This window comes from Streptomyces sp. NPDC037083 (assembly GCF_055606485.1).
This window is the reverse complement of the sequence record NZ_JBVJSQ010000008.1, coordinates 222740-280410: the sequence shown is the minus strand read 5'-3', so window position 1 is coordinate 280410 and position 57671 is coordinate 222740. Positions and strand designations below refer to the sequence as shown.

Sequence of the window (57671 nt, the reverse complement as noted above, 5' to 3'; positions counted from 1 at the left end):
CGGCCTTCCACGCCTCGCGGTAGAGCGAGATCTTCTGTTCCAGCTCCTCTAGGTTCTGGCCCAGCAGATGGGTCAGCAGTCCGGCGCCGGCCTCGCCCGCGGCGCGGAAGGTGTCGGGGCTGCCGGCGGCGGCCAGCCACACCGGCAGCTCGGACCGGACCGGGCGCGGGAACGTGTGGATCCCGATGTCGTTCCCGGCGCCGTTGCGCACCTGGACCGCTTCGCCGCGCCAGAGCCGGCGAACGGTCTCGATGTGTTCGCGCATGGTGTCGCGCCGGTGTTCGAAGACGGAGGGGTCCGGTGCCAGCGCGAAGTCGTCGGCGTGCCAGCCGGAGGCGAAGGAGAGTCCGACGCGGCCCTTCGACAGGTGGTCGACGACCGCCCACTCCTCGGCCACCCGCGCCGGGTGGTGGAGCGGCAGCACCACGCTGCCGGCCCTGATCTGGACCCGCTCGGTGGCCACGGCGACAGCGGCGGAGGTGACCGAGGGGTTCGGGTAGGGGCCGCCGAAGGGGGCGAAGTGCCGCTCGGGCGTCCACACCGCGCAGAAGTCGTGGGTGTCGGCGAAGCGGGCGCCGTCGAGCAGCAGCCGGTAGGGGTCGTCGCCGTCGCCGCCCACCGCGAAGTAGAACAGGCTGAAGTCGAGCGGCCGCGTCGATGCGGGGCTCCGGGTGACGGCCCCGGGCAGCACGTCCCCGTCGTCCTGCACGACGACCGTCCAGCCGTGGGTCAGCGGCCACAGCAGTTCCAGGGCGGCGATGTCGAAGGACATGCTGGTGACCGCGAGCCAGACGCCGGGGTCGCCGTCGGCGCCGATCACCTCGTCCATCGCCGACAGGAAGTTGGCCAGCGACCGGTGCTCGATCATGACGCCCTTGGGCTGCCCGGTCGAGCCCGAGGTGTAGATCACGTAGGCCAGGTCGCCCGGCGCGCTGTCGACCGGCCGCGGGTTCTCGGGCGCCGGGCCGTCGTCGTCCACCAGGACCACCTGGACCGGGAAGCCGTCGAAGCGATGGCGCTGGGCCGCGGTGGTGACCACCACGCGGACTCCGGCGTCGTTCAGCATGTACGCCAGCCGCTCGGGCGGGAGCGCGGCGTCGACGGGGAGATAGCACGCGCCGGCCCGGAGCACGCCGATCAGGCTCACCACCATCTCCGGTGAGCGCTCGACGCACACGGCGACCGGCGGGCCGGCGCCCACCCCGGCGGCGCGCACCCGGGCCGCCAGCAGGCCGGCGGCGGCGTCGAGTCCGGCGTAGTCGAGGCGCCGGTCACGGAAGACGACGGCCGGGGCGTGCGGGGTGAGCGCGGCCTGGCGGCTGATGCGTTCGTGGACGGACGCCCGGGAGTGGTCCCGTGCGGTGGCGTTCCAGAGGTGCAGCGACAGGCGCCGCTCCTCCTCGTCGAGCAGGGGCAGCTCCCCGACCCGCTGCCCGGGGTCGGCCACGACCGCACGCAGCAGCGTCCGCCAGTGTCCGAGCAGACGGCGCATGGTGTCGGCGTGGAACACCTCGGCGTTGTACAGGACGGTGGCCCGCGGCTCGCCGTCGGACTCGGTGAACTCCAGCGTCAGGTCGAACTCGGTGGCGACCCGGCTGCTGTCCAGCGGCTCGACGACCAGCCCCGGCAGGTCCAGCGGCTCGGTCGAGGTGTTCTGCACCACGAAGAGCGCCTGGAACAGCGGCGGGCGGGCCGGATCGCGGCGCGGCTGGACCGCCTCCACCACCTGCTCGACGGGTGTCTCCTGGTGCTCGAAGGCCGCGAGGGCGCCGTCGCGCACCCGTGCGAGCAGTTCGGTGAAGGTGGGGTCGTCGGCCAGATCGGCCCGCAGCACCACGGTGTTGACGAAGAACCCGATCAGGTTCTCCACCTCGGCCCGGGTGCGCCCGGCGACGGGCGAGCCCACCAGGGTGTCGCTCTCGCCGGTGTACCGGGAGAGGAGGACGTGGAAGGCGGCCAGCAGCGCCATGAAGCGGGTGGCGCCCGCGGCCCGGCAGAGCCGGTCCAGTTCGGCGATCAGATCGGTGGGCAGGACCAGCGACTCCTGGGCGCCGAGATGGCCGGGCGTCGTCGGCCGGGGCCGGTCGGTGGGCAGTTCGAGCAGGGTCGGCGCCCCGGCGAGGCTCCGGGTCCAGTGGGCGAGCCGGTCGTCGGCCGGCCGGGTGCGCTGCCAGACGGCGAAGTCCGGGTACTGGACCGGGAGTTCGGGAAGCCGTGCGTCCGGTGCGCGGCCGTCGGCCCGGTAGAGGACCGCGATCTCCTTGAGCAGGAGGTCCACCGACCACATGTCGCCGACGATGTGGTGCAGGACCACGACCAGAACGTGCTCCTCCTCGCCGGTGCGCAGCAGGGTGGTACGGAGCAGCGGGCCGCTGGTGAGATCGAAGGGGCGGGTGCTCTCCGCGGCCACGAGTTCCCGCAGCTCGGCCTCGCGCGCGGACTCGTCTACGGCGGTGAGGTCGATCACGGGCAGCGGCAGGTGCACGCGGTCGTCGACGAACTGCACCGGCTCGTCGCCCTCGACGGCGAAGCGGGTGCGCAGGTTCTCGTGCCGGGCGGCGACGGCGTGGAAGCTGCGCTCCAGCGCGGCGGTGTCCAGCCGGCCGCCGATCCGCCAGGACGCCGTCATGTGGTAGGTGGAGGTGGTGGGGTGGACCTGTTCGAAGAACCACATGCGGCGTTGCTGGAAGGACAGCGGCAGCGCCGCGCCGCGCGCGGCCGGTGTGATGGCCTCGGCCGTCTCCGGTGCGGCCGAGGCCCGGCGCAGGAGGTCCAGGACCTCGTCCCGGTGCTCCCTGAGCGCGGCGCGCAGTTCCTCGGTGAGCGCACCCGGCGGGGCGCTGAAACGCAGCTTCTCCCCCTCCGCCCACAGTTCGATCCCGGCCTCGCGCAACCGGTGCAGCAGGTCGACGACCTTCACAGTTCCCCCTCTTCGTAGGTCTCGCGGCGCTCCGGACGCGTGCGGGCGAGCCCGCTCAGGGCGACCACCAGGGCGGCCTGCCCGGACACCGTCGGCTCGGCGAACAGCTCGCGCAGCCGTACCTCCACGCCGAAGCGCTCACGCAGCCGGGTGGCCAGGCGGGTGCCGAGCAGCGAGTGGCCGCCGAGGTCGAAGAAGTTGTCCGACGGCACGACCAGCGGCACGCCGAGCAGCTCCGACCAGATCCCGGCGACGGAACGCCGCACGTCGGCGTCGGGTCCTTCGAACGGATCGTCCGCCGCGACGGGCGCCGCCTCCGCCGTCACGGGGGCGGCCGGGGCGACGGGCGGCGGTGCGGCGGCCTCGGGCGGGGATCCGGCTGCCGACTGCGTGAGCCAGTGACGCCGCCGTTCGAAGGGATACGGCGGCAGTTGGGCCGCGCGACGCCGATGCGGCCGGCGGGCGCGCCAGTCGATCTCCACGCCGGCCGCCCAGAGGCTGCCGACGGCCTCCGCCAGTACCTCGGGATCGGGACGGTCCGAGCGCGGGTGCCGCATCGACGGCACCACGGTCGACTCCCGCCCGGCGACGACCGGGGCGGCGAGGGTCGACAGGGTGCGGCCTGGTCCGACCTCCACCAGCGCCGCGTCCCCGGCGTCGAGCAGAGTGCGCAACCCGTCGGCGAAGCGCACCGGTGCGAGGGTGTGTTCGGCCCAGTAGTCCGGGTCCGTGGCCTGCTCGTCGGTGATCCAGTCGCCCGTCACGTTGGAGACGAACGGGATCGCGGGGGGCCGGATCGGGAGGGTGGCGATCAGGTCCCGCAGTTCCCGGGCGGCCTGCGCCATCATCGGTGAGTGGAAGGCCCGTGTGGTGTGCAGGCGCCGTACGCCGACCCCCTCGGCGGTCAGGCGCGCGTACAGCGCGGCGATCACCTCGTCGGCGCCGGAGAGCGCGCACGAGTCGTCGGCGTTGACCGCCGCGACGGACACCCCGGCGGGCAGCCCGGTCAGCTTCCCGACGGGCAGCTGGACGGCCAGCATGGCGCCGGGCGCGGCCTGCTGCATCCACCGGCCGCGCCGGGCGACCAGCGTCAGCGCGTCCTTGGGGGTGAACACCCCGGACAGACAGGCGGCGGTGTACTCGCCCAGGCTGTGCCCGAGGAGCGCCCGGGGCCGCACGCCCCAGCTCTGCCAGAGCCGGGCGAGCGCGTACTCGACGGCGAACAGCGCCGGCTGGGCGAGGCGGGTCTGGTCGGCTCTTCCGTCCGCTCCGGCAGCCGGCCCGAGGACGGTCTCGGCGAGGTCCGCCCCGAGTTCGCCGCCGAGGTGTTCGCGGCAGCGGTCGAACTCCTCGCGGAAGACCGGCTCGGTCCGGTACAGGCCGGCCGCCATCCCCGGGTACTGGGCGCCCTGGCCGGGAAGCAGGAAGGCAACCGGAGGGGCGGCGTCCGGCCTGCGGACGGCAGGCCGTCGCCGGGTGCCCTCACCGGTCAGGGCCCGCACCGCTGCGGGGCGGTCCTCGCAGACCACGAAGCGCCGGTACTGGAACGCCTTGCGGCGCAGCTGGGTGGTGCCGGCGACGTCCTCGAGATCGGCGTCCGTCTCCTGCCTCAGGTGGGCGGCGAGGTCGTCGGTCACCGCCTCCAGGGCGGTCGCCGTGCGGGCGGACATCAGCAGCAGGTGCGGGCGGCCCGATGTGTCGGGGGCGGACGCGCCGGTGTCGGGAGCCTCCTCCAGCACGACGTGCGCGTTGGTGCCGCCGATGCCGAAGGAGCTGACGCCGGCGCGGCGCGGGGTGTCCCCGGCGGGCCAGGCGGCGGCCGTGGCGGTGAGACGGAACGGACTGCTGTCGAGGTTCAGTGCGGGGTTGGCGCTCTCGTAGTGCACGCTGGGGGGCAGGGTGCGGTGCTTCAGCGCGAGGACCGCCTTGATGAACCCGGCGATTCCGGCCGCGGCGTCGAGGTGGCCGACGCTGCTCTTCACCGACCCGACCGCGCAGTAGCCGACGCGGTCGGTCCGGGCGCGGAAGGCCCTGGTCAGCGCGGTGATCTCGACGGGGTCGCCGAGTGCGGTGGCGGTGCCGTGGGCCTCCACGTAGCCGATCGTGGCGGGGTGGACGCCGGCCACCCGGTGCGCCGCCCGGATCACCTCCGTCTGCCCGGCGACGCTGGGCGCGGTGTAACCGACCTTCCCCGCGCCGTCGTTGTTGACCGCGGTGCCCTTGATGACCGCATGGACGCGGTCGCCGTCGCGCAGGGCGTCGGAGAGCATCTTGAGCACGACGAGGCCGACGCCGTCGCCCGGCACCGTCCCGTTGGCCCGGGCGTCGAAGGCACGGCAGTGCCCGTCCGGGGAGTAGATGCCCTCCTCCTGGTGGTGGTAGCCCTCCTTGGCGGGGAACATCAGCGACACGCCGCCGGCCAGGGCGATGTCGCAGTCACCGCTGAGCAGGCCCTGACAGGCCACGTGGACGGCCACGAGCGAGGTCGAGCACGCGGACTGGACGCTGACGCTGGGGCCCTTCAGGTCGAGCTTGTAGGAGGTCCGCGTGGTGAGCATGTCCTTTTCGTTGCCGATCACGAGTTCCATGAACTCCGGCAGGTGGGAGAGGTCCCGCAGGGGGCGGGTGAGGTAGGTCCCGGTACTGGATCCGCCGTAGACGCCGATCGCCGCGTCCGCCCGCTCCGGATCGACGCCCGCGTCCTCCAGGGCGTGCCAGGCGCACTCCAGGAAGAGCCGCTGCTGCGGATCGGTGGCCGCCGCGTCGCGGGGGCTGAAGCCGAAGAAGCCCGCGTCGAAGAGGTCGGCGCCGTCCAGCACGCCCTTCGCCCGCACGTAGCGGGGGTCGTCGACGATGTGCGGCGGGATCCCCTCGGCCAGGAGCTCCTCCTCGGTCAGGCTGCTGATCGCCTCGGTCCCGTCGCGGAGCAGGGTCCAGAACTCCTCGACGCTCCCCGCGCCGGGAAACCGGCCGGCCATACCGATGACCGCGATGTCGGAGCCGTCCGACTGCGTCATGCTCAACTCTCCCCCGTGGTTCCGTTCGTACGTGGTGGGCAGGTCGCGCCGGCGTGCCGACGCCTGCCGCGGGTGCGTGCCGCCCGGCCGGCCGTGTCCGGCCCGACGGCCGCGGCCGTCATACGGGTTCCTCCTCCACCCTGGAGCGACGGCGGCGCAGGCGGTCCCGGCCGGCGGCCGCGTCCTGCGGTTCGTCGGGCGCCGGCTCGGCCCTGTCATGGCTTTCCAGGTGGCGGGCCAGGGCCGCGACGCTCGGGTGTTCCAGGATCGTCAGCGGTGTCACGTCCCTGCCCAGTTCCTCGCTGAGCAGCGCGGCCACCTGGACCAGTTGGACGGAATGGCCGCCCAGGTCGAAGAAGTTGTCCGCGCCGCCGACGGCGGGAAGGCCCAGCGTCTTCTGCCAGACGGCCGCGACGGTCCGTTCGAGCGGGCTGTGGAGGCCCACCGCGCGGCGGCCCGGCGCCGGTGCGTCCACGGGGATCTCCGGCAGCGCCGCCCGGTCGACCTTGCCGACGGCCGTCACCGGCAGCTCCTCGAGGATTCCGATCCTGGACGGCACCATGGCCGCGGGAAGCCGTTCCCGCAGGTGGTCGCGCAACCGCGCGACGTCCGGCCGTCGTCCGGGCTCGAGGACGACGTAGGCGTCCAGGCGCAGCTCGCCCGAGGGCTCCGGACCGACGCGCGCCACCGCGGCCCGGACGTCGGTGTGTCTGCCCAACGCCGTCTCCACCTCGCCCAGTTCGATCCGGACACCGCGGATCTTCACCTGGCTGTCGGCGCGGCCCAGGACGTAGAGCCGCCCGTGCGCGTCGTGTCTGGCCAGGTCGCCGGTGCGGTAGAGGCGGCCGCCGGGACGGCAGCCGAAGGGATCGGGAACGAAGCGTTCGGCGGTCTGGGCGGGCCGGTCCGCGTAGCCGCGGGCGAGCCCGTCGCCGCCGATGCAGAGCTCGCCGACCATGCCGACGGGCACCGGCCGCAGGTCTGCGTCGAGCAGGTGCACGCAGGTGTTCTCGATGGGCCGCCCCACGCTCACCGGTGTGGCGTCGACGCCGATCTCGCCGCAGGTCGACCAGATGGTCGTCTCGGTCGGCCCGTACATGTTCCACAACTGCCGCACCCGGGGCGCCAGCGCGGCCGCGAGCTCCGGCGGCACCGCCTCGCCGCCCACCAGCGCGGTCAGCCGGGGTGAGCCCGGCCAGCCGTGGTCGAGCAGCATGCGCCAGGTGACCGGGGTCGCCTGCAGGACGGTGGCGGACGCGTCGTCGAGCAACTGGGCGAGCAGCCGCGGGTCGGCGGCGGCGCGTTGGCCGGCCAGCGTGACGCGCGCGCCCGTCACGAGCGGCAGCCACAGCTCGAGTTCGGCGATGTCGAAGGAGGCGGTGGTGACCGCCACCAGGCTGTCCTGGGCCGAGATCCCGGGCTCGCGGCCCATGGACCGCAGGAAGTTGGCGAGGGAGCGGTGCGAGATCTGCACGCCCTTGGGGACGCCGGTCGAACCGGAGGTGTGCCGGACGTAGGCGAGTTGGTCCGGGTCGACCGGCAGGTTCAGGTCCGTGGCCGGGTGCGCGGCGATGGCGTCCCGGTCCTGATCGGTGCGCACCAGGCGCCAGTCGCGTTCGGGCAGGGCCCGCGCGCCGGCGTGGTCGGTGACGAGGACCGGCGGGGCGGCCGCGGCCGCGACGAGGCCGATCCGCTCGGCGGGGTGCAGCGGGTCGATCGGCACGTAGGCGGCGCCCGCCTTGTGCACGGCGATCATGGCGGTCACCAGGTCCTCGCCGCGGTCCAGGCAGATGCCGACCAGGGTGTCGGGGCCGGCGCCCAGCTCGCGCAGACGGCGGGCCAGCCGGTTGGCCCGGGCGTTCAGCTCGCCGTAGGACAGCGAGCGGTCCTCGAAGGTCAGGGCGGTCCGCTCGGGCCCGCGCGCCACCTGTTCCTCGAACAATCGGTGGGCGCAGCGCACCGGTTCGCGGTCCTGTGCGTGGGCCCGCGGGTCCGGCCGGGGCGCCGGCGGGGTCGCGCCGGCCGCGCTGAGGGCGCCGACCGCGGCCTGCGGGCGGGCCGCCGCGTCGTCGGTCAGCGCGAGGAACTGTTCCAGCAGACAGGCGGCGGTCTCGTCGTCGATCTCGTCACGCCGGTGCTCCAGCGTGATCCGCAGCCGCCCGGCGCCGCGCTCGGCGACCAGGGACGCGGTGAACGGCCCGGTCCACACGGACGTCCGCTCCAGCGTGAACGCCGGACCGTCCGGCGCCGCGGCCATGTGTGCGTCATGGAACGCGAAGCCCCAGGTCGGATGTGCCGACGGGGCGCCGTGGCCGGTCTTCCAGTTGAAGAACTCCAGCTCCTCGCGGGCCTGCTGGGCCGCCCGTCGGCCTCGCTCCACGACCTCGGCGAACGGATCGGCCTCGGCGAGCGGGCACACCACCGCGAGCACCTTGGCGCACGGTCCCACGACCGTCTCCAGCTCCTCGTAGACCCGGGCGTCGGTCACCCGGCCGAGGACCACCTCGCTGCCGCGCATCTGCTGCCACAGCAGGGTCTGCCAGCACGCCGACAGGAAGTCCGGCAGCTCCGCGCCGTGGGAGGCGGCCGCCGCCTCGAAGCGGGCGAGCCGGGCCGCGGAGAGCTCCACCGAGCGCGCCCCCCGTCCGGCCTGCGGGACGTGCCCGGAGGTCGGGAACGGCAGTACCTGGCCGCGTACCAGCTCGCGCAGCCGCTCCAGTTGCCGGTCGAGCAGGCCGTCGTCCTCCTCCAGGAGGGCGTTCTGCCAGTCGGCGAAGCCGCCGTACTGGACGGCGGGGTCGTCGTCGTCCTCCCGGCCCCAGAACCGGGCCAGTTCGGAGGTGAGGATGCGCAGGGTCCCGGCGTCGGCGAGCAGCGCGGGCAGGCTCAGCGTCAGCGAGTGACGGTCCTGCCCGGTGCGGGCGACGACGGCGCGCAGGGCGGGTCCGGCTCCCGGCCCGCGCGGGGGACCCGGGTGCGGCGGGTCCGTGGCCGTACCGTCACCCGGTTCGACGACGTCCAGTGCGTATCCCGCCTCGCCGGGCACGAGCCGGTCGGTGTACCGCCCGGGCGACGGGACCTCGGTGCGCAGCAGGTCGTGGCGGTGGACGATCGCGGCCAGCGCGCGGCGCAGATCCGCCGTCCGCAGGTCGCCGTCGATCCGGATGACGCCGTGCGCGTCGTGGGCGTCGCCGGCCGAGGCGTGGATGTGCCGCTGCTGCGGGGAGAACACCAGGGCGTCCATGTCACTTCCTCCCATGGCCCGCGCCGGTGTGGTTCGGGCTCTTTCTCACACTGTCGAAGCGGGCTCGGGCGGCCGCGGCCCGCTCCCGGGCCGCGGCCCGGCGCCAGGTCTCCTCCGCCTCGGCGGCCACCTCCGCCACGGTCGCGTCGGGCCGCTGCGCCATCGCGACGAGCAGGGCCTGCAGTTCGCCCGCGAGCCTGCGCGCGGTCGGGGGCGTCAGGGCGTCGGCGTTGTACACCAGTTCGCCGCGCAGGACCGTCTCCGTGTGCACCACGTGCAGCGAGAGGTCCAGCGTGGTCGTGTCCCCGCCCGGGTCCTGGGGCGTCACCGTGACCCCGGGCGGCCCGGCGGTCCGGTCGGTGCGCCGGTGGTACTCGATCTCCACCTGGAAGATCGGGGCCCTGTTGATGCGGCGGGTCGGCGCGAGCAGCTCGACCAGCCGGTCGAACGGCAGCTCGCCGTGCGCGTGCGCGGCGAGGGTCGTGTCACGGACCGTCGTGAGCAGGCTGCGCACGCTCTGCTCGCCGCGCACCTGGCTGCGCAGCACCAGCTGGTTGGTGAAGAAGCCGACGATCCGCTCCAGTTCCACTCTGCCCCGGTTGGCGGTGCCGGTGCCGACCACCAGGTCGCCGCGGCCCGTGTGCCGGTGCAGCAGGACGAAGTAGGCGGCGAGCACCGTCATGAAGAGGGTGACGCCCTCCCGGAGGCAGAACCGGGCCAGTTCGCCGGTCCGTTCCTCGGTGAGCGCGTACGGCACGGTGCCCGCTCGGAAGACCGGTGAGGGGGGAAGAGGGCGATCGTAGGCCAGGTCGAGGGTCTCCGGGGCGCCCCCGAGCTGCCCGAGCCAGTAGTCGGCGGCCTCGTCGAGCGCGCCCTGCCCGATCATGCGCTGTTCCCACAGGGCGTAGTCGGTGTAGCGGACCGGGAGCGGCGGCAGATCCGGCACGGTGTCGTCCAGGAGCGCCGTGTAGAGCTCCCAGAGGTCGTGGAGCATCAGGTCGGTCGACCACGCGTCGGTCACGATGTGGTGGACGGTCATCAGGAGAAGGTGGCGCCGCGGCGCCAGCCGCAGCAGGGCCGCGCGCAGCACCGGGCCGGCGGCCAGGTCGAACGGCCGGCTCGCCTCGCTCTCCGTCAGACGCGCCGCCTGCGCCTCTGCCTGCGCCTCGCCGAGCGAGGAGAGGTCGACCAGGCGCAGGCCGGTGTCCGCCCGGTCCTCCACCAGTTGCTCGACCGTCCCCCCGTTCTGCCGGAACGTCGTCCGCAGCGAGGCGTGCCTCAGGCACAGGGCCTCGACCGCGGCGGCGAGCGCGCCGGCCGACAGCGGCCCCTCCAGCCGCAGCACGGTGACCACGTTGTGGTGGGCCCCGCCGCGGTCGAGCTGGTCGATGAACCACAGCCGCCGCTGGGCATGGGACAGCGGGACGGGACCCGCGGATCCGGCGGGCCGGACCGGCTCGGCGAGTGCGCCGCTGTGACCGTTGCGGTGGTTCTCGACCCGTCGGGCGAAGGCGGCCAGGGTGGGAGCCTCGAAGAGCGTGCTGAGCGGCAGGTCGACGCCGAGGGTCTCCCGGACCCGGGACGTCACCTGCACGGCGAGCAGTGAATGGCCGCCCGCGGCGAAGAAGCCGGTGTCGGGCGTGATGTCGTGCTCGCCCAGGACCTGGGCCCAGATCCCCCGCAGCAGTTCGAGCACGGGCGCCGAGGCGTCGGCCGCCGCCTCGGGCTCGCGCTCCGGCTGGGGCGGGGCGGGGCGCCGGTGTGCCGGGGCGGTTCCGCCCGGGACGCCGACCGGATGGCCGGGCTCCTTGCCGACGGTGTCCAGGAGCGCGACGAACTCCGTCAGGAACCGTTGCGCGGTGGCCTCTTCGAACAGCTGGGTGTTGTAGCTCAGCGTCCCGGCGAGGCCGTCCTCGCCGTCGACCATGCTGAGCGACAGGTCGAGAGCCTCCGCCGGGTGGACGACGCCGAGCGGTTCCACGACGGTCCCGGGCAGGTGCCATCCGGCGGGTGGGGTGTTCTGGAACGCGAACATGGTCTGGAAGACGGGGCTGTGGCCGGTGCTCCGGTCGAGCCGCAGCTCCTCCACCAGCCATTCGAACGGAACGTCCTGGCGGGCGTAGGCGGCGACGGTGCGCTCCTTCACCTGGGACAGCAGGTCCCGGAAGCCGGGGTCGCCCCCGAGGTCCGAGCGCAGCGCGAGCGTGTTGACGAAGCATCCGATGACGTGCTCGAGGTCGCTGTCGTCCCGTCCGGCGACCGGTGTTCCCACGACGACGTCGGTGTCGCCGCTCCAGCGGTGGAGCAGCGTCTGCAGCGCCGCGAGCAGCGTCATGAAGAGCGTGGCGCCCTCCGCGTGGGCCAGTTCGCGCAGCGCTGCGGCGACCGGCTCGGGGACGACGAAGTCCGTCGTCGCGCCGTCGTGGCCGAGGACGGCGGGCCGGGGCCGGTCGGTCGGCAGGCCCAGGCGGTCCGGGATGCCCTCCAGCGCTCCCTTCCACCACTCCAGACGGGTCCGTAGACCGGGCTCGTCCAGTCGGCCCTGCTGCCACCTCGCGTAGTCCGCGAACTGCAGCGGCAGCTCGGGGACGGCGGGCCGGCGGCCCTGGGCGAACGCGGCGTAGTGGGCCGACAGTTCACGCACCAGCAGCCCGTAGGACCAGCCGTCGGCGACGATGTGGTGCAGCGACAGCAACAGGACGTGCTCGGTGTCGGCCGTCCTGATGAGCGTCGCACGCAGCAGCGGGCCCTGATCGAGGACGAACGGGCGCCGTACGTCGGCCTCGCGCAGGTCCCGCACGGCCGCCTCGCGCTCGGCGTGGGCGAGGTCTTCGAGGTCGACGAGGGGCAGCGGGTCGTCGGGGCCCGGGCCGACCACCTGGACGGGCCGGTCGTCGGCGGCCGTGAACGTGGTGCGCAGGATGTCGTGACGCCGGATCACGGCCTGGAAGGCGCGGCGCAGCGCGTCGGTGTCGAGCGGGCCGACCAGACGCAGCGCTTCGCGCACGCCGTACAGGGTGCCGTCGGGGTGCCAGCGGTCGAGGAACCACATGCCGCGCTGGGCGAAGGTCAGCGGCGCCGGGCCGTCGCCCGTGGGCCACCGCCGCCCCGGCCGGCGGCCCGCGGAGGCGGCTCTCTCCAGCAGGAGCCGTTCGAGCTCGGCCCGCCGGCGCGGGGAGAGGCCGGCCAGGCGCTGGGCCGGCGACGTCGTGGGGTCGGGTGCGTTCACGGTCGCGGCTCCTGGTCTGCGAGGTGATCGAGCCCTTCCTCGTCGGGCGTGCTCTCCAGGTCCGCGATCAGGTCGAGCAGGTCGTCGCCGGGGTCCTGGGCGAGCGAGAGCGCGGTGATCTCCGTCGCGAGTGCGGCGATGGTCGGGGCCTCGAAGACGACGCGCAGCGGCACCTCGACGCCGAGCGACTCGCGCACCCGGGCCACCGTCCGACTGGCCAGCAGCGAGTCCCCGCCGATGGCGAAGAAGTCCTCGTCGGCGCCGATGCGGTCGCGTTGCAGCAGGTCGCACCAGATCCCGTGGAGGAGGAGCTCGATCGGGCTCTCGGCGCGCGGCCCTGCCGGGTCGGCGGACTCCTCGTCACCGGGCGCGGGCAGCGCCCGCAGGTCGATCTTTCCGCCGGAGGTGAGCGGAAGGGCGTCCATGAGAGTGATGTGGGAGGGGACCATGTAGTCGGGCAGCCTGCCGCCGACGAAGCCGCGCAGTTCCGCGGGGGACGGACGGGCGCCGGGGGCGGGGACGCAGTAGGCGGCGAGCCGCCCCTCGTGCGCCACGACGACGGCCGGGCCGATCCCGGGGTGCTCGGTCAGCGCCGCCTCGACGTCGCCCGGGTCGACGCGGTATCCGCGGACCTTGAGCTGGGCGTCCCGGCGTCCGACGAACTCCAGTTCGCCCGCCTCGTTGCGGCGGGCGAGGTCGCCGGTCCGGTACATCCGTGCGCCCGGCCGGTCACCGAACGGACAGGGCAGGAACATCACCGCGGTGAGCGCCGGGTCTCCGACATAGCCGCGGGCCAGGCCGGTTCCGGTGATCCACAGCTCCCCCACCTGTCCGTCCGGCACCGGAGCGAGGTCGTCGTCCAGGAGGTGCACGCCGGTGTTCGGCAGTGGCGTCCCGATCGGCACCTTGGCCAGGCTCTCGATCTCCGCCGGGTCCATGGAGGGCAGGTAGAGGGTGGCGGCGATGGTGGTCTCGGTGGGGCCGTAGGCGTACACGAACCGGGGCCGGTGGCGGACCAGCCGCGCCCAGGCCGCCAGCCGCTCCACCGGGATGCTCTCCCCGCCGGTGATGAAGCAGCGCAGCCAGGGCACGGTCCGGCCGGTGGCGGAGAGGGTGTCGATCAGGAGCTGGAGGTAGACCGGCGGCAGCATGACGCCGGTGATGCCCAGGCGCTCGCAGTCGGCGATCAGTTCCGGCGGCGAGGTCCAGTTGGGGGCGGGATGCACCACCAGGGCGGCGCCGGCCAGCAGCGTCGGGTAGATCTCGGCGGCGGCCGCGTCGAAGCTCAGGGCGGTGAACTGCAGGACGCGGTCCTCGGGGGTGAAGCCGTAGAGGGCGGTCTTCGCCAGAGCCCGGTCCCGCAGCGCCCTGTGGTCGATCATGATGCCCTTGGGCACGCCGGTGGACCCCGAGGTGTAGATCACGTAGGCGAGGTTTCCGAGCGCGACACCGCTGTCGAAGGGCAGTGCGGAGCAGTCCGCGATCGCCTTGCGGTCCCGGTCGACGCAGACCACCGGCCCGTCGTGTCCTGCGAGTTCGCCGGCCAGGGACTCCTGGGTGAGCATCAGGTGCGGGCGGGCGCTGCCGAGGATCAGCGAGAGCCGTTCCGCGGGGGTCGTGGGGTCCAGCGGCAGATAGGCGCCGCCGGCGCGGAGGACGGCGAACAGCCCGACGATCATGTCGAGCGAACGTTCCAGCCGCAGCGCGACCACGGAGTCGGGGCCCACACCGAGGCCGGCGAGGTGGCGACCGAGGCGATTGACCTCCTCGTCCAGCTGACGGTAGGTCAGCTCGCGCTCGTTCAGGACGACCGCGGTGGCGTCCGGGGTGCGGGCCGCCTGAGCGGCGAGAAGCTCGGACACGTTGCTCATCAGTCTTCCTTCCTGTCGGCGGCCCCGCCCGGCCAGACCGCGTACTGCCGCAGCCCGTAGATCAGGGGAGCGGCCCGCGTGAGGTGCTCGACCGCACGGACCTCCCCGATGACGACGGTGTGATCACCGGCCGGCTGCAGGCTGTGGACGCGGCACTCGGCGACCGAGCGGGCGTCCAGGTCCAGCCGGGGCAGGCGCGCCCCGGCCGTCGGCGTCCACCTGACGGAGCGGAAGCGGTCGGTGTCCCCGGCCGCGAAGAGCCGAGCCGTCTCCCGGCCGCCGTGGTGCAGCAGGTTGACTGCGAAGTGGCCGTGGTCCCTGAGCGCCCTCAGGGTGCTGCTGCGGTTGTCGATGCAGACCAGGAGCAGCGGCGGGTCCACGGAGACAGCGCTCAGCGAGGAGCAGGTCAGCCCGAGCGGGCCGCCGTCGGCATCGACCGTGGTCACCACCGTCACGCCGCTGGGAAAGCCGGCCATCAGCGACCTGAACTCCGCCGCGCGGTCCTGCCGGGCCACGGCGATGTCGACGTCCTTCATGCGCGGCCCGCCTACGCCTCGGCCGGCCGGCGCATGTGCGCGAAGTACTCGTACTGGCTGGGCAGTTCGTCCTGGGCGCGGCGGGCCTGGGCGGCCAGACGCTCGAACTCGGCCTTGGCGGCGCCGCCGTCGAGCAGGTCGATCACCGCGCGCGGACGCGTCTGGATGCCGCCGAGACCCAGCAGCAGCGCGACGTACGAGTAGGGCTCGAACCCGTGGTAGTACGGGTAGACGCTCTCGGCGTCCGGCAGCTTGGACCGCCAGAGCTCGATGCGCTCGGCCAGCCGGCCGGGCAGTTCCCGCTCCTTGGTCGCCCGCCAGTAGGCGTTGTCCGTGCGCGCCGCCGCGTAGTAGTGGAACGCCAGGAACTCGGCGATCCCGTCGATGCACCGGCCGACCACCTGGTTGTAGTGCTCGACCAGCTTGGGGTCGGTGTGCTCGCCGGGAAAGTGCTTCACCAGCTGTTCGATGCCGTGCTGGATGAAGAAGATCCCGGTCGACTCCAGCGGCTCGACGAAGCCGCTGGCCAGACCGATCGCCACGCAGTTGCCCACCCAGGAGTTGCGGGTACGACCGATCCGCATCCGGATGTGGTTGGCCTCCAGGTCGGCCGCGGCCGGGCCGTGGGCCTCGCGCAGCGCCTTCTCCGCCTCCTCGGGCGAGCAGTAGTCCGACGCGTACACGTAGCCGGTGCCGACCCGGCCGAAGAGCGGGATGGTCCACATCCAGCCGGCGTCCATCGCGGTGGCCTTGGTGTAGGGCGCGATGCCGTCCCGCTCGATGTCGGCCGGGACCCGCAGCGCGACGGCCCTGTCGTTGGGCAGGTACTTCTGGAAGGACGTGAAGGGCTCTTCCAGCGCCTTGTTGATCAGCAGTCCGCGGAACCCGGTGCAGTCGATGTAGAGGTCGGCCTCCACCGTCCCGTGCTCCTCGGTGACCAGCCCGGCGATGCCGCGCTCGTCGCGCCTGACGTCGACGATCGAGTCGACCACGCGCTTCACGCCGCGCGCCGTCGTCCTCTTCATCAGGTAGTCGGCGAGCAGAGCGGCGTCGAAGTGGTACGCGTACGGGTACTGGGTGTCCTGCTCGGCGAGGGTGGTCCGAGTCCCCGCTCCGAGGGCCTCGTCGTCCGCGTCGAACAGCCGTCCGTCCAGGGAGTACGGAGCGCGCTTGGTGTCGCAAAGGTTCGCGATGACGAAGCAGTCGCGGTCGAAGCGCTCGGAGGGCGGGTTGTGCAGCCACCACTCGGGAAGCGGGTAGCCGTCGACCTTCGTGAAGCGCTCGAAGGGGTGGTAGAAGTCATGGCCCGGGTGGCGCCAGTTCTCGAAGCGGATGCCCAGCTTGTACGTGGCGTTGCAGGCCGGCATCCAGTCCCGCTCCTCCAGCCCGATGTAGCTGAAGAAGTGCCGGATGGTGCTGAACGTGGCTTCGCCGACGCCGATGGTGGAGATCGCTCCCGACTCCACCACGGTGATGGAGACCTGGTCTCCGAAGCTCGTCTGCAGGTAGGCGGCGGTCATCCAGCCGGCGGTCCCGCCGCCGGCGATCACTACGGTCTTCTTCATCGTTCGAGGTCCTCCGGTATTTCGAAGTTCAGTTCCTCGCGGCAGAACCGCTCCCACTGCGCACCGCCGCGGTCCCACAGGACGCTCCGGGCGGGGGCCAGCGGGTCGTGGACGACCGTCAGGTCGTCCCACAGGTAGACGACCGTGTCGTCGGCCGGGCGATCGGCGCCGTCCGGCTCCGGCCAGTCGGCGAACCGACGCAGCCGGGCGAGGGGGTAGGCCCTGCAGTAGCCGCGGCCGGGCCGCCCGGCAGGCCTGCGGTGTTCCTCTTCAGCGGTCACCCGCGCGCTCCCATCTCCTCGGGCGCAGCCTCCGGCGGCGCCGCGGCGCTCATCTCCGCTTCCGCGTTCCGCAGCCGCGGGTTGCCGTAGTTGCCCGCCACCACCAGCAGGAAGGCGGCGCCGAGCACCATCAGCAGCAGCCCGATCCCCCGGCCGTCGCCGACCCCGATGACCTGGCCGACGCCGTCGGCGAGCGCCCCGTCCGGCTCGAGCAGCGGATCGAACACGCCCACCAGGGGGCCGGCCGCCAGGTAGGCGACGGGCAGGCTCGACCACGCCACGAACCGGTTGAGGGCGAACACCCTGCCCTGCATGGAGTCGGGCACGTACGTCCGGATGATCGTGGCGGTGCAGCCGCGGATGAACTGGATGCTGAACAGGCAGCCGAAGAGCCCGAGACCGATCAGCACCGCGTTCGGGCGCAGGCCGGCGAGGAACAGGCACAACGCCTGCGCGACCCCGAACAGCAGGACACCGGCGACACGGTTCTTCGGTCCGCCCCACGCGGCCATCGCCGCACCGCCCAGGAAGATCCCGAGTCCGCCGGCGGAGAAGGTCGCGCCCAGGACGGCCGCGTCGGCGAAGCTCAGCACGAGCGGGGTGACCACGATCTGGGTGAGGCCCACCGAGAAGCTGACGAAGGACCCGAAGAGGAACAGGTAGAGGAATCCCCGGTGCTTGAGCATGTAGGCCCAGCCGTCCGCCATGTCGCTCCAGAGCGACGGCTTCCCGGTGTCCTCCTCGCGCTCGACCGGCGGGAAGACGACCACGAGCAGGGCCAGTACGCCGATGACGTACGAGATCAGGTCGATCAGCAGCACGCCGTTCAGGCCGACGGCGGCCATCAGGACACCGGCGATCAGCGGCGGCGCCACCATCCCGACGTTCTCCGCGGTCTGGACGAGGCCGCTGGCCCGGCCGAGGTGCTGCTTGGGCACCATCTGGCTGACGGACGCGTAGTAGGCCGGGTCCCGGAACGCCCCGCACACGGCGAGGAAGGTCACGCCGACGTAGATCTGCCAGACCTCCAGGCTGCCGCTGTGCCGGAGCACCATCAGCAGGCCGATGACCGCCGCCGAGGCCGAGTTGCTCGCCAGCATCATCACGCGCCGGTCCCAGCGGTCGGCCAGGGCGCCGGCGAACGGCGAGAGCACGATGGCGGGAACCATCGCGAACACCAGCACCAGCGCGAACTCACTGGTCGACCCGGTCCGCTGGTAGACGAACACGCCGAGTGCGAAGTCGATGAGCCCGGTGCCGAGCGCCGAGATGAACTGACTGATCCAGACGGTCAGGAACACGCGTTTCGGATCACTTGTCTTGATGAGCGCCACTGCTGCTAACTCTTCCTGTCGTGGGGTCCCACGGGCCGGTCCGGCGCCGTCCGAGCGCCTCCGACCAGCTCCCGCAGGCCGGAGGCCCAGCCCTCCAGAAGCCGTTCGGCCGTCGAGGTGTGGAACTGGGTGCGCCGGTAGCACACCTCCAGCTGAAGCCGATCGCCGACGATCATGGCGTCGAGCTGCAGCGCGTACGGGGTCACGGCAGCGGGATCGATGTCCGGTACCTGTCCGGCGACCGAGCGGCCGAGCAGCGGGTGTTCGTGGGCTCCCGGATCGACCTGCCCCGCGTACGAGAACAGGACGTCCGCACTGGGCAGGTCCGCCAGCTGCTTCCTGATCTGCTCGTCCTCGCTCAGGAAGCGCAGCAGGTTGTCGCCCGCGCCGTGGGCGGAGGACCAGTCGCGCAGTTGCCGGCCGACCGCGGGAATCAGCTCCGCCAGTTCCCGGCGGCCGCCGGTCTCGAACAGCACCGGCACGTTGAGGACCATCCAGCCGACGGTCCGCGAGAGGTCCACCCCGTCGACGAACGGCTCGCGCCCGTGGTTGACGACGTCGAACAGGAACCGCTCCTGTCCGCTCCAGCCGGCCAGGCTCCGGGTCGCGGCGGCCAGCAGCAGGACGTCCACCGAGGTGTGCTCCCCGGACACGGCGCGCTCGCGCAGCAGACCGGTCTCTTCCGCGCCGAACACCTCGAGCACCGAGTGGGTGAGCACACCGGTTGCCGCGGCCGTCGGAACGTCTCTCGGCAGTGGTTCCACCTCGGCGCGCGCACCGGCCAGCCAGCGCGGCAGCTCGGCCCGGACCTCGGGCGACTGCGCGTACTCGTGCAGCCGCCGGGCCCAGGTCAGCGCCGACGTGGTCACCGGTGTCAGCCTCACCCGATCGCCGCTGAGCGCCTGGTGGTAGGCGTCCTGCAGATCGTCCAGGAGGAAGCGCCAGGACATGCCGTCGATCGCCAGGTGATGGAAGATCACCAGCAGTTGCGGCGGCCGCCGCGGACCGAACTCGAACAGTGCGAACCGGACCAGCCGGCCGTCCTCGGGGCTCATGCCGACATGCAGGGCGCGCTCGTGCTCGGCCAGCGCGGTCTGCCAGTGCTCCTCCGCCGTGGCCCCGAGGTCCACCCGTTCGAACGGGATGTCCGCGGGCGCCCCCGGGTCGGTCTGCAGCCAGTCGGCGCCGCTCCGGACGAAGCGGGTGCGCAGCGACGGATGATGCGCGAGGAGCGCCGCGACGGCCTGCCGCAGGGCGTCCGCGTCCACATCGGCGGGCAGCTCGAAGCGCTGGGACTGGTTGAAGTGGTTCGGCTGCTCCAGACCGAGCCGGAAGAACCATGCCTGGAGCGGCAACAGCGGCGCGGGGCCCGCCACTTCGGGAACCTCGTGCCCCTGCTCGAGCACGGTGGCCACGGCGGCCAGCGCCGCGACGGTCTGGTGCTGGAACACCTGGCGCAGGGTCAGCCGCAGCCCCGCCCGGTTCGCCTTGGCGATCAGCTGGACGGCGAGCATCGAGTCGCCGCCGCTGAAGAAGTTGCAGTCCACGCCGACGGACGGACGGCCCAGGACGGCGGCGAAGACCTCCGCCAGGCGACGCTCGGTGTCGGTCCTCGGCGGCGGGCCCTCGTCCGGCGTCCGGTCGGAGTGGGCGGGTGCGGCCGCCCGGGTGCGGTCCTGCACGGCCTGGAGGATCTGGGCCGCGGTGGTGACCCGGCCGGTGGCCGGCCCGACCGGCCGCCGGCCGGACCGGGAGACGCGGGCCGGCCGGGTGGCGGCGGGCTTTCGCCGCCGGACGCCGTCCGTCAGCGCCGTCACCGGGGCCGACACGGTTGCGGCCTGTTCCCTCGGCAGTGCCTGCTCGGGCCGCAGACCCGCCAGGAACGCGTGGACGGCGTCGTTGCGCGGGGTGGGACGGTAGCCGAAGGCGATGTGCTCGCAGCCCCGCTCACGGGCCAGTGCCACCAGCGCCTCCAGGACGCGTTCCTCCACCCCCTTGCCCAGTACCGGGCAGGTCAGCGTCCAAAGGTCCACGCGCAGGGTGTCCCCGTCGGGCGCCGCGCCCACCACTCCGCACAGACCGTGATCGCCGAAGCGGTCACTGGCCCGCACCCCCCACCACACGGCCGGGCCCGCGGTCCCGGCGAAGTCCTCCGCGTCGCGGGGCGCGCCGTCGAGATGGAACTCGGCCACCCGGCGGGTGAGGTCTGCGGCGGCCTCGGTGAGGTCCGGGGTCAGGGGCGTGCACTCGACCTTCAGCCGGAGGCCGGCCAGGAATCCGTCCAGCGTCAGCGCCGGAGCGGCGGCGGCGCCGGTCGCGGTCGCCTCCCGGGGGACGGGCGGGAGCCGGTCCACGAAGCCGCTGCGGTCGACCTCGACCGCCCAGGACTCCCGGTCGGGCGGCAGCAGCAGGGCCGACACCTCGGGCAGTTCCCGCCGGACGGCGTCGGCGCTCTCCGCCGCCGGGGTCAGGAACACGGCGGCGGCCCCGTCGGCCGCCGGGTCGGCCATCAGCGAGCGGAGCTGGTCGACGATCGGGGTGCCGCTGCCGTGGCGGCCGGCGAGCGGCACCGTTCCGGAGAACCGGGCGGCCGTCTCCTCGCCGGTGTTGGACAGCGCGATCGCGGCCCCCGCGCGGGCCGCCTCGGCGAGGTAGGCGTGGAGGTCGGTCTCCGGTCCGGCGCTCCCCCGGTCGCCGCTGGGCGTGCCCGTCTGCTGCGCGGCGCCGTCCAGCGCGGGCCCGTCCAGCACGATCAGCCGCCGGGCGGGGGTGGCGCGGCGCGTCGTCACCAGCCGGCCGATCCGCCGCCCCAGGAGGTCGAAGTACTCCTCGGAGTAGGGGATGCGGGCGGAGGCGAGCAGCGCGGGCCGGTACGCGCGGGCGCTTCCCACGGTGCGCAGCACGACTTCCGCGTCGACCAGGGCGACCCCGTCGCGTCCGGCGAGGCCGCGGCGCACCGCCTCCCGCGCCCGGGCCGCGGTCGCCGTGACGCCGTCGGGGTTTGCGTCGTCCCCCACGCCCGCCGGGCGGAGCCGGGGCGTCTCGGGCAGGACGAAGACCAGCTCCGCCTGCCGGCGCGCGGCCGCGGCGACGCATGCGTCGGCGAGGTGGCGCAGGTCGGCCTCGTAGGCCTCGGCGTCGGTGCCGTCCCAGGGCAGCCCGCGGCCGGCCCACAGCTCCTCCAGCCGCGGGGCGGCCACCATGATGTGCGGAGCGAAGCGCGCGGTGGCGGACTCGTCGTCCAGACACTGCCGTTCGATCTGGTTGAACGGGGCGACCAGGAACTCGGCCCGGACCCCGCCGTCCGCCAGTGCGGTGCCGAGGTAGGGAACGAGGGGGTCGACCGTGTAGCTCGCGAGCAACGCGACGCGCAGGCCGCCCTGCTCCGGTTCGCGCGTCAGCCGCTGCCACCTCAGCCGGGTGCGCAGGCGTTCGGCGTCCGCGCCGCGTCCGGTGTCCGCTGCCGTGGTCACAGGCCTGCCTCCTGCGGCTCGGCGACGGCGGTCCGCAGCGCGGTGAGGAACTGGACGGCCTCGCGGCCGTTGACGGCACGGTGGTCGTACGCCAGTCCCGCGGTGAAGTGCCGGCGCTCGGTCACGGTTCCCTCCTTCAGCACGAGTTCGGTCTGCACCGAGGCGATCGAGACCATCGCGACCTGCGGCGCGAGGATGATCGGCACGGCCATCAGGACGTCGGGGTCGGTGTTGAGCGACACGCTCAACTGGCCGCCGGCGAGGTCGTCCTCGTGGAAGGAGTCGCGGAGGGCCTTGATGCGGAAATCCATCAGGCGGTCCGCGATCTCCACGAGGGTGAGCTTCTCCGCGTCCCTGACCACCGGGACGAACAGGCCCGTGCCGACGTCGATGGTGACGCCGACGCCCGCGCCCGGTCCGGGGGTGGTCAGGTGCTCCCCGTCCTCGAGGTGGCCGAAGAAGACGGGGAAGGAGGACTTCAGTCCGGCGAGCAGCTTGACGACCGCCTCGGGCAGGCCGACCGTCTGCCCGTGCTCGGCGTTGAACTCCCTCAGCCGGTCGAGGAGGGCGTCGCAGGGCACCTTGACCGTCACGAAGGCGTCCGGGACGGTCCGGTGCGCCCGCTCGACCACCCGGGCGATCATCCGCTGGCGCGGAGTCAGGGCGATGCCCTCCTGGCCGGCGTCCGCCTGCACGAGGGCCTCGACGTCGGCCTCTCGCACGATCCGCTTGCCCAGGGCCCGGAGCTGCTCGTCGGTGAGACCGGCCTCGTCGGCGAGGCGCCGGGCCGGCGCCGTCAGGGTGAATCCCGGGCCCTCGGCCGGGGCCCCCACGGGCTCGGCGGCGGAGGGCTCCGGCCGGGCCAGGAGGTGTTCCCGGCGCTCCTGTTCGTCGGCGAAGACGAAGCCGATGGTCTGGCCGACCCGGCACTCCACCCCGACCGGTACCTCGTGGTGCAGGATTCCCCCGCCGTCGCCGTAGATCTCGGCGGCCGCCTTCGAGGTCTCCACGACGGCGACCATGTTCTCCCCGTCGACCGTCCCGCCGTGCGGCACCGACCACTCGGTCAGGCGGCAGGTGTCGTCGTTGCCGTTCAGTCTCGGCACCGTTATCTCGTACATGCCGTCACCCGTCCGCGTACCGCTTCGACGATGTCCTGTGTCTGCACGACCACCCGGCGCTCCAGGTGGCGAGCGGCGGGAATGATGGCGTCCCGCGAGCTGATCGAGCCGACCGGATGTCTGAGGCTGTCCCAGCAGAGGTCCGTGAGGCTTCGGGCGACCTCGGCTCCCCAGGAGCCGCCGGGGGTGCCCTCCTCGACCACCCAGACGTGTTCCGCCCGTGCCACGTCGCTCAGGATCGGCTCCGGGACGAAGGGGTAGAGCTGGGAGCAGACCACGACGGTGACGTCGGTCTCGTCCTCCAGCAGCAGGGTCGCGGCCGCCTCCAGGGCGCGCGAGACCATGCCGCCGCCCGTGATGAGGAGGATCGTTCCGGCGCCGCCCTCCGAGGAGACCCGGGCCCAGTTGCCGTCCTGGTCGGCGAAGTCGTAGCCGAAGAGGTCGCCGACGGGGCCGGGAGTGAGCGAGCGCTCCCCGTACACCGGCTTGGGCTCGAAGAACATGCACGGGCGGCCGTCGTCGAGCACCCGGCGCAGCACGGCCAGCGTGTCGTGCAGCGGCGACAGTTCGTGCAGCACGAGGTCGGGGATGCCGATGAAGTGCTTCTGCAGGCTCTGGCTGTGGGTCGGACCGTAGCCCCGGTTGCCGCCCACGGGGCACCGGACGACGAGCGGGACGTCGAGCCTGCGTCCGTACATCGAGACCGACTTGGCCGAGACGTTGAGGATCTGGTCGAAGCAGAGCGCGGCGAAGTCGCCGAACATGATCTCCACGATGGCCCGGTTGCCGCTGAGAGCGAGGCCGTTGGCCACTCCGACGATGCCGCTCTCGCTGATCGGGGTGGAGATCACCCGGTCGGGGAACTTGGTGGACAGGCCGGCGGTGACCTTGAAGGCGCCGCCGTACGGGTCGAGCACGTCTTCGCCGAGCAGGAAGAGCGTCGGGTCGTCCGCGAAGAGGGTGTGCAGGGCGCCGTTGAGCTCGTCGACGACGCGGTCCGATCTCAGCATGTCACCAACCAGGTAGCGGGTTCACGGGCGACGACCTCGGCGACGGCGGCGTCCACACGGGCGCGTGCCAGGGCGTCCACCGAGGCGAACTGGGCAGGGTGGGCACGCTGGTAGACGGCATGCCAGTCGCGCTCGCGGGCGGCCCGCAGCCACGCCTCGTCGCGTGTGTCGTCGCCCTTGCTGTGCGGGCCCACCCGTACGGTGTCGAACTCGACCACGACAGGCCCGCCGTGCTCGCGCACGCGCCGCAGCAGGGGATCGAGCTCTCGGCGGATCTCCGGGATCTCCTGGGAGGAGATCCCGTGGTAGGCGATGCCGAAGGCGGCCGCCCGTCCCCGGACCGAGCCGGCCATGTGCCGCTCGGTCGGCGTGGTCTGGGCGATGTGGTTGTTCTCCACCACCACTGCCAGCGGCACCTCCCACAGCTTGGCCATGTTGAGGGCCTCGTACACCGAGCCCTCGCCGAAGGTGCCGTCGCCGATGTACACGAGGGCGATGCCCCCGCGCCCCTCACGTGCGAGGCTCAGCGCCGCACCCACGGCGACGGGCAGGCTCTCCCCCTGCACGCCGCTGGAGAAGTACCGGTCACGGTGCAGGTGCTGACTGCCGCCGACGCCGTTGCAGACGCCACCGGCCCGACCCATGATCTCCGCCAGCAGCGGGGCCGGGTCCTCGAACCTGGCCAGGTAGTGGCCGTGCCCGCGGTGGTGGCTGAAGACGTAGTCGTGTTCGGTGAGCAGCGGCTTCAGCGCCACCGGCACGTACTCCTGGCCGAGGCAGGTGTGCGTGGTTCCGTCGATCCTGCCCTGCTCGAACAGTCGCAGCAGCGCCTCCTCGAAGCGTCGGACCGTCAGCAGCAGGTGCAGATCGTCGTCATTCAGCCTCAGTGTCACGGGGCGCCCCCTGATCCGATCCCAACGGCGTGCGGAAGAGCCGGTTGCCGATGACGTCCTCGAGGTACGGCACACCGACGGTGTAGCCGGTGCCTCGCTCCGCGCCGATCATCCGGACCCCCAGCCGCCAGTGCGTCTGCTTCCAGCGCTGGTGCACCTTCTCCAGCTCGTCGGCCGCGGTACGCACCGCCGCGAGTCCGTCCGGGTCCAGCAGCCCGTCCTCGGCCGCCTCCCTCACGGTCGTGGACAGGTCGCTCCAGTCCTCGAGGATCTCCTCCCGCAGCTTCGGAACGGCCTCGAAGGCCGGTGAGTCCAAGCGTTCCCGTGCGGGCTTTCCGCACCGCGCCTCGAAATACTTGTAGCTCTCCGACTGAATGGCACTGGCGCCGTCCGTGAAGACACGGAAAGAGCGGAAGGATTCCACCTGCATCGTGGCGAGGAGAGAGAAGAGGGTACGCGCTTCGGAGAATGTGTCCCGGCACCAGAGAATATTCTGTGCGGCTTCTGTGGGTCTCTTCTCGCGAATAGAGAGAATCGCGTCCGATATCTGCTGCCCCATGGCAGCGAAGGTAACTTCGAAGGATTGCAGTACCCGAATGAACAGGTACTCGTCGTGGATGGTGTGAACCGGCTGCATGGAGAGCGCCAGAACCATCGCTTCTTCAGGTGAGGCACGGCCCCGAATGGCTTGACACAGCCCGCCCACATCGGTCGGAAAGACTGCGCCGGCCGCCTGCATGCGCTCAGCCACCGGGGTCAGCGCGGCCCCGATCAGATGAGCCCGTTTCTCCATGAGCCGTAAGTCCGGCCGCATCTGCGGCAGCTCGTCGTGAGCGCCGGTTCTGGCGCCGTCCTCGAAGGTCCACACGTCTGCCAGGAGCTGACCGACCCACTCGTCCCGTCGGCTGCGCACATCCCGCTGCCCGCAAGGTAGTTGAGTGTTCATCAGCTCGATGGCCAGGTAGCTCTGGTACGAGTACGCGCCGTCCCACTTGTCCAGGACGACCGCGAGGAACCGTTCCAGCAGGAGCCGATCACGGTCGCCGGCGTCCGCCGGGGCGAGCCTGGCCCGCAGCGACGCCAGTTCCCGGAGCAGTCCCTCGGAAGCGAAGTGCTTGCCCCTGGCCCTGAGGTGGGACATCACCGATGTGTAAGGAAAATTTCGCGCAGACCGGGGTTCTCCCCAGTCCGCAAGCGCACGGATTAACTCGGCCGGCTCGGCCGACGAAAGTGGAATCACCTGTTCCCCCGCAGGTTTTGAGAGCACCGCCTAGCAAGTCGGCAGCGCCTCGGCAGACGTTACAAGCCACCCTGGGCAATGGCAACCCCGATCTCGGGGGTCACTCGGGTCACAGCACACCGATGCTCGACGCCCCGCTTGCCCGATTTCGGCCGGGGCCGCGAGGTTCACCCGACTCTGGCCGTCGCGGGTTTGCGAAATATTGATTGACCGCATTGGAAAGCCCACTTAGAGTCCGGGCGGAATCGTTGTCACAAATGCGGGGGTGTTTGCATGACGGTCCGAGTACTGGGCCTCAATCTGAGCCACGACAGCAGTGCCTGTCTTGTGGTCGACGGCGAAATCCGTGCCGCGCTCGCGCTGGAACGCACCTCGCGGGTGAAGAGGGGAACCGTCCCGCTGCACGCGTACGCCGGCGCGATGGCGGAGCTGACCCGCGACGTCCTCTCCGGCGAGGGTCTGACGTTCTCGGACATCGACTACTGGGTCACCACGTCGACCGAGTCACGCAACGACGAGGACGAGGCACGCCTCGCCCAGGTGCTCGGTCTGCTCGTGCCGCCGGAGCGTTCCGTCCACCTGCCGCACCCCGGGCACCATCTGGCGCACGCGAGCTCCGCGTTCTACACCTCGGGGTTCGAGGAGGCCGCCGCCCTCGTCATCGACGCCTACGGATCACTGCTCGGCGACGGCCGGGAACGAGAGTCCGGCTTCCACTTCACCCCCGGGGCCGCGCCGAAGACCGTGCTGCAGACCGTGCGCGACTCGGCACGGGCGGCCGGCTACCAGCGCGACGGCGAGATGTGGCTGCCCGAGGACCTGACCGGCGTCGGCGAGATCTACCGCGTGGTGACGCTGGCCCTCGGCTTCCGGGAGTCCGGGACGGTCTACGACGACGCGGGCAAGACCATGGGCCTCGCCTCGTACGGCAAGCGCCTCTCCGCGGAGAACCTGTTCATCGATCTCGGTCCCGACGGCGGTCTCTCCTTCGACCGGGTCGCCGACTCGCTGGTCGAGCTCGGCCTGGCGGTGCGCGTCGGCGCCGAACTCAGGCTCGTGCCACGGCCGCCGCGGGCCCCCTACACCCAGTTCCACTACGACCTCGCCGCCCAGGTCCAGGCCGAGTTCGAGGAAGCCTGTCTGCACCTGGTGCGTGAGCTGCTGGCGCGCACCGGGAGCCGCTCCCTCGTCGCCGCCGGCGGATGCTTCCTCAACTCCACACTCAACCCCAGGCTGCTGCGCGAGACCGACATCGACCGGCTGTCGGTCTTCCCGGCGGCCACGGACGACGGAAACGCCGCCGGCGCCGCCCTGTACGCGTACCACAACCTGACCGGCCGCACGTCCTCCAGCGGCAAGGCACTGCGGCACGTCCACCTCGGTCCGCCCCGGCTCTCCGGCCGGGACGTCGCGGCAGTGGCCGAGCGGTGGAACCTCACGGTGCGCCGCCATTCCGGCCCGTCCGGCGTCGCGGAGGCGGCCGCCCAGGCCATCGCCCGCGGTGAGATCGTGGGTTGGTTCCAGGACCGCTCGGAGTTCGGTCCGCGCTCGCTCGGAGCGCGTTCGATCCTGTGTCACCCCGGTCTGCCGGGAATGAAGGACCGGCTCAACGCGCGGGTCAAGTTCCGCGAGGCCTTCCGCCCGTTCGCCGGTTCGGTCCTCGCCGAGAGCGCGCACGACTACTTCGACATGCCCGCCGCGGACAGTCCGTTCATGCTGCTCGTCTGCTCCGTGCGGCCGGAGCGCCGGCAGTCCGTGAGCGAGATCGTCCATGTGGACGGCACATGCCGGATCCAGACGGTCGACGAGGCCACGCCGGGGGCGTTCCGGACGCTGCTCCAGGCCTTCGAGGGGGAGACCGGACTGCCGCTGGTCCTCAACACGTCGTTCAATCTGCGCGGCATGCCCATCGTGGAGCACCCGGAAGAGGCCGTCGACTGCCTCTACGGCTCGCGCCTGGAGCGTCTCTTCATCGGCGATCTCGAGGTCGTCGCTCCCGACTTCGAGGGACTGCACCCGGTCGCCGTCACGGCCGAAGAACGCTGGAGCGCCGACCGGACGGTGTCGAAGGGGCCGTCCACGGCGGGCCTGTCCGAACTCGGGCTGCGCCTTCTCGAACTCGCCGACGGCAGCCGGCCGATCAGCGATGTCGCGAAGGAGATCGGCAGCGACCTCGACGAGACGGTCGACACGGCGCTCGACCTGCGCCGGCTCGGCCTGCTCCGCTGGGCCGGAGTGCCCGAGGTGCCCCGGCCGGTCTACCCGCTGGCCCAGTACCTGCCCGACGGCTCCGCGGACTGAACCCCGGCACCACGGCGGTGGCCCCGGACATCACCCAGGTGTCCGGGGCCACCGCCGTCGGCGTGATCGTTCAGGACGCCGCGTGACCGACCCCGGCGAGGTCCGACAGGCGCAGCCCGGGCTGTCCGGCGGCCCGGGCTGTCGTCCTGGCCAGCCGGGCGGCGAGCGCCTCTGCCGTGGCGGCGGTGAACAGGTCGGCCCGGTAGTGCAGTTCACCGGTCAGCAGACCGTCCGTCTCCCGCAGCGTCACCAGCAGGTCGAGGGCGTTGCCGCCCTGCGAGGACCGCAGCGGCGAGACGGTGACGCCGGGCAGGGCGAGCCGGCCGGACGCCGGGCCGAGCAGTTGGAAGGCCACCTGTACGAGCGGGTTGCGGGTCATGTCGCGCGGCGGCCGCAGGGCCGAGACGAGATGGTCGAAGGGCAGCTCCTGGTGCCGGTAGGCGTCCAGCGCCGCCGACCGGACCCGGCCCACCAGCTCGGCGAAGCCGGGGTCGCCGGCGCAGTCCATGCGCAGCGCCAGCGTGTTGACGAAGAGTCCGACCAGCTCCTCGTCCTCGACGGCGGTCCTGTTGCCCGCGAACGTGCCGACCAGGAAGTCGTCCTGGCGGGCGAATCCGGCGAGCGTCGCCGCGAAGGCCGCCAGCAGCACCATGAACGGCGTCGCCGCGGCCGCCCGGGCCATGTCGTGCACCGCCCGGACGGTCGGGGCCGGGAGTTCGAAGGCCACCGTGGCGTCGACGGACTCCCGCGGCACCGCGCGCGGCAGATCCGTCGGCAGGTCGAGCACGAGCGGCACGCCCTTCAGCTCCGCGCGCCGCCGCTCGAGACGCTCGCGCAGCTCTTCGGCGTGAGCCGCACCGCGCTGCCGTGCCGCGTAGTCGGTGTACTGGGCCGGCAGCGGGGGCGGTCCGGCGGGCGAGCCCGTGGCCGCGGTCCGGTAGTGGGCCGCCAGATCCCGCCAGAAGACCTCCAGGGACCAGTCGTCGGCGACGATGTGATGGATCACCAGGACCAGCACGTGGTGGGTCTCGTCCAGTCGCAGGAGCGTCAGCCGCAGGAGCGGGCCGCGGTCCAGCCGGAGGGGCCGCCGCAACTCGCCGTCGATCGCCTTGCGCACCGCCTCCTCCCGGTCGTCCTCGCTCGGGCCCGCGTCGACGTCGACCGCCGCGAAGATCCCCGGCGGCGCCTCCTCACGGATCCTGAGCCGGGGCACGCCGTCGGCCGCGGTGAAGGAGGCACGCAGGATGTCGTGCCTGGCGACCGTGTCGTGCAGGGCCTGACGCAGCGCCGCCGCGTCCAGCGGACCGCGCAGCCGGTGGGCGTCCAGCATGAGGTAGTCGGTTCCGCCCGGGCTCATCCGGTCGAGCAGCCACAACCGCTGCTGCGCGAACGACGGCTGGTACCACTGCGGCCCGCCCGGGGCCTCCCGGGGCCCGAGGGGCGCGGCGACCGCGTCGGGCGCCGGTCGGCCCGGCCCGGGGCGGCCGCCGGCGCCCTCCACCACGGCCGCCAGTTCCTCGACGGTCGGCGCGGTGAGCAGGTCCTCGACGCTCAGCTCGCAGTCCAGCGCCCGGCGCACCCGCGCGCAGATCATCGTGGCCGCCAGCGAATGACCGCCGAGGTCGAGGAAGCCGTCCCGGACGCCGACCGGGGTGCGGCCGAGGACGTCCTCCCACACCGCGACGAGCCGCCGCTCGGTCTCCGTGCGCGGCGCCAGGTAGGACCCGGCCAGGTCGGGGCGGCCCGAGCCGGGGTCCGGCAGGGCCTTTCGGTCCACCTTCCCGCTGGCGGTGAGCGGCAGCGCGGCAAGCACCGACCATGCCGTCGGGACCATGTAGTCGGGCAGCCGCGCCATGAGCCGGCCGCGCAGGTCCGCGACGTCCACGCGCTCGTCGGCCGGTACGACGTGGGCGGTGAGCCGCGTCCCGCCGTCGGCCTCCCGGTCGGCGACCAGGGCCGCCGCCGCCACCGCCGGGTCGGCCAGGAGCGCGGACTCGATCTCGCCGAGCTCGACCCGGTTCCCGCGGATCTTCACCTGCTGGTCGATCCTGCCGAGGTACTCGATCGCGCCGTCGGGCCGCCGCCGTACGAGATCACCGGTGAGGTAGACGCGCTCCCCCGGCTCCTGCGCGTACGGGTGGGGCCTGAACCGCTCCGCGGTGAGGCCCGGGCGGTCGTGGTAGCCGCGGGCGAGCTGGATCCCGGCCAGGCAGAGCTGCCCCTCCACCAGGTCCGGGACCAGCCGCAGGTCCTCGTCCAGCACCAGCGCCGTCACCCCCGGCACGGCCCGTCCGATGGTCACGGGCTCGCCCGGGGCGCACAGCGTCCCGGTGACCTCGACGCTGGCCTCCGTCGGCCCGTACAGGTTGTAGACCTCGCATCCCAGACGCTCGTGGGCGGCCGACACGAGGTCGTCGGTGAGCGCCTCGCCGCTGCACAGGATGCGTCGCAGGAACGGCAGCGGCGGCACCGGCTCGGCGAGGAAGGCGCGCAGCATCGACGGCACGAAGCTGACCGTGGTGATGCGGTGCTCGGCCAGTGTCCGCGCGAGGTAACGGGGGTCGCGGTGCCCGCCGGGGCGCGCCATGACCACGGTGGCGCCGTTGGCCAGCGGCCAGAACAGTTCCGGCACCGACACGTCGAAGCTGAACGGCGTCTTGTGCAGCACACGGTCGCCCACGGCCAGCGGGAACCACTCCTGCGCCCACCGCAGACGGTTGACCACGCCGGTGTGCGGCACGACCACGCCCTTGGGGCGTCCGGTCGAGCCGGAGGTGTAGATGACGTAGGCGGCGTTGTCCGGACCGACCGGGGCCGGACGGTGGTCCACGCGTCCGGGGCCGGCGGCCTCGGCGCCCTGCGCGGCCGCTTCGGCGGCCAGGAGCAGGGTGCCGCCGTAGGCGGTGAAGCCGCGTGCGAGCAGGCTGTCGGTGACCACCACGGACACGGCCGAGTCCGCCAGCAGGTAGGCGAGCCGCTCCGCCGGGTGGTCGGGATCCAGCGGGACGTACGCCCCTCCGGCCTTGAGCACCGCGAGCAGGGTGACCAGCAACTCGGGTCCTCGCTGCAGACAGACCCCCACCCGGGATTCCGGCCCGATCCCCGCGGACCGCAGCCGGTGCGCCAACCGGTCCGCCCGCTGGTCCAGTTGCCGGTACGACAGTTCCAGCGACGTCGAGGCGTCGTCACCGGCCACCAGGGCCACGGCGTGCGGCGTCTGGGCGGCCTGCGCCTCGAAGAGTTCATGGATACAGAGGTCACTCACGGGCAACTCCTTGGAGTAGGACGCGAGCTGGAGTCCACGGGTCGGGCCCCGGGAATTCTCTCTTCGGCGACGGACCACGGCCGACACGGTCACACACCGGTCTCCGCGTCGCCCCGGCACGGCGTGACGGCCCACGGGATTCGACCGGATCCGGTCGCTCGACCTGGCGTACGGCTCGCTCTGCTCCGGCAGGCGCCCGCCGCGGCCTTCCCTCTCGGTGAAGGCGTCCCCCAGCCGGACGACCCTAACACGCCACCCCTGAACGGGATCTGACGAAATAGCAGCCGCGCCGAACCGTTTTTGCCCGCGATCGCTGGCGCAACGGGTGTTGCTCATGATGAGATCGGTGTCGGTACCACCGCGAGGGAGCCACAGGCAGTCCTCAGCGTCGCCGGACAGCCCCTTGAGCCAGGGCGCCGGCGGGACGTCGCCTGACACCCGAGCAAGCCCCGACCTGTCAGCGTCCCACGTCGCGCTGCCGGGCGCCGGAGCCTCCTCCCGTTCGCCCCTCCCCCTCGCTCCTCCCATTCCTGGCAGCGATGCCATCAGCAACAGCGGACAGGCCTGCCGCGCCCGCGTCCGCTGGATCCGGATCCCTGAGCCGTGCCGCGCAGTTCCCGGCACGGCGCCTTCCCAGACGATCGGAGACCACGTGCTCGCCTCCGCCCCGATGACGGCCATGCCCGCCCACAACCTGCTCCTCCTGCTGCTCCAGGTGGGAACGCTGTTGCTGTTCGCGCACGCCTTCGGACGGCTTGCCACCCGGTTCGGGCTGCCAGCCATCACGGGTGAGCTGTGCGCCGGTGTGCTGCTGGGCCCGACCCTGCTCGGCAACCTGGCTCCGTCGGTGTCCGACTGGCTGCTCCCGGACTCCACGTCCCAGTTCCATCTCCTGGACGGGGTCGGCCAGTTGGGGGTCATCCTGCTGGTCGGCATCACCGGCATGGAGGTGGACCTGCATCTGGTGCGCCGACGTTCGAAGACCACCTCGGTCATCGCGGCCGCGGGGCTGATGCTCCCGCTCCTCCTGGGGGGCGGCCTGGGCATGGTTCTGCCGGACTCCTTCGTCCCGTCGTCCACCAGCCGTCCCGTCTTCGCGGCCTTCCTGGGCGTCGCCCTGTGCGTCAGCGCCATTCCCGTGATCGCCAAGACCCTCGCGGACATGAACCTGACCCACCGCAACGTCGGTCAACTCACGCTCGCCGCGGCGATGGTCGACGACGTGATCGGCTGGCTGCTGCTGTCCGTGGTCTCGGCGATCGCCATCAGCTCACAGCTCGACGACGCGCTCTGGTCCATCGCCCGGTCGGTGGTCGTGATCGCGGTGGCCCTCCTGCTGGCACGCCCCGTGATCAGCCGCCTCATGGCGCGGGCGGCGCGCCACCCCGACAGCGCCCACACCATCGCCACCACGGTCGTCATCATGCTGCTGAGCGCCGCCGCCACCCAGGCACTGCACCTCGAGGCCATGTTCGGCGCCTTCCTCGCCGGCGTCCTCATCGGCGCCTGCAGTCCGCAGACGCCGCGCCGGCTGGCGCCGCTCAGGCAGGTCGTCCTCGCCGTGCTGGCTCCGCTCTTCTTCGCCACCGTCGGCCTGCGGATCGACCTGAGCGCCCTGAGCTCCCCCGCGGCGCTCGGGGTGGCCCTGCTCGTCCTCGTGGTCGCCGTCACGGGCAAGTTCGCCGGCGTCTGGCTCGGCGCGCGGGCCGGGCGGCTCAACCGCTGGGAGACCCTCGCCGTCGGAGCCGGTCTCAACTCCCGGGGCGTCGTCCAGATCGTGATCGCCACCGCCGGCCTGCGCATCGGCGTGCTGGACCCCGCCTTCTTCACCATCATCGTCCTGGTGGCCGTCACCACCTCGGTCATGGCCGCTCCCGTCCTGCGCTTCGCCGTGCGCCACATCGAGCACGTCTCCGAGGAGGAACTGCGCCGCGCCGATCGCACCGGTGTCCCCGTCCCCGAAGCGGGAGCCGGCGGCCGAGCGAAATGAGCGCGGGCACGAGCGGGTGGGCCGCCGGCGCCCGACCGGGACCCGGCCGCGGTGGGATCTCCGGGCGGGTCCGCAGTCGGGCGGAGGGAAAGGGCGCACGTCCGCACGGCCCGAATGCGCCCGGCGGCGCTGCCCACGGCCGCCGTCGGGCGCGCCCGAAAGGACGGGCGGGAGTCCGCCGCGGCTCACGTCAAAACGTTCCTTCCGGCGGTCGCACATCCGAACACCGAACAGGACGGCGAAAAACCGGGCCCGCCGAGAGGGGCCCCGCCACCGCCGGACGCACATTCCTCATATCAGCTGACCTTCGCGAACGCTCTTGCCCCGGGCTCACCCTCTGCAGCTAGCTAGGTGCTGCGCCCCTTCCCGGTCCGGGCTCCCGATGATCCCGGCCGGACCGCCGGCACACCGGGCAACCCCCGGGCCGTCGGTCGGGGAAGCGGTCGTGGAACCCGTACGTGAGGAGAAGCCATGAAGAAGGCATACGAGGCACCGACGCTCGTCCGGCTCGGCACCTTCCGCAAGAGGACGGGGCTCCTGGGATTCGCCGGCAACGACCGGCTGATCCTGAGCAAGAACTGACGACCGGCGGCCTCTGACCCGTCATGACCGAATTGCACGCAAGTGCGGGGACGGGCCCCGGCGACGCGCACTTCGCGGTCTTCACCGACCGTGCGGACGCGGCCGCCGTGGCCCGCTCCTTCGCCCGTACCGGTAGCCGGACCCTGACGCACGCGTCGGGCCGGCCCTGGCTGGTCGGCCACTGGCACGACGACGAAGTCGTCACGGCGAACGCCCGCGGCGCCGCCCTCGCCGTGGTCGGCTGCTGCCCGATCGACCCCGACGAACTGCGGTGCCGAGCCGCACGGTTACGCGATCTCACGGAGCTCGACGCACTGGCCCGGTCCCTTCCCGGCAGTTTCCACCTCGTCGGCGCCCTCGACGGACGGATCAGGGTGCAGGGCACCGCCTCGGGACTGCGACTCGTCTTCCACGCGGAGATCGACGGCGTGCGGGTGGCGGCCACCCGTGCCGACACGCTCGCCGTCGCCCTCGGACTCGAGCCCGACGTCGAGGAGTTGGCCGTACGGCTGCTGTGGCCCACTCCGTATCCGCTGTCCGAGACGTCCCTGTGGCGGGCGGTCCGCGCCGTGCCTCCCCAGGACGCCCTGACCGTCGCGGCGGACGGGCGCACCGGACGGCACACCACCTGGTGGACCCCGCCGGAGCCGGTCCGGCCGCTCGCCGAAGCGGCTCCCCTGATCCGCGGGGCGCTGCAGGAGGCCGTCGACGCCCGGACCCGGCAGGGCGGCGTGGTCAGCTGCGACCTGTCCGGCGGACTGGACTCCACCTCCGTCTGCTTCCTGGCCGACCGCTCCCCCGCCCGCGTGCTGGCCGCCACCTGGCCGGGACGCGACCCGGCGGACACCGACCTGTACTGGGCCCGCAAGGCGATGGGCCACCTCCCGGACGTCGAGCACGTGGTCTGGGACGCCGACGCCTCACCGCTGGTCTACGAGGACCTGCTCACCATCGACGACCTCCTCGACGAACCCACCATCGGCGTCATGGACCGCTCCCGGGTCCTGCATCATCTGCCCGCCCTCGCCGCACGCGGCAGCCGGGTGCACCTGACCGGCATCGGAGGCGACCATGTGGCATGGTGCTCGGAGGCCTACTACCACCGACTGCTGCGCACCCAACCGCTGTTCGCCGTACGGCAGTTGCGCGGCTTCCGGGCACTGTGGCAGTGGCCCCTCGACGGCACGGTCCGCGCCCTCGCCGACTCCCGGCCGTACGGGAGGTGGCTCGCCGACGCCACCGGCCACCTGCGTGACCCGTCGCCGCCGTCCGTCGCGACGGGACTGGGCTGGGGCAGGGCACCGCGCCTGTTCGGCTGGGTGACCCCCGAGGCCGAGCACATGGCGCGCCGGGCGCTGCACACGGCCGCGGCGAACACCTCGCCGCTGCATCCGGACCGCGGGATGCACAGCGACCTGGAGCAGATCCGCTCGTGCACCCGCGTCATCCGCCAGTGGGACCGGATGGCGGCCGGCGCCGGGCTGCCGATGGCGTCGCCCTTCCTCGACGACCGCGTCATCGAGGCCTTTCTCGCCGTGCGTCCGAGCGAGCGCGTCACGCCCTGGTCGTACAAGCCCGTACTGAGCGCGGCGATGCGCGGGATCGTTCCCGAGGTCTGTCTGCGTCGGGCCGACAAGGCCACGGCCTCCATGGACGCCTCCAACGGACTGCGGGAACACCGCGCGGACCTGCTGGCCCTGTGGGAGGACTCGCGGCTGGAGTCACTGGGCCTGGTGGACGGCGCCGAGCTCCGTCGCCTCGCCCGGCGGCCCGCCTCTCCGGGACTGTCCGACGCCATCCTCTACTCCACGATCGCCGCCGAGGTGTGGCTGCGCGGACTCGCCCGCAGCCGCACCCGTGTCCCCCGCCCCTGACCACGCCCCCATGCCCGCACGTCAGAAAGGTCCCCCATGTCTCTGCGGTTCGGTGACGACGTCTCCACGGCCGAGACCGACTACGGCACGGTGCTACTGGACGAACGGATCGGCGCCTACTTCGAGTTGAACCCGACGGCCAGCCTGGTCGTGCGGACGCTGCTCGACGGCGGGGAGGAGTCCGACGCGGCCGCCGCCCTGGTCCGGGAGTTCGACATCGACCAGGCACAGGCCCTGCGGGACGTCGAGGCGCTCGTGGGGCAGCTGCGCAGCTCGGGGCTCGCCTCATGACGACGCCCAGCGCGCTGGAACGACCCACCGGTGTTCCCCTGACCCGGCGCCTGTCCGCCCGCCTGGTCCTGCTCCCGGCCGTCCTCCTCGCCCTCCTGCCGCCCCGCCGCATCCGCGCCGTGCTGGGCGTCCTGCGGCGGGGGGCCGCTCCCGCCACCGCCGCGCAGGCCCAGAACGCGCGCGACGCGATGTGCGCGGCCAGCCTGCACTGCGCCGGGCCGCAGGGATGCCTCCCGCGCTCCCTGGGGGCGGCACTGCTGTGCCGGCTCTGCGGGACATGGCCGACCTGGTGCACCGGCGTACGCGTCGTCCCGCCCTTCACCGCGCACGCCTGGATCGAGGCGGAGGGCCGTCCCGTCGGGGAGGGCGTGCCGGAGGACTACTTCACCCGGCTTGTGGCCGTCGGCCCGACGCCACGGCCGACCGGCCGCTGACCGCCACGCCGGTGGGCAACGGCGTCCGGCTCCCGGCAATCCGCGGCCTGCCCCCGGTCACCGGCAGTGGCCGCCCCCGGGTGGCCGACGGCCTGCCTCCGGTCACCGGGGGCGGCACGTCGACCCGGACGACGATGGCCACGACGCACCGACTCACCATCGGATGACGGAGGCGGAGGCGGAGGCGGAGGCGGGGCAGGGCGGGTTCGGGGCCAGGGCCGGTCCGAGGGCCAGGGCCGGTCCGGGGGCGTGCTGCGGCCCGGGGGGGGGCGCCCGCATGGCCGACGGTGTCTCACAGTCCGAACAGGCCCGCCGCGTTGTCGTGGCAGACGGCCCGCAGCCACTCGTCGCCGAGACCCAGCCGCTCCAGGGCATGGAGCTGGTGCACGTACGGATAGGGGATGTTGGGGAAGTCGGAGCCGAGCAGGACACGGTCGCCGACCTCTGCCAGCCGGGGCAGGGCCCTGCCGGGGAACGGCGTGAGTTCCTCGGCGAAGTCGGTGAACGCCATCGTCGTGTCCAGCCGCACCTCCCCGTACTGCTCGGCGAGGCCGAGAAACTCCTCGTACTCGGGCATCCCCAGGTGCGCGACGATCAGCCGCAGCCGGGGATGCCGCGCCAGCACCCGGGCGATCGGCTCGGGGCCGGTGTGCTTGCCGGGCGCGGGCCCGGAGCCGCAGTGGATCACGACGGGGATCCCGGCCTCGGCCAGCAACCCCCACGCCGGCTGGAGCAGTTCGTCGGCCGGGTCGTACGCCCCGACCTGGACGTGCGCCTTGAAGACGCGGGCGCCCGCCTCGACGGCCTCGCGGACGTATGCCTCGACGTCCGGCTCGGGATAGAGGGTCGCGGTGTGCAGGCAGTCGGGGGTGCGGCTGGCGAAGTCGGCGGCCCAGCCGTTGAGCCACCGGGCCATGCCCGGCTTGTGCGGGTAGAGCATCGAGGTGAAGGCCCTGACGCCGAACTGCCGCAGCAGGTCGGCCCGTTCCGCCTCCTCATGGCGGTAGGTGATCGGCCACTCGACGCCACCGGTCAGCGGCCCGAGCGCGTCGAAGTAGTCCCACACCTTGCGCAGGACGCGCTCGGGCATGAAGTGCGTGTGGACGTCGACCAGTCCGGGAAGACCGAGCCGGCCCCAGAAACGGCGGACCTCGTCCGCCTCCTCACCTGCGGAACCGACGGGGCCCACAGGACCTGCAGCACCTGCAGGACTGAGGGGACCGGCGGCTCCAGGGGGCCCGGCGGATCCGGCAGGGCCGTCAGGTGTCATGAGGTGATCGTCCATGTCGCCCACGATCGGGCCGGCCGCCGGTGCGGGTCCACTCCCCTGCGCCCGAGACCCGTGAGGAATTCGTCACGGGTCCCCCGGCACCTGGACCCGCACGGACGCCGGCGCCGGCACCGGGCAATGCGTCCCGGGGGCCGGGGAGGCGACGAACGACGCCCCGCCGTCCGCGCGCGGACGGACCTGCGTGCACGTCTCCCTCAGGGAATCTCCTGCTCGGCCCAGATGATCTTTCCGTCGGCCGTGTACCGGGCGCCCCAGCGATGGGCGAGCTGGGCCACCAGGAAGAGGCCGCGGCCCCCCTCATCCGTGATCCGGGCGTGTCGCAGCCGCGGGGCGGTGCTGCTGCCGTCGGCGACCTCGCAGGTCAGACGCGCGTCGCAGAGCAACCGCAACCGTATGGGCGGGGCGGCGTAGCGCACCGCGTTCGTGACCAGCTCGCTCACGATGAGTTCGGACGTCATGGCCAGGTCGCCCAGGCCCCAGGCCTCCACCTGGCGGGTCGCCCGGGCGCGGACGTCGGCGACGGCGGCCGGGTCCGCGGGCACCTCCCAGGACACGACGCGGTCGGCGCCGAGGGCGTGTGTGCGCGCCAGGAGCAGGGCGATGTCGTCGGGCTGGGGCCCGGGCACGAGCCGGCGCACCGCGGACGCGCACAGGGCGTCCAGATCGGTGTCGGACCGGGCGAGGACCTCGCCCAGCCGGGCCATGCCGTCTTCCATGTCCTGGTCGGCTCCGCCGATGAGACCGTCGGTGTAGAGACCGATCAGGCTGTTCTCGGCGAGCTCGATCTCGGCGGCTTCGAACGCCATCCCACCGAGCCCCAGCGGTGGCCCGGCCGGCGGCTCGGGGAACGACACCCGGCCGTCGGGGGCGACCACGACGGGCGGCGGATGCCCGGCCCGGGCCATCGTGCACCGCCTGGTCACCGGGTCGTAGACGGCGTACAGGCAGGTGGCCCCGAGAAAGGCGGTCGAGCCGTGCTGGGCGCCCGTGTCGTCGGTCCGCTCCGCGCTCAGCCGGAGCACCAGGTCGTCGAGGTGGGCCAGCAGCTCGTCGGGGGGCATGTCCATCTCGGCGAGGGTCTGCACCGCGGTACGCAGCCGGCCCATGCTCGCCGCGGCGGCGATGCCGTGCCCCACCACGTCGCCGACGACGAGACCCACGCGCGCCCCGGACAGCGGGATCACGTCGAACCAGTCGCCGCCGACGCCGTCGGTGGGGTCGGCCGGAAGGTAGGAGGAGGCCACCTCCAGCGCCGTGCCGCCCGCCAGGGCCTGCGGCAGCAGACTGCGCTGCAGGGTGACGGCGGCCGCGTGCTCCCTGGCGTACCGGCGGGCGTTGTCGACGCACAGCGCGGCTCGCGCGACCAGCTCCCGGGCCGGGAGCACGTCGTCGGGCTGGAAGGGGACGGGGTTGTGCGACCGTACGAACGTGGCGAGGCCCAGGGCGGTGTCGCGGGCCCGCATCGGCACGGAGATGAGGGAGTGGAGGCCGAACCGGGCGATGCTCGCCGCTCTCGCGGGCTGTTCGGCGACCCACAGCTCGTCGGAGGGATCCAGCACCGGGATGAGGACGGGCTCGCCGTCGACGAGCAGGCTCGCGTCGTGCGGCGGGGGGACGAAGTCCACGCGGTCCCCGATGCGTGCCACGGCCTCCGGGCAGCCCGCGCGCACCGAGCTCATTCCGGCGCGGCGCATCGACGGCCGGGCGGGGTCCGGCTCCGCGTCGGCCGGCCCCACGGCGTGCCCCTCCGTGCCGACCACGGTCTCCAGGAGGTCGACGACGACGAAGTCGGCGAAGCGGGGGACGCAGAAGTCGGCGAGCTCCTGCGCAGTGCGCATCACGTCCAGGGTCGTGCCGACGCGTGTCCCCGCCTCGTTGACCAGCGACAACAGCTGGCGGGCGGTCCACCGTTCGGTGACGTCCTGGACCATGTAGCAGATTCCGGTGACGCGGTCGTCGGCGTCCACGAGGGGAAAGAAGGACGTGGAGTAGGCATGCCGGCGGTGCGGGTCCGCCCAGCTCCACCCCAGGTACTCGTAGTCGGTGACCGGGGCGCCGTCGTCCAGGACCTTGCGCATCAGCTCCTCGATGGCGACCGCCTGCAGGCCGGGCAGCAGCTCGCTCAGCCGGCGCCCCAGCCGCTGCTCGCGGGGCACGCCGCCGAAACGTTCCAGGGTGTCGTTCAGCCACACGTACCGCAGTTCCAGGTCCAGCACGGCCATTCCGACCGGGGAGCGGGTCAGGAACCCGTCGAGGACGGACTGGCCGACCTCCCACCGCCCGCTCCGCTCGCGCGCCGAGATCAGGAAGCACTCCGTCCCGCCGATCCGGAAGGAGGCGGAGACGCGCAGGTCGACGTCGACGGGGCGGCCGTCGCAGTGCCGTACGGAGACGACGCCGCTCCACCCCATGCCCACGCGGCACCGCTCCGCGACGCCTGCCACCCGCAGCGGGTCGCGGGGCATCGCCACGAGTTCCGCGGCGGAGCGGCCGACCACGTCCGCCGCCGGCCGGCCGAGGAGTGTCTCAGCCTGCCGGGTCCAGCCGATCACGATGCCGTCCGCGGACACGACCGCGGCCGCGTCGGTGGACGCGTCCAGGAGATCGCCCGGTCCTGCGGGCGTCGGGGCCTCGAAAGCTTCTCGCGCAGCATCCATGGGTGCCGTCCTCCACACGAACCATGGTCCTGCCAGTCAGGCCGATGCGCACGGCGCCGCCGGACCGGGCCGGGCCCCGCTCGGCTTCCGCACGCGCCGAGCGGGAGGCAGCATGGAAGGGCTGGGAGGGCTGAGGAGGATCTGCGATGACATCCGACGCCATTCGCTCGGACGGCGACGCGTACCGCCCGGAGACGCCCCCGCCCACCGGCCTGCTCGACGTGCTGAGCGTGTCCGCGATGGTCGTCGACGCCGACGGCCGCATCGTGTTCTGGACCCCGCAGGCGGAGGAGCTCATCGGGTACAGCGCGCAGGAGGCGCTGGGCAAGTACGCGGCGCGGCTGTTCATCCACCCCGAGCACCTCAAGGCCGTGGCCAAGCTGTTCGCGGAGGTGCTGGAGACCGGCCGGAGCTGGGCCGGGGCCTTTCCCATCCGGCACAAGGACGGCAGCACCCGTCTGATGGAGTTCCGCAACATGCGGCTGCAGGACGATCTCGGGGACGTCTACGCCCTGGGCATCGCCGCCGACCACACGCTGCTCCAGCGCGTCGAGACGGACCTGGCCCTGTGCGAGCGGCTGATCAACCAGTCCCCGATCGGTCTGGCCCTGCTCGACCCGGACCTGCGCTACCTCCTGGTGAACCCGGCGCTGTCGCGCATCGACGGGGTTCCCGCCGAGGATCACGTCGGCCGTCGCCTCAGGGACACCCTGCTGCTGCCCGACATCGACACCATCGAGTCCGCGTTGCGTCAGGTGCTCACCACCGGCACGCCGCTGCTCGACCAGTACCACGTGGGCCGGCCGCCGACCGACCCCGAGCACGAGCACGCCTGGTCCCTGTCGTTCTACCGGCTGGAGGATCCGGGCGGGCGGGTGCTGGGCGCGGCCGCCTCGGTCGTCGACGTCACCGAACGGCACCGCGCGGCCGCCGAGGCCGACCGGGCCCGCCGCCGTCTGGCCCTCATCGCCGAGGCGTCGACCCGCGTCGGCACGGCCCTGGAGGTGGGGCGGACCGCCCACGAACTGGCCGAGATCACCGTCCCCCAGCTCGCCGACGTGGTCGCCGTGGACATCCTCGACTCCGCCCTGGCCTGCCGTCGCACCCGCAGGCCGGACAACGGCCCGGAGCTGTTCCGCGCCCTCGCGCTCAAGGCGGACCACCCCACCGTGGCGCTGCGCGCCGCCGATCCCCCCGGCGACCTCGCGGCCTACGACGGAGACCGGCTGGTCACCCTGTGCGTGCACACCGGCCGCCCGGTCCTGGTGCGGCACGTCGGCGACCGCGACCTGCCCCGGATCGCCCGGGACGCGGAGGCCGGCTCGCTGCTGGCCCGCGCCGGCGTCCACTCGTATCTCGCCGTGCCGCTGATCGCCCATGGCGAGGTGCTCGGCGCCCTCGACCTCAAGCGCACCCGCAACCCGCTGCCGTTCGACGAGGACGACGTGGTCCTCGCCGTGGAGCTGGCCGGCCGGGCCGCCGTCGCCATCGACAACGCCCGCTGGTTCCAGAGCGTGCGCAACACCGCGCTCACCCTGCAGCGCAGTCTGCTGCCGGACCACGCGCCCCGTCACACCGGCCTCGAACTGGCCTCCCGCTACCAGCCCGCGCAAGCCACCAGCGAGGTCGGCGGCGACTGGTACGACGTCATCCCCCTGACCGACGACAAGACGGCGCTGGTCGTCGGGGACGTGATGGGCAACGGCATCGACGCCGCCGCCACCATGGGCCGGCTGCGCACCGCCACCTGCGCCTACGCGGACCTCGATCTCGAACCCGGCTCCGTGCTCCAGCACCTCGACAAGATCACCTGCGACCTGGAGCACTACATCGTCACCTGCCTGTACGCCGTGTTCGATCCCGGCACGGGGCAGTGCCTCGTCGCCAACGCCGGACACATGCCGCCCGCGCTGGCCCGGCCCGGCCGCGCCCCCAGGCTGCTCGACCTGCCCTCCGGAGCCCCGCTGGGCGTCGGCGGCGTGCCGTTCGAGGCCACCACGGTCGACCTCTCCCCCGGTGACCTGCTGGTCCTCTACACGGACGGACTCGTCGAGACGCGTCACCACACCATCGACGACAGGCTGGACGTCCTGCTGGGCTTCCTGGACGAACCCGGCCGTCCCCTGGAGGAGATCTGCGACCTGCTGCTGTACGGCCTGCGCCATCCCGAGGACCACGACGACGTGGCCCTGCTCGTGGCCCGGGCCGTGTAGCCGGCGGCTGCTTCACCGGCCGCCTGGCGGACGGCGGGCTGTCGGACGGCTGGCCGCCGGACAGTCGGCTGGGCCGGGCGTCCCGGTTCGCCGGCGCGGCGGATCACGTCCGGGGCGCCTCACGCGCGGCGTCCGGTCCGTCGGCCATGACCAGGCCCGCGATGTGGGCGGTGACCGTGTCCAGGATGTCGGTCCAGGCCGCCTCGTCGCCTAGCACCAGGTAGTTGAGGGTCAGACCGTCGGTCATGGCGGCCAGATAGCGGGCCAGTGCGGAGACGGGGACGCGCAGCCGGAAGTCCATGCTGCCGCGGAGCTGCTCGATGAGCTCCGTGTAGGCCTCGCCGTACATCTCGTACTGGCGCCGGGCCAGGTGCTCGAATCCCGGCTGGCGCAGGGCGTACTGGGTGAGTTCGTAGGTCAGCATGTGCTCGTCGGGGTGCGCGCGCACATGGTCCCAGTACGCCTGGAATCCGGCCCGGACGGTCTCCTCCAGGCTCGCCCTGGGCCGCAGCGCCTCCTGGACCACGGTCACGGAGTGGTCGGTGATGGTCGTGATGACGGACTCCACCAGGGCCTGCTTGGAGTCGAAGCAGTAGTGGAAGACGCTGAGGGACACGCCCGCCTCGGCGGCGATGGACCGGGTCGTCGTCTTGGCGACGCCGTCCCGGGCCATCGCCCTGATCGCCGCTTCCGTCAGCTGCCGGCGCCGTTCGGCCGACGGCATGCGTGCCATGTGCGTGTCCTTCGCGTTCGTCCTCCGGCGGCCGTCAGCTGCTGTGGACGCCCACCTCGTGGAGCGAGTATCCCCAGTCGGTGCCGCGGTCCAGGCCGTGCACCCGGACGTAGCGGGCCGGCGTGCCGGTGAAGGAGGCCGTGTCCAGGCCGCCGTCGCCGGAGTCGGTGGACCAGGCGGTCTGCCAGTTCACTCCGTCGGTGGAGAGTTCGACGCGGTACGACTTGCCGTACGCGCGCTCCCAGTCGAGGGTGACGCGCTTGACGAGGTTCGTGGCGCCGAGGTCGATGCTCAGCCACTGGTCGTCGCTCCAGTCGCTGGCCCAGCGGGTGCCGGTGTCGCCGTCCACGGCCCGGCCCGGCTGATAGCTGGTGAACGGGTTGGACTCGGACGAGCTGGCCGTGGCCGAGGCGTCCCTGGCCAGGTTGACGCCCGCCTGGTGCCGCTCGGACGCGCCCCAGGTGTCGAGGTAGGACTCGGCGCCCCGGAGGAGGTCGTTCACCACGTCCTGGCCGCCGACGAGCCGGACGTCCTCGATCCAGTCCGGGATCATGCCCACATGGGCGGCGCCGTCGGTGTTGACGTCGAACGTGCGCGATCCGGTCGTCTGACGGTCGATCAGGGAGCCGCCGTCGACGCTCTTGAAGGGGTACGTCACCTTGTTCGGGGCGTCGGTGCCGCGCGGGGCGGGGTGGTCGCCGATGCCGTTGAAGTCGGTGCCGTAGCCGTAGCCCACGCCGTACTTGTCACGCAGCGCGTCGGTGCGCCGGGCCTCCGCGGCGAACCCCTGCGAGCCGTGCATGTACTGGGCGACGAAGCCGCCGAGGGAGTAGACGCGCTCGGTCCAGTTGAGGTCCATCCAGCTGTGCGAGGAGATGACGCCGGGGTAGGAGGCGGCCTCGAACATGTCGAGCACCCGGCCGGTGGCCTTGACGCTCATGTGGTCGATCTCCAGCATCATCTTGCGCTTCATCATGCCGCGGACGGCGTACTCGCCGAGCGAGGTGAGCCCGCGGGTGTTGCACTGCGCGTCAGCGTCGTACGAGGGGACCTCGGTGCCCGCGGGCAGGTCCGACTCCGCCTTCGAGGCGGCGGTGCCGATGGGGTTGTCGTGCTGCGGCCCGGTGCACTTCTCGGTCTTCCAGAAGGTGCCCGTCGACAGGAACTGCCCGACGTTGATGGCCGTTCCGAGGCCGCCCTCGTCGAACCGGACGCCGCACAGCGCGTTGTCGAACTTGTGGCACAGGAACATGCTGCGCACGCCGAGCCCGTAGAGCTCGTCCAGCCCCTTGTCGATGTCGGCCTTGCCGCACTGCGCGATGTCGAGGATCTGCTTGCAGCCGAAGGGCTCGGAGGTCTCCACGCCGAGGACGACGGCCAGCTTGCCCTGCTTGACGACCTCACGGGCCTGGGCGCTGTCGAGGACGATCCGGAACCAGCCCCTGCCGGCGCCGCCGTACTGCTTGTCGACGTAGGCCTGCAGGTCGTACGCCAGCTTGGCCTGGAGGCGGATCGACGTCATCTCGTCGCAGCCGCGGTCCTTGAACGGGTAGACGGAGCAGATCATGCCGTTGGTGACGAGGTCGTTGACGAGCACCCGCTGTCCGCCGCGCCAGGCGCGTTCCACCCAGGCGTAGTAGTTCGCCTGATGGGTCATCGAGTCGTAGGCCGGCCAGTCCTTGAACGTGGGCCAGCCTGCCGGGTCGTGCTTTCCGTCGCCGCCGTGGGTGATGTAGTCGAAGAGCGCGAGCGAGCCGTCGGGGTAGTGCTCGGGACAGTCCTTGAGCGCGTCGGCGACGCCGGACTCGGAGAACACCTTGCCGCAGATCAGCCGTCCGCCGAAGGCCTCGTTGGAGAACAGGTGGTTGTGGGCGTCGACGAACCCGCGTACCTCGCCGGCGGAGTCGACGCCGGAGAACGGTTCGCCGGTGACGTTGATCTGCGCGTCGGGGTTCGGCCTGGCCGTCGGCGTCCACCAGTCCGCGCCGGCCGCCGAGCTCGGCGTGGGGCCGAGGACCGCGGCGAGCACGAGGAGGAGGAGCGAGACGACGGTGAGGTCCCGGCGTCTGCGGTACGGGCGTCCGGTCATGGTCACAGCCCACGTCCTTCGGTCGGCGTGAAGGCGCGGTCGACGAGGGCGTTGGAACTGCCCCTGCGGTTGTCATGACCGGCGCAAGATAGTGCGACGAGGATCGCGACAGACTCCGTTCCGAGTCAATAGTCCGGGACGGTTGACCTGATGAGCCGGGGCGATGGGCCGTCGAGCCGGGGCGGTTGCCCCGATACGTACGGGTGCCCCGCGTAAACCCCCCACGCCCCTCCGGTAGTTGCACGGCTCCGGTCGATGCGCCTACACGTTCAGGTGATCATCCGCGGGAGCGGCCTTCGGCGCCCGCGCCCTGCCCCTATCCAGGGCATATGGACAATCCGCAGGATTCTGTAGACCACGGTCGCCTCTCGCGTCGGCGGTTCGCCGCGGCCACGGCCACGACGGCCGCCGCGCTCACGGTCACCGGCCCCGCCGAGGCCCTTGACAGGCGACCCGCCGCCCCGTCGCGGTCCACCGCCGACTGGAAGACCTGTCTGGCGGTCGCCCGGGCGCTGCTGGTGGTCGACGAGGACGACCGGCCGCTGGTGCCCCGCTACGAGAAGGTGCTCGACGGCGGACTCCCCCGGGCCAGGACGAGGACCGCGAAGAAGGTGCTCGTGGTCGGCGCCGGGCCCGCCGGGCTGGTGGCCGCCTGGCTGCTGAAGCGCGCAGGACACCGGGTCACCCTCGTGGAGGCCAACGGCAACCGGGTGGGAGGCCGCATCAAGACCTTCCGCACCGGCGGCCACGAGCAGGCGCCGCAGGCGTTCGCCGACGCACGCCAGTACGCGGAGGCGGGCGCGATGCGGATCCCCGGCAGCCACCCGCTGGTGATGAGCCTCATCGACGGTCTCGGCCTCGACCGGCGCCGGTTCCACCTCGTGGACGTGGACGCCCACGGCAGGCCCGTCAACAACGCCTGGCTGCACGTCAACGGCGTCCGGGTGCGCCGTTCCGAGTACGCGAGGTCGCCGCGCCGGATCAACCGGTCGTTCGGCGTGCCCCGCGCCCTCTGGGACACCCCGTCCTCGACCATCCTGCGCGAGGCACTGGACCCGGTACGCGACGAGTTCAGCACCCGCGGCCCGGACGGCCGACGGGTGGACAAGCCGCTGCCGGAACGGGTGCAGGGATGGGCACGGGTCGTGCAGCGGTTCGGCGACTGGTCGATGTACCGGTTCCTGACCGAGGAGGCGGGCCTGGACGAGCGGACCGTCGACCTGGTCGGCACGCTGGAGAACCTCACCTCCCGGCTCCCGCTGTCCTTCATCCACAGCTTCATCAGCGCCTCCCTCATCAACCCGGACACCGAGTTCTGGGAGTTGGCCGGCGGCACCGCCACGCTCCCGGACGCGTTGCTGAAGGAGGTCGCCGACGTCCTGCGGCTCGACCGGCGGGTGACGCGCATCGAGTACTGGGCGCGGGACCGGCAGGGCGACGACAGCACCTCGCACGTGCACGCCGACGGGCCGCACGTGTGGGTGGACACCGTCTCCGAGGGACGTGACGGCAAGGTGGTGCGCGAGCAGTTCACCGCCGATCTCGCGATCGTCACCGTGCCGTTCTCCGGGCTTCGGCAGGTGCAGATCAGTCCGTTGATGTCGTACAAGAAGCGGCGCGCCGTCGCCGAGCTGCACTACGACAGCGCGACCAAGGTGCTGCTGGAGTTCAGCCGCCGCTGGTGGGAGTTCGCCGAGGCGGACTGGAAGCGCGAACTCGACGCCGTGCGGCCCGGGTTGTACGAGGAGTACCGGGCCGGGAGGACGCCGGACGACGGAAGCCTGCTGGGCGCCCATCCGTCCGTGCCGCCCGGACACATCACGCCGGGGCAGCGCGCGCACCACGCCGCCAACCGGTGGGCCGGCCGTGACCAGCCGGAGGCGGCGCACATCGTCGGCGGCGGTTCGGTCTCCGACAACTCGAACCGGTTCATGATCAACCCCTCCCATCGGGTCGAGGGCAGCGAGGGCGGTGTCGTCCTGGCCTCCTACAGCTGGGCCGACGACGCCTCGCGCTGGGACTCGCTCGACGACGACGCCCGTTATCCGCACGCCCTGCGCGGACTGCAGCAGGTCTACGGCCGGCGCGTCGAGGTGTTCTACACGGGCGCCGGCCGCACCCAGAGCTGGCTACGCGATCCGTACGCCTGCGGGGAGGCGTCCGTCCTGCTCCCCGGCCAGCACACGGAGCTGCTCGGGGCCATCCGCGCGCCCGAGGGGCCGCTGCACTTCGCGGGCGACCACACCTCGGTGAAGCCGTCGTGGATCGAGGGCGCGCTGGAGTCGGGGGTCCGGGCCGCTCTGGAGGCGCATCGGGCGTGAGTGCCCCGACAGGGTTTTGAACACGTTCAAATAGGGAGTAGGGTCCTCTTCGGACCAAGGAGGGGGCCCTACTCGTGAAGATCGTGCTACCCGGCGGGACCGGGCAGGTGGGCAATGTCCTGCGGCGCGCGCTGACCGCGGCCGGACACGAGGTCGTGGTGCTGAGCAGGCGGCCCGCGGGCCGGGGCGAGATCGAATGGGACGGCAGGACGCTCGGCCCATGGACCGAGGCGGTCGACGGCAGCGACGTCGTCGTCAACCTGGCCGGGCGCAGCGTCAGCTGCCGCTACACGCCCGTCAACCTCAAGGAGATGATGGACTCCCGGGTGGACTCCGCCCGGGTGGTGGGCGAGGCGATCGCCGCCTCCCGGCGGCCACCGAGGGTCTGGCTGCAGATGAGCACCGCCACCGTCTACGCCCACCGGTTCGACGCCCCCCACGACGAGGCCACCGGCGTGATCGGCGGCGGCGAGCCCGGCGTCCCGGCCTACTGGGGCTACAGCGTCGACATCGCGACGGCCTGGGAGCGGGAGCAGGAGAAGGCCGACACCCCGCACACCCGCAAGACGGCGCTGCGGTCCGCGATGGTGATGAGCCCGGACCGGGGCGGTGTGTTCGACGTCCTGTTGCGCCTGGCCCGGCTCGGGCTCGGCGGTCCGGTCGCGGGCGGCGCGCAGTACGTGTCCTGGATCCACGACCACGACTTCGTCCGCGCGGTCGACTTCCTGATCGCCCGGGACGACCTCGACGGACCGGTGAACCTCGCCGCCCCCTCGCCCCTCCCACAGCGCGACTTCATGCGCGCGCTGCGCGGAGCGTGGGGCGTGCCGGTGGGCCTGCCCGCGACGAAGTGGATGGCCGAACTCGGCGCCTTCGCCCTGCGGTCGGACACCGAACTGCTGCTCAAGAGCCGGCGCGTCGTCCCCGGCCGGCTGCTCGACGCGGGCTTCGCCTTCGACCACCCCGCGTGGCCGGAGGCCGCCGCCGACCTCGTACGACGGGTGCGCGGCCGCTGACGGGCGGGGGCCGGGGGGCCGGGGGGCGGGGGGGACGGGGCGTGCGGCCGGCCGGGGCCGCGTGACGCGGGCCGGAACAGGCGGGGCCGGCGGCTGCCCGGCGGCGGCCGAAGCCGCGCGGACGCGCACAGGGGGGTCACGTCCGCGCGGCCGTCCTCGTGGGCGTCAGCTCGTGGCGCGCACCGCTTCGACGATCAGGTCCGCGACCGCCTTCGGCCGGGACACGGCCACCGCGTGGGAGGCGCCGTCGAGTTCGACCACCGTCGCCCCGGCCCGCTTGGCGCCGAAGCGCTCGACCTCGGGGTTGATCGCCTCGTCCGCACCGGCGACCAGCGCCCAGGACGGCTTGCCCTTCCAGGCGGCCGCGGCCGCGGTCTCCTCGAACGCGGCGGCCGCCAACGGGCGCTGGGCCGCGGCGAGGATCTTGGTGACGTCCGCGGGCACGTCGGCGGCGAACACCGACGGGAAGGCGTCCTCGGCGATGGTGACCTCGACGGCCGGGTCACCGCCCGGCACCGGGTACGTCCACTGCTTGAGGTTGCCGACCAGCGGCGACAGCGGGAAGCGGCCCTGCAGTTCGCCGAGGCTCTCGCCCTCCTCCAGGACGTAGGCGGCGACGTAGACGAGACCGACGACGTTCTCCGTGACGCCGGCGACGGTGATGAGGGCGCCGCCGTAGGAGTGGCCGACGAGGACCACGGGACCGTCGATCTGGGCCGCGACCGAGGTCACGTAGGCGGCGTCGGACGCGAGGCCGCGCAGCGGGTTGGGCGGGGCGATCACGGGAATGCCGTGGCCCTGGAGCTCGGCGATGACGCCGGACCAACTGGCGGCGTCGGCGAACGCGCCGTGGACCAGGACGACGGTGGGCGTGGTGGTGGTCATAGGTGTGCTGTCTCCTGAAGGTCAGACGTGCAGGGCGTCGCGCAGGGTGCCGACGGCCAGGGTGATGGCGGCCTCGGCGGCGTACGTCGGGCGCAGCGCGTTCAGCATCACGAAGTCGTGGATGATGCCCTGGAAGCGCACCGCGGTGACCGGCACGCCGGCCGCGCGCAGCTTGTTCGCGTAGGCCTCGCCCTCGTCGCGCAGCACATCGGCCTCGCCGGTGACGACCAGCGCCGGGGGCAGGTCCGCGAGCTGCTCGGCGGTCGCCCGCAGCGGGGACGCGGTGACCTGGGCGCGCTCGGCCTCGTCGGTCGTGTACTGGTCCCAGAACCACTGCATGCCGTCGCGGCGCAGGAAGTAGCCCTCCGCGAACTGGTGGTAGGAGCCGGTGTCGAAGCTCGCGTCGGTCACCGGGTAGAACAGCACCTGCTGGACCAGCGGGACGCCGCCGCGCTCCTTGGCCATCAGGGTGAGGGCGGCCGCCATGTTGCCGCCGACGGAGTCGCCGGCCACGGCCAGCCGGCCGCCGTCCAGGCCCTTGGTCGCGCCCTGCTCCACGATCCACCGGGCCACCGCGAAGTTCTGCTCGATGGCGACCGGGTAGCGGGCCTCGGGCGAGAGGTCGTACTCGGGGAAGACGACCGCGGCCTCGGCGCCGACGGCGAGTTCGCGCACCAGCCGGTCATGGGTGTGGGCGTTGCCGAACACCCAGCCCGCGCCGTGGATGTAGAGGATCACGGGCAGGACGCCCTCGGCGCCGGCCGGCCTGACGATCCGGGCGCGGACGCTGCCCGTCGGACCGCCGGAGACGGTGATCCACTCCTCGTCGACCTCCGGCTTGTGGATCTCACCGGACTGGACCTCGTCGACCGCCTTGCGCCCCTCCGCCGGAGGCAGGTCGAACAGGTACGGCGGGTTGGCGGTGGCCTCGGCGAACGCCGCGGCCTCGGGTTCGAGCACCGGCGTGACCGGTTCGACGACGTCGGACATGGCTTCTCCTGCTGTTCTCGATGTGCGCTGTCTCGCCCCGTCACGCTAAATCCGGTGCGCGGCCGGAGTTTGTCCCCGCGTGCACCGCCGCTGTTCCGACAGCGCACAGAACGCGGGTCACGCCTCGAGCCGCACGACGCGGACATTTACCGGGCCGTTCACCCGATGGACAAAGAGGCGTCACAGCCGTCGCCGCCGCCGCGCGCCTCTGGACTGCTCGAACGCGCCGCGCCGGCACGGGGAGAGCGCTCTCGGCCGGTACCGCGGAACGGGCGTGGGGCGATTTCCGATTTCCCGCGTCCCGCGCCCGGCAATCGCCGGTCATAAACGCCGCGCGAAAAGTCGGCTGGCGTTCCTCGCCGGAATGACCCGGTATTCGGGCCGTTTCCCGGGGCGCGGCCGACGCCCACCCAAAGGCGCCGGAGGGCGGCAGCGGACGCCGGGGGCAGAGTGCCGGGTGCCGGCTGCGGATGCCGGGTGGTGGGTGGTCGGCTGTGGGCGGATTCAGTCCTGGCCGGGTCGTGCCGCGTCCCCGGTGGTGTCCCGCCATTCGCGTGGGGACATGCCGTAGGCGGCACGGAAGACCCGGCTGAAGTGGGTGGCGCTCAGGAAACCCCATCGGCCGGCCACGGCCGCGATGGTCCGGCTCCCCCGCCCCTGCCGCATCAGGTCGCGCCGGCACTCCTCCAGGCGGCGGCGCAGGATCCACCGGCCCACGGTGAAGCCCTCGTCCTTGAACAGTTTGTGCAGATAGCGCACCGAGATGTGGTGCGCGCGGGCGATGCCCTCCGGGGAGAGGTCGGGGTCGGTCAGATGCAGTTCGACGTACTCCAGGATCCGCGCCAGCACCGGCGGATGCGTGCCCGGCGACCCCGGCGAACCCGTGCCCAACTGTTCGGCGGCGAGGGTCGACACGAGGTTCACGGCGTTCCAGGCGAGCATCTCGCCGACCGGCGGCCGGGCCTCGGCCGCCGCCCGGGCCAGGTCGGACAGCAGCGGGGACAGCAGGGCGCCGAGCCGGGAGCCGCGGGCGACGGGCGTCCGGGCGAGCCTGCGCACGTCGGGCTCCGCCAGGTCCAGCAGACCGGCCGGCACGAGGAACACCGTCGCACGGGACGGTTCGGGCAACGCGAGCACGGGGGCACGGCGCACGTCGTAGAAGCAGACGTCGCCGGGCGCCAGCCGCAGGCCGACGGGCTCGCTCGGACGGGCGGACTTCCGGGCCGCCTCGGCGTCCGGTCGGCCGACGACTCCGCGCAGACCGACGAAGAGGTACTCCCCTCCGTCGCGGGCGACCAGCCGGTGCGCCGGGTCCGGCGCGCCCTCGCCGGGCAGCCGGGCGGGTGTCTCCTCGCCCCACACGATGTCGACGCCCGGGGGTGTCCGGCTCGCACGCCGGTCGAAGGCACTGGTGCTGTCACAGGTGCTGGAACTGGTGGTGGGCATCTTCCGCCGTAGCCTCCGGGGGACCGTCGATCGTGTCGTCCGGACCGTAGGTCGGCGGATGTGCAAAAAGAGTGACGACGGAGTGAAATCGGTTCACGCACCGCTGGGCACGTCCTCCGTCCCGGCGCGTTCGCCTTCGCGCTCGCGTTCGTGCTCGCGTTCGTGCTCGCGTTCGCGTTCGCGTTCGGCGGCGAAGGCGCGCACGAGCTCGTGGAGTCCGTAGCGCCCCGGAGCGTGCTCGGTGAGGAGGTGGGCGTCGGCAAGGGCGGCGAGGAGCAGCCGAGCCCGACGCACCGGCAGCCCGGCGAGCACCGAGGCCGCCGCCGGGGTGACGTCCGCCCCGCTGTGCCGCGACAGGAGTCGCAGCAGCCGCGCACTGTCCGGCGACAGGCGGCGGTACGAGTTCAGGAAGGCCGCGCCGGTGGCGGGGAGGGCGTCGAGGGTGCCGTGGGCCTCACGCAGTTCCCCGGCGAGCGCGCCGAGCGGGAAGTCCCGTCGGCTGACGGCGCGTGCGGCGACGGCGGCCAGTGCCAGGGGCAGCCGGCCGCACCGGGCGACGATCTCGTCGACGGCCCGGGGTTCGGCGGCCGCCCGCTCGGCGCCGATCCGGGCGGTGAGCAACGCACGGGCGTCCTCGGTCGAGGGCGGTGCCAGGAGCAGGGTCGGCGCCCCCGAGACCGCCAGACCGGGCAGGGTCCGACGGCTGGTGACCAGCGCCAGACAGCCCGGTGCGGCCGGGAGCAGCGGCCGCACCTGTTCGGTGCCGTCGGCGTCGTCGAGGACCACGAGGACACGTCGGCCCGCGAGAAGGGTGCGGTACACGCCGGCCAGGGCGTCCACTCCGCCGTCCGGCATGCGCGGCGGGGGCGCCCCGAGCGCCCCGAGCATGGCGCGCAGCGCGTCGCCGGGCTCCACCGGGGGCAGGGCCGCGTCGAAACCGCGCAACGCGACGTACAACTGCCCGTCCGGGAAACGATCGGCGACCCGGTGCGCCCACTGCACGACGAGGGCGCTCTTGCCGACACCGGCCGGCCCGCCGACCGACACGACCCCCGCCCCCGAACCGACGGCGCCCTCAAGCCACTCCGACTCGACAGCCCGCCCCACGAAAGGGGAAAGCGCCGGGGGCAGCTGAGCAGGCCGCACGAAGCCGGGGTGTCGGACAGCCCGAACGCCTCCCCCACCGTGGACGCCACCGGCGTCACCGACCTCGCTCACCTCGGGTCCGAGGTCTTCCCACCCCGTGCCCCCGGCACGGGCCGGCGTGGGCGCCTCGGCTGCGGGCACCGCAGGCCCGGGCGCGCCGGGCCCGGGCGCACGGCCCTGGGAAACCGTGGACGCGAGGTCGGCCGAACCGGACTCCGTACGGCCCGAGTCGACGGACCGCAAGGTGCCGGCCTCACAAGTGACATGCCCAGGAACGACAGGGCCGAGGACGGCAGGTCCGGGAACGCCCGGCGCCGTCGACGTGCCCGGTTGTGCGCAGTGCGGGGTCGGGCGCAGCTCCAGGACTTCGGTCGGCAGGCCGAGGTTCACCATGGGGCCGGACCTCAATCGAGGTGGGACCTCCTGGCGCAGTACGCGGGTGTGCGCCGCCGTGAGTTCGGGGCCTGGGGTGATGTCCAGGTCGTGGGCGAGCCGCCGGCGGACGTCGTCGTACGCGCGCAGCGCCTCCGCCTGCAGGCCGCAGGCGGCCAGGGCCAGCACGAGTCGGGCGTGCAGCGGCTCGTCGAGGGGGTCGTGGGCGACGGCCCGGCGCAGGGCGGGCAGCACCTGCTCGGCGAGGCCGCACTGCAGGGCCGCGTCGGCCGCCAGCCGCGTGGTGTCCAGGAGTTCCCGTCGGACGGCCGTGAACTGGACGTGCTCGCGCACCGACGCGGGGATCCCCATCGCCACCGGTCCGCGCCACTCCTCCAGCGCCAGGACGAGGTGCCGGGCCGCCGCCTCGGCACCTCCGGTGGCCGCCGCCCGTCTGCCGCGCCGGGTCAGGTCGCGAAAGCGCAGCAGGTCGACCTCGTCGGTGTCCGCCTCGAGGAGGTAGCCGCCGCTGCGACGCAGCAGGCGTCGGCCCGGGGTGCGGGGCGCCAGCCCCGGTTCCAGCAGCCGCCGCAGCGCGCCCGCGTATCGCCGCACCACGTTCGCCGCGCTGGCGGGCGGCCGTTCGCCCCACAGCGCGTCGAGGATCTCGCCGGGCGGCACGGGCCGGCCCGTGTGCGCCAGGAGCAGCGCGAGCAGCGCGCGTTGCTGGGGAAAGCCCGGGTCGAGCTCATGCCCGTCCCGCCACAGCCGGACGGGCCCCAGCACCTGGAACCGCATCGCCGCGCTCGTGTCCCCGGTCTGCCGGGGCGCGGTCTCAACCGGCACCGGCGCGGCCGTCCCGTGCGTTCAGCAGCGCCTCGACCCGCTCGGCGTCGGGGTGCCCGAGACCGCTGAGGAGGACGAGGGCCTGTTTCCAGGCGGTGCGCGCGCCCTCGTGGTCGCCGGTGGCGAGGTGGGTCTCGCCGACCCGGACGAGGATGTCGGCCTCGAGGTACGGCACGCCCAGGTCACGCAGCAGCGCGAGGGCGTTGCGGTAGCCGAGGAGGGCGTGCGGGTGGCGGCCGAGGCGGTGGTGGGCGTAGGCGATGCTGTCCCAGGTGGCGGCCTGCCCGTAGCGGTCGCCGAGTTCCTGGAGCATGGCGAGGGCTTCGAAGCAGTGGGTCAGGGCCTGCCGGTACTCGCCGAGCAGGGCGTGGTACCAGCCGACCGAGTTCAGGACGCTGGCCTGCGCGGCACGATCGCCCAGGGTGCGGAACAGGCCGAGGGCGAGCTGGTTGTGACGCAGGGCGCCGGGGAGGTCCCCGCGCTGCTCGCTCTCCCAGCCGAGGCTGCGGTGGGTGTGGGCGCGGCCGGAGTCGTCGTCCAGCTCGGTGAACAGGTCCAGGGCCTGTTCGAGACGCGGCACGGACCGCGCGTGCAGTCCGAGCCGGCCTTCCACGCGGGCCAGTCCGCGCAGGCCGCGGGCCACCAGCACCGGGTCGGCGAGCCGCCGGGCGGCGTCGAGAGCGGTGCGCTGCACGGTCAGTCCGTCGTGCCAGTGGCCCCTCCGGTCGAAGAACGGCTCCAGGGACCAGGCCAGTTGGCAGGCGAGCCGCTGCTGCGCAGGCGTTCCGGACGCGGCTGCCACGTCGACGACGGCGAGGAGCACCGCGTGTTCGGCGGTGAGCCAGGCCAGGGCGCGGTCGTCGTCGGCGAGGAGGACGGCGTGCACGCCGACGGGCGCCGCGGGCGGGGGCAGCGGGTCCGCGTTGGGGGCGAGGAGCCGGTCGGCCGCGTGGGCGGTGTGCAGGTAGTGGTGGTACAGCCGGAGCAGCGCCGCCTGGCGGTCGGTCTCGGGGTGCTGCTCGTGGACGAGTTCGCGGGCGTACGCGCGCAGGAGGTCGTGGAAGGCGTACCGGGCGGGAGTGTGTTCGGCGACGAGGTGCAGACCGGTCAGCTCGGCCAGCAGCGGCCGGGTCCGGCGTTCGGGCAGGCCTGCCAGCGCGGCGGCGGCCGGGAGGGTGAAGTCGGGGCCGGGATGCAGCGCGAGCAGCCGGAACAGCCGCGCCGCCTCGGACGAGACCGCGCGCGAGGACCAGGAGAAGACCGTGCCGACGTCCACGGTGGCGTCGGAGCGCGCGAAGGCGTCGAGGCTGCCGTGGGCCTCGCGCAGTTCGGCGGCGACGGCGGACAGGGGGAAGTGGGGGTGGACGGCGGCGCGGGCGGCGACGCAGGCGAGGGCGAGGGGCAGTCCGGCGCACAGTTCCCCGATCTCGTCGGCCGCCCCGGGTTCGGCCGCCACCCGCTGCGCGCCCAGTCGGCGGACCAGGAAGGCCCGCGCCTGGCCGGCGTCGAACGGGCGCAGGGTCAGGGGGTGGGCGCCGTGCGCGGCGACGAGCCCGGGCAGTTCGTCGCGGCTGGTGACGATGGCGAGGCAGCCGGGCGAGCCGGGCAGCAGCGGCCGCACCTGCTCGGTGTCGCGCGCGTTGTCCAGCACGACGAGGACCCGCCGCCCGGCGAGCACGCTGCGGTAGAGCGCGGCCTGGGCGTCCACTCCGTGCGGGACGCGCTCCGGCGGCACCCCGAGCGCGTCCAGGAACCCCCGGACCGCCTCACCGGGCTCCATGACCGCGCCGGAAGGATCGAAGCCACGGAGGTTCACGTAGAGCTGGCCGTCGGGGAAGCGGTCGGCGACCCGGTGCGCCCAGTGCACGGCGAGCGTGGTCTTGCCGACGCCCGCCATGCCGCCGAGGGCGCTGATCACCACGGTCCCGGGCTGCGGCACGTCCGCGCCGAAGAGTCCCAGCACCTCGTCGAGTTCAGCTCGTCGTCCCGTGAACGCCGTGACGTCACGCGGCAGTTGAGCGGGAGGCGAAGCGACGACCGGACGCGCGGCAAGGCCTTCCGGGCCCGAGGACCCGCCCTCCGCACCCTGCACACCCTCCGGGACCCGCACGCCCTCCGGGACCCGCTCACCCCCCTGCGGGGCCTGCAAACCCTGAGGATTCTGGGCGCCCAGCGGATCCTGGGTGCCTCTCGGGTCCCGCGCGCCCCGCGGATCCTGCGCGCCCTGCAACCTCTGCGAATCCTGCGCCCCCTGCGGGACCTGCCCGCCCTGGGAGACCTGCGCGCCCTGCCGAACCTGCCTGCCCTGCGGGACGTGCGCGCTCTGGGAGACCTGCGCGTCCTGCCGAACCTGCCTGCCCAGTCGAACCTGCCCGCCCTGCGGGACCTGCCCGCCCTGCGGGACCTGCCCGCCCTGGGAATCCCGCACCCCCCACGGGACCTGAACGCCCCCGGAAGGCCGCGCCCCCGGCGTGTCCCGCACGCCCTGCGGGTCCAGGGGGTCCCGCGCGGTCCCGGCCGCCGCCGGGTGCGGATCCCGCAGGACCGCGTCCCGCGCCTCTCGCAGTTCGGCGCCGGGGTCGATCCCCAACTCCTCGGCCAGCCGCGTTCGTACGGCCTCGTAGACGGCCAGCGCCTCCGGGCGACGCCCGACCGACGCCAGCGCCAGGATCAGGCCGGCCTGCAGGGGTTCGTCCAGTGGATGCCGGGCGGCGGCCCGCCGCAGTTCGGGCAGGACCGCTTCCGGCGTCCCGACTCGCGACGCGGCCTCCGCCGCTTCCCGCACCGCGGCGAGTCGCTCCCGGTCCACCGCGGCGAACGCCGGATGCGCAAGGACCTGTCCGGCGATGTCCGCCGCGACCGGTCCACGCCACAACGTCAGCGCCTCGGTGAGGAGTTGGAGTCCCCGCTCGGGTGACCGACGGGCGATCCTGCGGCCTTCCTCGCGCAGCGCGCGGAACCGCAGCAGATCGGAGGAGTCACCGTCGGTCGCCAGCCGGTATCCGCCGGCGTCCCGCACCAGCCAACGGCCCTCCGCACGGGCGGCGAGGCCGGGTTCCAGCAGCCGGCGCAGCGAACCGACCCGACGTCGGACGACGTTGACCGCGCTGTGTGGCGGCTCGGGCCCCCAGAGCACCTCGACGATCTCGCTCACGGCGATCGGCTGCCCCGCCGCGACCAGCAGCAGAGCGAGGA

Annotated in this window: 33 protein-coding genes (2 of these 33 running past the window's edge); 9 read left to right on the top strand and 24 right to left on the bottom strand. The window is 73.1% G+C overall.

Annotated elements, in window-relative coordinates; translation table 11 throughout:
- From ACZ7DE_RS23050 to ACZ7DE_RS22985, 14 genes are all read right to left on the bottom strand, one after another.
- Positions 1–2920, bottom strand: partial view of a MupA/Atu3671 family FMN-dependent luciferase-like monooxygenase gene (locus ACZ7DE_RS23050; protein ID WP_470764036.1) — the beginning only. The gene continues 3998 nt to the left of window position 1, outside the view; the window shows 2920 of its 6918 coding nt (coding positions 1–2920); its start codon is at positions 2918–2920; the stop codon falls past the left edge of the window.
- Positions 2917–5937 carry a type I polyketide synthase gene (locus ACZ7DE_RS23045; RefSeq protein ID WP_470764034.1) on the bottom strand — a complete coding sequence of 1007 codons (3021 nt, stop codon included), beginning with the start codon at positions 5935–5937 and terminating at the stop codon, positions 2917–2919. The genes ACZ7DE_RS23050 and ACZ7DE_RS23045 overlap by 4 nt, the downstream gene beginning before the upstream one ends.
- A gap of 118 nt (positions 5938–6055) precedes the next feature.
- Entirely contained in the window at positions 6056–9181 is a 3126-nt protein-coding gene (locus ACZ7DE_RS23040; protein ID WP_470764032.1) for a non-ribosomal peptide synthetase, read from the bottom strand.
- A 1-nt stretch (position 9182) separates the two neighbouring features.
- On the bottom strand, positions 9183–12410 hold the full coding sequence (locus ACZ7DE_RS23035; protein WP_470764031.1) for a condensation domain-containing protein: 3228 nt from the start codon (positions 12408–12410) through the stop codon (positions 9183–9185).
- Positions 12407–14281 carry a non-ribosomal peptide synthetase gene (locus ACZ7DE_RS23030; RefSeq protein WP_470764029.1) on the bottom strand — a complete coding sequence of 625 codons (1875 nt, stop codon included), beginning with the start codon at positions 14279–14281 and terminating at the stop codon, positions 12407–12409. The genes ACZ7DE_RS23035 and ACZ7DE_RS23030 overlap by 4 nt, the downstream gene beginning before the upstream one ends.
- Positions 14281–14817, bottom strand: a complete 537-nt coding sequence (locus ACZ7DE_RS23025) for a flavin reductase family protein (RefSeq protein WP_470764027.1) — start codon at positions 14815–14817, stop codon at positions 14281–14283. The genes ACZ7DE_RS23030 and ACZ7DE_RS23025 overlap by 1 nt, the downstream gene beginning before the upstream one ends.
- A gap of 11 nt (positions 14818–14828) precedes the next feature.
- Positions 14829–16382: a tryptophan halogenase family protein gene (locus ACZ7DE_RS23020; protein WP_470764025.1), complete on the bottom strand. Its 1554-nt coding sequence runs from the start codon at positions 16380–16382 to the stop codon at positions 14829–14831.
- A complete protein-coding gene (locus ACZ7DE_RS23015) occupies positions 16379–16663 on the bottom strand; it encodes a hypothetical protein (RefSeq protein WP_470764023.1) in 285 nt (94 codons plus the stop codon). Before ACZ7DE_RS23015 ends, ACZ7DE_RS23020 begins: the two co-directional genes overlap by 4 nt.
- A complete protein-coding gene (locus tag ACZ7DE_RS23010) occupies positions 16660–17964 on the bottom strand; it encodes an MFS transporter (RefSeq protein ID WP_470764021.1) in 1305 nt (434 codons plus the stop codon). Before ACZ7DE_RS23010 ends, ACZ7DE_RS23015 begins: the two co-directional genes overlap by 4 nt.
- A gap of 38 nt (positions 17965–18002) precedes the next feature.
- Entirely contained in the window at positions 18003–21470 is a 3468-nt protein-coding gene (locus tag ACZ7DE_RS23005) for a condensation domain-containing protein (RefSeq protein ID WP_470764020.1), read from the bottom strand.
- Positions 21467–22591 carry a 2-oxo acid dehydrogenase subunit E2 gene (locus ACZ7DE_RS23000; RefSeq protein ID WP_470764018.1) on the bottom strand — a complete coding sequence of 375 codons (1125 nt, stop codon included), beginning with the start codon at positions 22589–22591 and terminating at the stop codon, positions 21467–21469. The genes ACZ7DE_RS23005 and ACZ7DE_RS23000 overlap by 4 nt, the downstream gene beginning before the upstream one ends.
- The gene (locus tag ACZ7DE_RS22995) at positions 22579–23601 is read right to left on the bottom strand and encodes an alpha-ketoacid dehydrogenase subunit beta (RefSeq protein WP_470764016.1); all 1023 of its coding nucleotides are present in this window, start codon (positions 23599–23601) and stop codon (positions 22579–22581) included. Before ACZ7DE_RS22995 ends, ACZ7DE_RS23000 begins: the two co-directional genes overlap by 13 nt.
- A complete protein-coding gene (locus tag ACZ7DE_RS22990) occupies positions 23595–24494 on the bottom strand; it encodes a thiamine pyrophosphate-dependent dehydrogenase E1 component subunit alpha (RefSeq protein WP_470764015.1) in 900 nt (299 codons plus the stop codon). Before ACZ7DE_RS22990 ends, ACZ7DE_RS22995 begins: the two co-directional genes overlap by 7 nt.
- A complete protein-coding gene (locus ACZ7DE_RS22985; protein ID WP_470764013.1) occupies positions 24475–25635 on the bottom strand; it encodes a tryptophan 2,3-dioxygenase in 1161 nt (386 codons plus the stop codon). Before ACZ7DE_RS22985 ends, ACZ7DE_RS22990 begins: the two co-directional genes overlap by 20 nt.
- A gap of 372 nt (positions 25636–26007) precedes the next feature.
- On the opposite strand from ACZ7DE_RS22985, the gene ACZ7DE_RS22980 reads away from it, so the two are divergent.
- Positions 26008–28035 (top strand): carbamoyltransferase family protein, encoded by a 2028-nt coding sequence (locus ACZ7DE_RS22980; protein ID WP_470764011.1) that lies wholly within the window; start codon positions 26008–26010, stop codon positions 28033–28035.
- A 70-nt stretch (positions 28036–28105) separates the two neighbouring features.
- Here ACZ7DE_RS22980 and ACZ7DE_RS22975 read toward each other — a convergent pair whose 3' ends face one another.
- On the bottom strand, positions 28106–31300 hold the full coding sequence (locus ACZ7DE_RS22975) for an amino acid adenylation domain-containing protein (protein WP_470764009.1): 3195 nt from the start codon (positions 31298–31300) through the stop codon (positions 28106–28108).
- 652 nt (positions 31301–31952) lie between these two features.
- Here ACZ7DE_RS22975 and ACZ7DE_RS22970 point away from each other — a divergent pair.
- The 5 genes from ACZ7DE_RS22970 (at position 31953) to ACZ7DE_RS22950 (ending at position 36471) form a co-directional block, all read left to right on the top strand.
- Complete coding sequence (locus tag ACZ7DE_RS22970; RefSeq protein WP_470764007.1) at positions 31953–33290, top strand: cation:proton antiporter; 1338 nt, start codon at positions 31953–31955, stop codon at positions 33288–33290.
- A gap of 471 nt (positions 33291–33761) precedes the next feature.
- Positions 33762–33872 (top strand): keywimysin-related RiPP, encoded by a 111-nt coding sequence (locus ACZ7DE_RS22965; protein ID WP_470764005.1) that lies wholly within the window; start codon positions 33762–33764, stop codon positions 33870–33872.
- Positions 33873–33895: 23 nt separating this feature from the next.
- The gene (locus ACZ7DE_RS22960) at positions 33896–35746 is read left to right on the top strand and encodes a lasso peptide isopeptide bond-forming cyclase (protein WP_470764003.1); all 1851 of its coding nucleotides are present in this window, start codon (positions 33896–33898) and stop codon (positions 35744–35746) included.
- Positions 35747–35782: 36 nt separating this feature from the next.
- Positions 35783–36037 carry a lasso peptide biosynthesis PqqD family chaperone gene (locus ACZ7DE_RS22955; protein ID WP_470764002.1) on the top strand — a complete coding sequence of 85 codons (255 nt, stop codon included), beginning with the start codon at positions 35783–35785 and terminating at the stop codon, positions 36035–36037.
- Positions 36034–36471, top strand: a complete 438-nt coding sequence (locus ACZ7DE_RS22950) for a lasso peptide biosynthesis B2 protein (protein ID WP_470764000.1) — start codon at positions 36034–36036, stop codon at positions 36469–36471. Before ACZ7DE_RS22955 ends, ACZ7DE_RS22950 begins: the two co-directional genes overlap by 4 nt.
- A 292-nt stretch (positions 36472–36763) precedes the next feature.
- Here ACZ7DE_RS22950 and ACZ7DE_RS22945 read toward each other — a convergent pair whose 3' ends face one another.
- Both ACZ7DE_RS22945 and ACZ7DE_RS22940 read right to left on the bottom strand, forming a co-directional pair.
- Positions 36764–37756 (bottom strand): amidohydrolase family protein, encoded by a 993-nt coding sequence (locus ACZ7DE_RS22945; protein ID WP_470763998.1) that lies wholly within the window; start codon positions 37754–37756, stop codon positions 36764–36766.
- A gap of 200 nt (positions 37757–37956) precedes the next feature.
- Positions 37957–40419: a SpoIIE family protein phosphatase gene (locus ACZ7DE_RS22940; protein ID WP_470763996.1), complete on the bottom strand. Its 2463-nt coding sequence runs from the start codon at positions 40417–40419 to the stop codon at positions 37957–37959.
- 146 nt (positions 40420–40565) lie between these two features.
- Between ACZ7DE_RS22940 and ACZ7DE_RS22935 the strand changes: the two genes are divergently transcribed.
- Positions 40566–42632 carry a SpoIIE family protein phosphatase gene (locus ACZ7DE_RS22935; RefSeq protein WP_470763995.1) on the top strand — a complete coding sequence of 689 codons (2067 nt, stop codon included), beginning with the start codon at positions 40566–40568 and terminating at the stop codon, positions 42630–42632.
- A gap of 103 nt (positions 42633–42735) precedes the next feature.
- Here the strand turns inward: ACZ7DE_RS22935 and ACZ7DE_RS22930 are convergent, their stop codons facing one another.
- On the bottom strand, positions 42736–43365 hold the full coding sequence (locus tag ACZ7DE_RS22930; RefSeq protein WP_470763993.1) for a TetR/AcrR family transcriptional regulator: 630 nt from the start codon (positions 43363–43365) through the stop codon (positions 42736–42738).
- Between the two features lie 34 nt (positions 43366–43399).
- On the bottom strand, positions 43400–45454 hold the full coding sequence (locus ACZ7DE_RS22925; protein ID WP_470763992.1) for a discoidin domain-containing protein: 2055 nt from the start codon (positions 45452–45454) through the stop codon (positions 43400–43402).
- Between the two features lie 329 nt (positions 45455–45783).
- Here ACZ7DE_RS22925 and ACZ7DE_RS22920 point away from each other — a divergent pair, with 329 nt between their 5' ends.
- Both ACZ7DE_RS22920 and ACZ7DE_RS22915 read left to right on the top strand, forming a co-directional pair.
- On the top strand, positions 45784–47775 hold the full coding sequence (locus ACZ7DE_RS22920; protein ID WP_470763990.1) for a flavin monoamine oxidase family protein: 1992 nt from the start codon (positions 45784–45786) through the stop codon (positions 47773–47775).
- A gap of 74 nt (positions 47776–47849) precedes the next feature.
- Positions 47850–48791, top strand: a complete 942-nt coding sequence (locus tag ACZ7DE_RS22915) for a TIGR01777 family oxidoreductase (protein WP_470763988.1) — start codon at positions 47850–47852, stop codon at positions 48789–48791.
- A gap of 165 nt (positions 48792–48956) precedes the next feature.
- Here ACZ7DE_RS22915 and ACZ7DE_RS22910 read toward each other — a convergent pair whose 3' ends face one another.
- The 5 genes from ACZ7DE_RS22910 to ACZ7DE_RS22890 form a co-directional block, all read right to left on the bottom strand.
- Positions 48957–49676 (bottom strand): alpha/beta fold hydrolase, encoded by a 720-nt coding sequence (locus ACZ7DE_RS22910; RefSeq protein ID WP_470763986.1) that lies wholly within the window; start codon positions 49674–49676, stop codon positions 48957–48959.
- Positions 49677–49697: 21 nt separating this feature from the next.
- Positions 49698–50666 carry an alpha/beta hydrolase gene (locus ACZ7DE_RS22905; RefSeq protein ID WP_470763984.1) on the bottom strand — a complete coding sequence of 323 codons (969 nt, stop codon included), beginning with the start codon at positions 50664–50666 and terminating at the stop codon, positions 49698–49700.
- A gap of 504 nt (positions 50667–51170) precedes the next feature.
- Positions 51171–52112 (bottom strand): helix-turn-helix domain-containing protein, encoded by a 942-nt coding sequence (locus tag ACZ7DE_RS22900; RefSeq protein WP_470763981.1) that lies wholly within the window; start codon positions 52110–52112, stop codon positions 51171–51173.
- A 93-nt stretch (positions 52113–52205) separates the two neighbouring features.
- Entirely contained in the window at positions 52206–54476 is a 2271-nt protein-coding gene (locus ACZ7DE_RS22895; protein WP_470763979.1) for an AfsR/SARP family transcriptional regulator, read from the bottom strand.
- On the bottom strand, positions 54466–57671 hold the 3' portion of the coding sequence (locus tag ACZ7DE_RS22890; protein WP_470763977.1) for an AfsR/SARP family transcriptional regulator. 97 nt of this gene lie beyond the right edge of the window; the window shows 3206 of its 3303 coding nt (coding positions 98–3303); its start codon lies off the right edge, out of view; it ends in the stop codon at positions 54466–54468. The genes ACZ7DE_RS22895 and ACZ7DE_RS22890 overlap by 11 nt, the downstream gene beginning before the upstream one ends.

What these genes read in the sequence shown, in the direction of transcription:
- ACZ7DE_RS23045 (WP_470764034.1), bottom strand. Translation starts at nt 5,937, where the DNA reads ATGACGCAGTCGGACGGCTCCGACATCGCGGTCATCGGTATGGCCGGC.
- ACZ7DE_RS23040 (WP_470764032.1), bottom strand. Translation starts at nt 9,181, where the DNA reads ATGGACGCCCTGGTGTTCTCCCCGCAGCAGCGGCACATCCACGCCTCG.
- ACZ7DE_RS23030 (WP_470764029.1), bottom strand. Translation starts at nt 14,281, where the DNA reads ATGAGCAACGTGTCCGAGCTTCTCGCCGCTCAGGCGGCCCGCACCCCG.
- ACZ7DE_RS23025 (WP_470764027.1), bottom strand. Translation starts at nt 14,817, where the DNA reads ATGAAGGACGTCGACATCGCCGTGGCCCGGCAGGACCGCGCGGCGGAG.
- ACZ7DE_RS23020 (WP_470764025.1), bottom strand. Translation starts at nt 16,382, where the DNA reads ATGAAGAAGACCGTAGTGATCGCCGGCGGCGGGACCGCCGGCTGGATG.
- ACZ7DE_RS23000 (WP_470764018.1), bottom strand. Translation starts at nt 22,591, where the DNA reads ATGTACGAGATAACGGTGCCGAGACTGAACGGCAACGACGACACCTGC.
- ACZ7DE_RS22995 (WP_470764016.1), bottom strand. Translation starts at nt 23,601, where the DNA reads ATGCTGAGATCGGACCGCGTCGTCGACGAGCTCAACGGCGCCCTGCAC.
- ACZ7DE_RS22985 (WP_470764013.1), bottom strand. Translation starts at nt 25,635, where the DNA reads ATGTCCCACCTCAGGGCCAGGGGCAAGCACTTCGCTTCCGAGGGACTG.
- ACZ7DE_RS22980 (WP_470764011.1), top strand. Translation starts at nt 26,008, where the DNA reads ATGACGGTCCGAGTACTGGGCCTCAATCTGAGCCACGACAGCAGTGCC.
- ACZ7DE_RS22965 (WP_470764005.1), top strand. Translation starts at nt 33,762, where the DNA reads ATGAAGAAGGCATACGAGGCACCGACGCTCGTCCGGCTCGGCACCTTC.
- ACZ7DE_RS22960 (WP_470764003.1), top strand. Translation starts at nt 33,896, where the DNA reads ATGACCGAATTGCACGCAAGTGCGGGGACGGGCCCCGGCGACGCGCAC.
- ACZ7DE_RS22955 (WP_470764002.1), top strand. Translation starts at nt 35,783, where the DNA reads ATGTCTCTGCGGTTCGGTGACGACGTCTCCACGGCCGAGACCGACTAC.
- ACZ7DE_RS22950 (WP_470764000.1), top strand. Translation starts at nt 36,034, where the DNA reads ATGACGACGCCCAGCGCGCTGGAACGACCCACCGGTGTTCCCCTGACC.
- ACZ7DE_RS22945 (WP_470763998.1), bottom strand. Translation starts at nt 37,756, where the DNA reads ATGGACGATCACCTCATGACACCTGACGGCCCTGCCGGATCCGCCGGG.
- ACZ7DE_RS22940 (WP_470763996.1), bottom strand. Translation starts at nt 40,419, where the DNA reads ATGGATGCTGCGCGAGAAGCTTTCGAGGCCCCGACGCCCGCAGGACCG.
- ACZ7DE_RS22935 (WP_470763995.1), top strand. Translation starts at nt 40,566, where the DNA reads ATGACATCCGACGCCATTCGCTCGGACGGCGACGCGTACCGCCCGGAG.
- ACZ7DE_RS22930 (WP_470763993.1), bottom strand. Translation starts at nt 43,365, where the DNA reads ATGGCACGCATGCCGTCGGCCGAACGGCGCCGGCAGCTGACGGAAGCG.
- ACZ7DE_RS22925 (WP_470763992.1), bottom strand. Translation starts at nt 45,454, where the DNA reads ATGACCGGACGCCCGTACCGCAGACGCCGGGACCTCACCGTCGTCTCG.
- ACZ7DE_RS22920 (WP_470763990.1), top strand. Translation starts at nt 45,784, where the DNA reads ATGGACAATCCGCAGGATTCTGTAGACCACGGTCGCCTCTCGCGTCGG.
- ACZ7DE_RS22910 (WP_470763986.1), bottom strand. Translation starts at nt 49,676, where the DNA reads ATGACCACCACCACGCCCACCGTCGTCCTGGTCCACGGCGCGTTCGCC.
- ACZ7DE_RS22905 (WP_470763984.1), bottom strand. Translation starts at nt 50,666, where the DNA reads ATGTCCGACGTCGTCGAACCGGTCACGCCGGTGCTCGAACCCGAGGCC.
- ACZ7DE_RS22900 (WP_470763981.1), bottom strand. Translation starts at nt 52,112, where the DNA reads ATGCCCACCACCAGTTCCAGCACCTGTGACAGCACCAGTGCCTTCGAC.